This is a genomic window from Nostoc sp. (assembly GCF_036917815.1).
Lineage (GTDB): Bacteria > Cyanobacteriota > Cyanobacteriia > Cyanobacteriales > Nostocaceae > Nostoc.
This window is the reverse complement of the sequence record NZ_JBALEK010000074.1, coordinates 1-57,671: the sequence shown is the minus strand read 5'-3', so window position 1 is coordinate 57,671 and position 57,671 is coordinate 1. Positions and strand designations below refer to the sequence as shown.

47 protein-coding genes and 2 pseudogenes (1 of these 49 running past the window's edge) are annotated in these 57,671 nt (G+C 43.2%); 21 read left to right on the top strand and 28 right to left on the bottom strand.

Features of this window, described 5'->3' with window-relative positions; genetic code table 11:
- A protein-coding gene (locus V7K97_RS23035; RefSeq protein WP_334803311.1) for a hypothetical protein crosses the window boundary here: on the bottom strand, positions 1-413 show its 5' portion. 46 nt of this gene lie to the left of the window's left edge; only the first 413 of its 459 coding nucleotides appear in the window; the start codon lies at positions 411-413; its stop codon lies beyond the left edge, outside the window.
- A gap of 25 nt (positions 414-438) precedes the next feature.
- Between V7K97_RS23035 and V7K97_RS23030 the strand changes: the two are divergent.
- Positions 439-813 (top strand): annotated as a pseudogene (locus V7K97_RS23030) (cytochrome P450); the annotation flags it as partial.
- 155 nt (positions 814-968) lie between these two features.
- Here V7K97_RS23030 and V7K97_RS23025 read toward each other — a convergent pair.
- The 5 genes from V7K97_RS23025 to V7K97_RS23005 form a co-directional block, all read right to left on the bottom strand.
- Positions 969-1,712 (bottom strand): phycoerythrobilin:ferredoxin oxidoreductase, encoded by a 744-nt coding sequence (locus tag V7K97_RS23025; protein WP_334803348.1) that lies wholly within the window; start codon positions 1,710-1,712, stop codon positions 969-971.
- 114 nt (positions 1,713-1,826) lie between these two features.
- Positions 1,827-2,561 (bottom strand): 15,16-dihydrobiliverdin:ferredoxin oxidoreductase, encoded by a 735-nt coding sequence (locus V7K97_RS23020; RefSeq protein WP_334803310.1) that lies wholly within the window; start codon positions 2,559-2,561, stop codon positions 1,827-1,829.
- Positions 2,562-3,056: 495 nt separating this feature from the next.
- Positions 3,057-3,185 carry a hypothetical protein gene (locus V7K97_RS23015; RefSeq protein ID WP_334803309.1) on the bottom strand — a complete coding sequence of 43 codons (129 nt, stop codon included), beginning with the start codon at positions 3,183-3,185 and terminating at the stop codon, positions 3,057-3,059.
- The gene (locus V7K97_RS23010) at positions 3,172-3,591 is read right to left on the bottom strand and encodes a hypothetical protein (protein ID WP_334803308.1); all 420 of its coding nucleotides are present in this window, start codon (positions 3,589-3,591) and stop codon (positions 3,172-3,174) included. Before V7K97_RS23010 ends, V7K97_RS23015 begins: the two co-directional genes overlap by 14 nt.
- Positions 3,592-3,863: 272 nt before the next feature.
- Entirely contained in the window at positions 3,864-4,442 is a 579-nt protein-coding gene (locus V7K97_RS23005) for a phycobiliprotein lyase (RefSeq protein ID WP_334803307.1), read from the bottom strand.
- Between the two features lie 117 nt (positions 4,443-4,559).
- Here V7K97_RS23005 and V7K97_RS23000 point away from each other — a divergent pair, with 117 nt between their 5' ends.
- Positions 4,560-5,384 carry a pentapeptide repeat-containing protein gene (locus V7K97_RS23000; protein ID WP_334803306.1) on the top strand — a complete coding sequence of 275 codons (825 nt, stop codon included), beginning with the start codon at positions 4,560-4,562 and terminating at the stop codon, positions 5,382-5,384.
- Positions 5,385-5,568: 184 nt separating this feature from the next.
- Here the strand turns inward: V7K97_RS23000 and V7K97_RS22995 are convergent, their stop codons facing one another.
- Positions 5,569-6,855, bottom strand: a complete 1,287-nt coding sequence (locus tag V7K97_RS22995) for a type IV pilus twitching motility protein PilT (protein ID WP_334803305.1) — start codon at positions 6,853-6,855, stop codon at positions 5,569-5,571.
- 729 nt (positions 6,856-7,584) lie between these two features.
- Here V7K97_RS22995 and V7K97_RS22990 point away from each other — a divergent pair.
- Both V7K97_RS22990 and wecB read left to right on the top strand, forming a co-directional pair.
- The gene (locus tag V7K97_RS22990; RefSeq protein ID WP_334803304.1) at positions 7,585-7,956 is read left to right on the top strand and encodes a hypothetical protein; all 372 of its coding nucleotides are present in this window, start codon (positions 7,585-7,587) and stop codon (positions 7,954-7,956) included.
- 225 nt (positions 7,957-8,181) lie between these two features.
- The gene (gene wecB / locus V7K97_RS22985) at positions 8,182-9,312 is read left to right on the top strand and encodes a non-hydrolyzing UDP-N-acetylglucosamine 2-epimerase (RefSeq protein WP_334803303.1); all 1,131 of its coding nucleotides are present in this window, start codon (positions 8,182-8,184) and stop codon (positions 9,310-9,312) included.
- Between the two features lie 113 nt (positions 9,313-9,425).
- On the opposite strand, the gene V7K97_RS22980 is transcribed toward wecB, so the two are convergent.
- The gene (locus V7K97_RS22980) at positions 9,426-10,016 is read right to left on the bottom strand and encodes a peptidoglycan-binding protein (protein WP_334803302.1); all 591 of its coding nucleotides are present in this window, start codon (positions 10,014-10,016) and stop codon (positions 9,426-9,428) included.
- A gap of 654 nt (positions 10,017-10,670) precedes the next feature.
- On the opposite strand from V7K97_RS22980, the gene V7K97_RS22975 reads away from it, so the two are divergent.
- The 3 genes from V7K97_RS22975 to V7K97_RS22965 all read left to right on the top strand — a co-directional run bounded on the left by V7K97_RS22975 (position 10,671) and on the right by V7K97_RS22965 (position 14,042).
- Positions 10,671-11,708 (top strand): aldo/keto reductase, encoded by a 1,038-nt coding sequence (locus tag V7K97_RS22975; protein WP_334803301.1) that lies wholly within the window; start codon positions 10,671-10,673, stop codon positions 11,706-11,708.
- A 280-nt stretch (positions 11,709-11,988) separates the two neighbouring features.
- Positions 11,989-13,116 carry an aryl-sulfate sulfotransferase gene (locus tag V7K97_RS22970; RefSeq protein ID WP_334803300.1) on the top strand — a complete coding sequence of 376 codons (1,128 nt, stop codon included), beginning with the start codon at positions 11,989-11,991 and terminating at the stop codon, positions 13,114-13,116.
- Between the two features lie 254 nt (positions 13,117-13,370).
- Positions 13,371-14,042, top strand: a complete 672-nt coding sequence (locus V7K97_RS22965; RefSeq protein ID WP_334803299.1) for a glutathione S-transferase family protein — start codon at positions 13,371-13,373, stop codon at positions 14,040-14,042.
- Between the two features lie 89 nt (positions 14,043-14,131).
- On the opposite strand, the gene V7K97_RS22960 is transcribed toward V7K97_RS22965, so the two are convergent.
- The 3 genes from V7K97_RS22960 to V7K97_RS22950 are packed head-to-tail and all read right to left on the bottom strand — an operon-like array spanning position 14,132 to position 17,208.
- Positions 14,132-15,145: a zinc-dependent alcohol dehydrogenase family protein gene (locus V7K97_RS22960; protein WP_334803298.1), complete on the bottom strand. Its 1,014-nt coding sequence runs from the start codon at positions 15,143-15,145 to the stop codon at positions 14,132-14,134.
- A 47-nt stretch (positions 15,146-15,192) separates the two neighbouring features.
- On the bottom strand, positions 15,193-16,134 hold the full coding sequence (locus V7K97_RS22955) for a GNAT family N-acetyltransferase (RefSeq protein WP_334803297.1): 942 nt from the start codon (positions 16,132-16,134) through the stop codon (positions 15,193-15,195).
- A 51-nt stretch (positions 16,135-16,185) separates the two neighbouring features.
- On the bottom strand, positions 16,186-17,208 hold the full coding sequence (locus V7K97_RS22950) for a tetratricopeptide repeat protein (RefSeq protein ID WP_334803296.1): 1,023 nt from the start codon (positions 17,206-17,208) through the stop codon (positions 16,186-16,188).
- Positions 17,209-17,887: 679 nt separating this feature from the next.
- Here V7K97_RS22950 and V7K97_RS22945 point away from each other — a divergent pair.
- The 4 genes from V7K97_RS22945 to V7K97_RS22930 all read left to right on the top strand — a co-directional run bounded on the left by V7K97_RS22945 (position 17,888) and on the right by V7K97_RS22930 (position 27,035).
- Positions 17,888-20,386 carry a beta strand repeat-containing protein gene (locus V7K97_RS22945; protein ID WP_334803295.1) on the top strand — a complete coding sequence of 833 codons (2,499 nt, stop codon included), beginning with the start codon at positions 17,888-17,890 and terminating at the stop codon, positions 20,384-20,386.
- Between the two features lie 196 nt (positions 20,387-20,582).
- A complete protein-coding gene (locus V7K97_RS22940; RefSeq protein ID WP_334803294.1) occupies positions 20,583-23,102 on the top strand; it encodes a beta strand repeat-containing protein in 2,520 nt (839 codons plus the stop codon).
- Between the two features lie 268 nt (positions 23,103-23,370).
- Positions 23,371-25,251, top strand: a complete 1,881-nt coding sequence (locus V7K97_RS22935) for an ABC transporter ATP-binding protein (protein ID WP_334803293.1) — start codon at positions 23,371-23,373, stop codon at positions 25,249-25,251.
- Between the two features lie 83 nt (positions 25,252-25,334).
- Complete coding sequence (locus V7K97_RS22930; protein ID WP_334803292.1) at positions 25,335-27,035, top strand: tetratricopeptide repeat protein; 1,701 nt, start codon at positions 25,335-25,337, stop codon at positions 27,033-27,035.
- Between the two features lie 212 nt (positions 27,036-27,247).
- Here the strand turns inward: V7K97_RS22930 and dnaK are convergent, their stop codons facing one another.
- The 7 genes from dnaK to V7K97_RS22895 form a co-directional block, all read right to left on the bottom strand.
- Positions 27,248-29,155: a molecular chaperone DnaK gene (dnaK, locus tag V7K97_RS22925; protein WP_334803291.1), complete on the bottom strand. Its 1,908-nt coding sequence runs from the start codon at positions 29,153-29,155 to the stop codon at positions 27,248-27,250.
- Between the two features lie 621 nt (positions 29,156-29,776).
- Complete coding sequence (locus tag V7K97_RS22920) at positions 29,777-30,595, bottom strand: SDR family oxidoreductase (RefSeq protein WP_334803290.1); 819 nt, start codon at positions 30,593-30,595, stop codon at positions 29,777-29,779.
- Positions 30,596-31,073: 478 nt separating this feature from the next.
- Positions 31,074-32,627 (bottom strand): sensor histidine kinase, encoded by a 1,554-nt coding sequence (locus V7K97_RS22915; protein ID WP_334803289.1) that lies wholly within the window; start codon positions 32,625-32,627, stop codon positions 31,074-31,076.
- A gap of 708 nt (positions 32,628-33,335) precedes the next feature.
- Positions 33,336-34,538, bottom strand: a complete 1,203-nt coding sequence (locus tag V7K97_RS22910) for an alpha/beta hydrolase (protein ID WP_334803288.1) — start codon at positions 34,536-34,538, stop codon at positions 33,336-33,338.
- A gap of 192 nt (positions 34,539-34,730) precedes the next feature.
- Positions 34,731-35,378, bottom strand: coding sequence for a Uma2 family endonuclease (locus V7K97_RS22905; RefSeq protein WP_334803347.1), 648 nt, complete (start codon positions 35,376-35,378; stop codon positions 34,731-34,733).
- A gap of 262 nt (positions 35,379-35,640) precedes the next feature.
- Positions 35,641-37,155 (bottom strand): M16 family metallopeptidase, encoded by a 1,515-nt coding sequence (locus V7K97_RS22900; protein ID WP_334803287.1) that lies wholly within the window; start codon positions 37,153-37,155, stop codon positions 35,641-35,643.
- Positions 37,156-37,403: 248 nt separating this feature from the next.
- Positions 37,404-39,071, bottom strand: a complete 1,668-nt coding sequence (locus V7K97_RS22895) for a M16 family metallopeptidase (RefSeq protein ID WP_334803286.1) — start codon at positions 39,069-39,071, stop codon at positions 37,404-37,406.
- 151 nt (positions 39,072-39,222) lie between these two features.
- On the opposite strand from V7K97_RS22895, the gene V7K97_RS22890 reads away from it, so the two are divergent.
- Complete coding sequence (locus tag V7K97_RS22890; protein WP_334803285.1) at positions 39,223-39,837, top strand: TetR/AcrR family transcriptional regulator; 615 nt, start codon at positions 39,223-39,225, stop codon at positions 39,835-39,837.
- A gap of 84 nt (positions 39,838-39,921) precedes the next feature.
- On the opposite strand, the gene V7K97_RS22885 is transcribed toward V7K97_RS22890, so the two are convergent.
- From V7K97_RS22885 to V7K97_RS22875, 3 genes are all read right to left on the bottom strand, one after another.
- Positions 39,922-40,368, bottom strand: a complete 447-nt coding sequence (locus V7K97_RS22885) for a DUF4332 domain-containing protein (RefSeq protein ID WP_334803284.1) — start codon at positions 40,366-40,368, stop codon at positions 39,922-39,924.
- Between the two features lie 417 nt (positions 40,369-40,785).
- The gene (locus tag V7K97_RS22880; RefSeq protein WP_334803283.1) at positions 40,786-41,595 is read right to left on the bottom strand and encodes a PhzF family phenazine biosynthesis protein; all 810 of its coding nucleotides are present in this window, start codon (positions 41,593-41,595) and stop codon (positions 40,786-40,788) included.
- A gap of 171 nt (positions 41,596-41,766) precedes the next feature.
- Positions 41,767-42,321: a hypothetical protein gene (locus V7K97_RS22875; RefSeq protein ID WP_334803282.1), complete on the bottom strand. Its 555-nt coding sequence runs from the start codon at positions 42,319-42,321 to the stop codon at positions 41,767-41,769.
- A 619-nt stretch (positions 42,322-42,940) separates the two neighbouring features.
- On the opposite strand from V7K97_RS22875, the gene V7K97_RS22870 reads away from it, so the two are divergent.
- On the top strand, positions 42,941-43,168 hold the full coding sequence (locus V7K97_RS22870) for a hypothetical protein (RefSeq protein ID WP_334803281.1): 228 nt from the start codon (positions 42,941-42,943) through the stop codon (positions 43,166-43,168).
- Between the two features lie 47 nt (positions 43,169-43,215).
- The gene (locus V7K97_RS22865; RefSeq protein ID WP_334803280.1) at positions 43,216-44,598 is read left to right on the top strand and encodes an aminopeptidase P family protein; all 1,383 of its coding nucleotides are present in this window, start codon (positions 43,216-43,218) and stop codon (positions 44,596-44,598) included.
- Between the two features lie 552 nt (positions 44,599-45,150).
- On the opposite strand, the gene V7K97_RS22860 is transcribed toward V7K97_RS22865, so the two are convergent.
- Complete coding sequence (locus tag V7K97_RS22860; RefSeq protein WP_334803279.1) at positions 45,151-46,089, bottom strand: shikimate dehydrogenase; 939 nt, start codon at positions 46,087-46,089, stop codon at positions 45,151-45,153.
- Positions 46,090-46,158: 69 nt separating this feature from the next.
- On the opposite strand from V7K97_RS22860, the gene V7K97_RS22855 reads away from it, so the two are divergent.
- Complete coding sequence (locus V7K97_RS22855; protein WP_334803278.1) at positions 46,159-47,097, top strand: alpha/beta fold hydrolase; 939 nt, start codon at positions 46,159-46,161, stop codon at positions 47,095-47,097.
- Between the two features lie 172 nt (positions 47,098-47,269).
- On the opposite strand, the pseudogene V7K97_RS22850 reads toward V7K97_RS22855, so the two are convergent.
- Together V7K97_RS22850 and V7K97_RS22845 are read right to left on the bottom strand one after the other, a co-directional pair.
- Positions 47,270-47,482 (bottom strand): annotated as a pseudogene (locus V7K97_RS22850) (hypothetical protein); the annotation flags it as partial.
- Between the two features lie 740 nt (positions 47,483-48,222).
- Complete coding sequence (locus V7K97_RS22845; RefSeq protein ID WP_334803277.1) at positions 48,223-49,182, bottom strand: aldo/keto reductase; 960 nt, start codon at positions 49,180-49,182, stop codon at positions 48,223-48,225.
- Between the two features lie 79 nt (positions 49,183-49,261).
- On the opposite strand from V7K97_RS22845, the gene V7K97_RS22840 reads away from it, so the two are divergent.
- The 3 genes from V7K97_RS22840 to V7K97_RS22830 all read left to right on the top strand — a co-directional run bounded on the left by V7K97_RS22840 (position 49,262) and on the right by V7K97_RS22830 (position 51,417).
- On the top strand, positions 49,262-49,879 hold the full coding sequence (locus V7K97_RS22840; RefSeq protein WP_334803276.1) for a DUF1802 family protein: 618 nt from the start codon (positions 49,262-49,264) through the stop codon (positions 49,877-49,879).
- Between the two features lie 489 nt (positions 49,880-50,368).
- Positions 50,369-50,674, top strand: a complete 306-nt coding sequence (locus V7K97_RS22835; protein WP_334803275.1) for a hypothetical protein — start codon at positions 50,369-50,371, stop codon at positions 50,672-50,674.
- 476 nt (positions 50,675-51,150) lie between these two features.
- Positions 51,151-51,417, top strand: a complete 267-nt coding sequence (locus V7K97_RS22830; RefSeq protein ID WP_334803274.1) for a hypothetical protein — start codon at positions 51,151-51,153, stop codon at positions 51,415-51,417.
- Positions 51,418-51,566: 149 nt separating this feature from the next.
- Here V7K97_RS22830 and ggt read toward each other — a convergent pair whose 3' ends face one another.
- Entirely contained in the window at positions 51,567-53,366 is a 1,800-nt protein-coding gene (gene ggt, locus V7K97_RS22825) for a gamma-glutamyltransferase (protein ID WP_334803273.1), read from the bottom strand.
- A gap of 133 nt (positions 53,367-53,499) precedes the next feature.
- Here ggt and V7K97_RS22820 point away from each other — a divergent pair, with 133 nt between their 5' ends.
- Positions 53,500-54,231, top strand: a complete 732-nt coding sequence (locus V7K97_RS22820) for a phytochelatin synthase family protein (protein WP_334803272.1) — start codon at positions 53,500-53,502, stop codon at positions 54,229-54,231.
- Between the two features lie 68 nt (positions 54,232-54,299).
- Positions 54,300-54,929 carry a Uma2 family endonuclease gene (locus V7K97_RS22815; RefSeq protein ID WP_334803271.1) on the top strand — a complete coding sequence of 210 codons (630 nt, stop codon included), beginning with the start codon at positions 54,300-54,302 and terminating at the stop codon, positions 54,927-54,929.
- A gap of 155 nt (positions 54,930-55,084) precedes the next feature.
- Here the strand turns inward: V7K97_RS22815 and V7K97_RS22810 are convergent, their stop codons facing one another.
- From V7K97_RS22810 to V7K97_RS22800, 3 genes are read right to left on the bottom strand one after another with little or no spacing between them, the layout of a single operon-like run.
- Complete coding sequence (locus tag V7K97_RS22810; protein WP_334803270.1) at positions 55,085-55,987, bottom strand: glycine betaine ABC transporter substrate-binding protein; 903 nt, start codon at positions 55,985-55,987, stop codon at positions 55,085-55,087.
- Positions 55,987-56,619: an ABC transporter permease gene (locus V7K97_RS22805; RefSeq protein ID WP_334803269.1), complete on the bottom strand. Its 633-nt coding sequence runs from the start codon at positions 56,617-56,619 to the stop codon at positions 55,987-55,989. Before V7K97_RS22805 ends, V7K97_RS22810 begins: the two co-directional genes overlap by 1 nt.
- The gene (locus V7K97_RS22800) at positions 56,616-57,374 is read right to left on the bottom strand and encodes an ATP-binding cassette domain-containing protein (RefSeq protein WP_334803268.1); all 759 of its coding nucleotides are present in this window, start codon (positions 57,372-57,374) and stop codon (positions 56,616-56,618) included. Before V7K97_RS22800 ends, V7K97_RS22805 begins: the two co-directional genes overlap by 4 nt.
- Before the next feature lie 108 nt (positions 57,375-57,482).
- Here V7K97_RS22800 and V7K97_RS22795 point away from each other — a divergent pair.
- Positions 57,483-57,671: hypothetical protein (locus tag V7K97_RS22795; RefSeq protein ID WP_334803267.1), on the top strand; the 189-nt coding region annotated here is incomplete at its 3' end.

The following is a 57,671-nucleotide window of genomic DNA, read 5'->3' as shown; positions in this document are numbered from 1 at the left end:
TCCTGTTGCTGTTTCATCTGTTCTCTGAGTAAGTCAATCTCTGACTGTTGTTGAGGTACTTCAGGATTAATCCTTCCGGCGAAAATAGCAACATCCTGATAATGCTTGTTAGATACCTGTATGTCGTGACCGCACCAGTTACTAACGAACTTCTCATCAATTCCTAGGTCAAAGACTGCATGGGTGATGAAACTATGCCGTGTGTTGTAGGGTGACAAGTATTTAGTGAGCTTACCTTGCTCGATTAATGTTGGGATAATTCCTTTTTGGCGTGTCTCTTCCCTGCCACGCCAAACAACACTAAAAACAGACCTATCAATTATTTTTCCAAGCTTAGGCTTGAATACAACTTCATTAGGTTCACCCTGTGGGATTGATTTTAAAAGGTTCCATAGTTCACCATCTCTAGGCATGGGAAATGTTCTTTTGTCCTTGCCTGTGAAAACTCCAATTAAAATTATGGGCTATGAACTGCCAGAGGGAACGGCAATAGTCCCCAGTATTTATTTAGCACATCATCGAGAAGAAGTTTACCCACAATCTAAGCAGTTTCAACCAGAACGCTTTTTAGAAAGACAATATTCACCTTATGAATATTTACCCTTTGGTGGCAGTAATCGTCGTTGTATTGGCATGGCATTTGCCCAGTATGAAATGAAAATCGTCTTGGCAACTGTTTTGTTGGAATTTCAAGTATCGCTAGTGAATAAGCGCCCTGTGCGTCCTGTGCGCCGTGGGTTAACTTTAGCCGCACCCGCCGGAATGCGGATGATTGCAACGCCTCAAATTAAGCGGGCTAATACGCCAGTGTAGGTGTAATATCAACTTCCCTTGATTACTTATTAAACCCCAACAACCCCACCATATAAGTACATTGAGGGTGGGGACTTTCCCGACAAGGTTAAAACTGCTGTAAGTTGGTGCGATCGCAGGCAATAAAATTATGATAATTAGCCTCAGAAGAGCCTCTAGATGGCTGTTAATTTTCTCTCTAAGTCAAATAAAAAGCCGTGGATATATTCTTCAGTCCATTCGGCACCATAGAAGCGTTTAAACATCCCTCGTGCTGGGTCTTTTTCAGCCCGATATCGCAGGTATCGCAGTTGGGCTTGCTCAATGGCTACTAAATTTTGGGAATCTGTTACAACTTCTGCTTGGTCTACAAAATCCAGATAAGCTTTCAAATAGTCTTTGAAAGCGGCAAACACCTGAGTTTCTACTACAGCCGTTTCTTGGGGACGAGTCCACAGAAAAGCCGGAGAGAAAAAGGGCTGTGCTTCTTCGGGAAAATCTCCTCCCCAAGACAGATGTTGTTGATGGGCGTGGAAAATGGGCAGAATTGGCTCAGTATATTTTGCCAGATATGCTGGATCATCCCGAAATAGCGGCTGCATATCCAAAGCAATTAGATGTCCTCCTGGTAATGTCACCAGATCCGCCCCAAAAAATGGTAGATCGTAGTTGAGGCGGGGGAAAATCACAAAATTCAGCACTTGCAGCGAATTGCCACCCTGTACGTGAGCTGCACGAATTTGCCGCAATTTTGCAGTTTGAAAAGCATAACTGGTGGTGACAACCTCTTCCTCGTTCTTCCCTTTGCCCACAACAGCACTTTTAGACTCAAACCCAGTGGGGATTGGATAGGGTTGTAAATCCAACCGCGATTGCATGTAGGCGATCGCATAATCGAGAAATGGCTGATAGAGTGTCACGTCGCTTTGCTCCAATTCAAAATTCAAAATTAATAATCCCCCATGCCCCATACTTCTTTACGAGAGGCTGCGCCAACGACTGCGCTCAGTACAAATGCCCCATGCCCATACCAGTCATCTTTTGCCGACACTAACTGCTAAGGGAACTGAATCTTCAAATAAGAATTCATGGAGAAAGCGCTCTGCCCATTCATGACCAAAGTAACTGCTAAACAAACCAGATGCGGGATCGCGGTCTGCACTATATTGGTCATAGTCTTTTTGGGCTTTGACAATCCGTTGGATATCTTCAGGGTCTTGGAGCGGTTGGGCATCTACTAACATTTGCCAATACAAGTTTAAATAATCCTGAAAAGCTTCAAAAACTCGCGTTGACACTGTTTCCGGGTCTGTCTTGGCAAACAATAGGTATTTAGAAAAATACTGATTGGCATCGTAAAACTTCATTTCTAAGTTTTGCGCCAAATCCGGGTATTTCTCATGGAGAGATTTTAGCGGCACTATATATTTGTTCTGATAATCTTCATCCTGAAACAAAGGCTGAAAATCAAGTACAATCAGGTTTTTTACCTTACCAAAGGATAAAAAATCAATCCCTAACAGAGGTAGATCGTAGTGATGACTGGGATAAACCACGCTGTTAAAAATTTGGGCACTTTCCCCGGCATCAATGTAGGTATAGCGAATTTTCCGCAACTCTTGACATTGGTAACACCAACTGCGAATAGTTGCTGGGTTTCTGCCGCGATCGCTAACTTTGAATTCCAAAGCAGGGGGAATAGCCCTACTTTGTAAATCAAACCGATGAAATAGCTCTTTTTCTAAAAATTCTAGGAAAGGCTTATACATAGAGCATTACTTGTTAACCCTTGCATGAAAATAAATGATGTCAATCATGCACGTCTCATTTCTGAGAAACAAAGCAACATTCCTTAATGGGGATTGGGCATGGGGCATCCCTTCTCTACGAGACGCTACGCGAAGGACTTCGCTCAGGGCAAGTGGGCATTGGGTAAAGTCTCAGACTGCAATTACTTTAACCTGTCATAGATGCTACTTAACAATATTCTGTACTTTCAGGCACAAAATTTAGATGCGCTTACTCTGGAGCGATCGCAATCACTCACTATAAAAAGTGATTGGGGACTTCCAAATAAAAAAATACCCAAAAAACTCGACAAAAAACTCTTTCCTCTTATTCCTCTGTGTTCTCTGTGTCTCTGTGGTTCGTTTACTTGGGTAATTTATTTCTTGGAAGTCCCTTGTTTTTAAGCAGTGCGATCGCTCGACAAAAAAGCGATTGTTCCTTGGGTGAGGAGGGGCGATCGCAACCATCAAAAAAGCTTACGCATCTTTCCCGACACCCAAAACGTGCAGCTTGCCATCACCACCAACAGTTGCTTGAACATTCTGAGCACCAAAGCCCATGTTGTGCCACCAAGTGTAGTTATTATCTGATTCATTCCACATCATCCTTCCATTGCAACTCCGCACCATTGGGCGCACCTTGACCGACTAAATCAAATCGATCGCCACCGCGTTTACTGTAAATCGGGGTAACAACCCCACCGCGATTCACCAGTTGCCCACCCTCAAAATCCATCACAGAACTGCCATCCGCCTGCTCATAGATGGCAGATGTCGGATTACCCAGCCCTGAAGCCACCCCATTTAACCCATTAGTTGCACTGGGATTTTTGGCATAATTGTTTGTGTAATAATCCGCGATCGCTCCATACATCAGAAAAACATTCGGCTGCCCCTGAGCGGTTCCAAATGCGACAACACTGCTAGACGGGTTTTGATAAGTACTAATGCCACGGCTGTTGTAGAACAAACGAATTACCCCAGTTCCAAAATAAGAACGAGTTGCCGTCAAGTCAGCACTATCAGGGTTTCCTAGTGCCGTCGCCGAATAGTTTAAGCTGTAGCCCGTCGTGGCACCTTTATCGACATCTGGTGAAAAAATGTAGAGACGTAGCAGTGCTACGTCTCTGGATTACACATATTTAATTTATGGAGATGCCTAATAACTCTCTTTCTTCCTCTACCTTCCCAGCCTCAAGAGCTTTGTCTCTTCATCCTTAAATATGCTGATTATACAGTCTTGGGGTAAAGTACTTCTCTTGTCTCCCCAATCCCCACTCCCCACTAACCCCTAGCATGATTCCGAGCGATCATTTGCTCCAAAACTTCTTGAGAAACACAGCGACGCTCAGAACAATAAGTCATCAAGTTGACACCGTTCATCATTCGTACCGTACTGACCCGAACGCGAAAATCATCCGTAACAAACCAACAACGTTCCTGACCTTGATTATTGTCATAATCAGTATCAATCGTCAGCACACCATCATCAGCAAACCGATACCGACTCACAACCGGAATGCTCTCAACATAGCCTTGGTTGCGGATCAGTTTTCCAGAACGCCTCGTTTCATCGGGAACATCAACCAAAATGGCAGCATTATCGGTATTCGGTAGCCTGGTATCGAGGTTAGCCTGCCATGAAAAGCTAGCACCGCCTGTGGCTTTAGTAGGGTCTATCCCTTGGGCTGTACAAACTTCTTGGACTTTTGGATCATCCTTTTCTATAACTTTAATGATCAAATTCGACTCCCCCGACTCATCCGCCGCCGAGTCAAAATGATGAACGGAACGTTCTGTAAACCATTTGCCCTCACTTTTACGGAAGAAGTCGATCATTGTCAAGGGTGGTATTAGATACATCTGTTTTGAAACCTCGTTTTATCAAATTTTTGGCGTTATTAAATACTGATCCATCAGATGAAGTCCCGATTTAGCTAAAGTGTAGGATAACTCCAAAAGTTATATTTTAATCAGCTGATGACAAATACTGAAATTCAACTTATTACTAGCCATCGCCCCAGTCCAACTCCAGAAATCTTAACAGCCCTCAAAAAAGGAATCCCTCTGGATTGGGTAGATTTGTACCAATTCAATCTGAGGGAAGTCGATTTACGACAAGCTAACTTGAGTAAAGCCAAGCTATTGGGAGCCGATTTAGGCGAGATGGTCTTGAGTAATGCCGATTTGAGTGGGGCTGATTTGCGAGGCGCTAATCTGCGAGGAGCCGATTTGAGTGGGGCTGATTTGCAGGGAGCCTATTTAAACCGTGCTGATCTCCAACAAGCAAATCTCAGTGGCGCAAACTTGGAGGGAGCCAAACTGCAAGTAGCGCGTTATGATTCACAAACGAAATGGCCCCAAGAATATAACTACAAAGCTTCTGGAGCGGTGGGACCGGGTGCTAATCTCAATGGTGCTTTTCTCAACACCGCTTCTTTACGAAACGCAGATTTGCAAGGCGCTAATCTGCGTGGAGCCTACCTGAGTGGCGCTGACTTGACAGGAGCCAATTTGCAAGGTGCGGCATTGAGCGGCGCTGACCTGACGAAAGCTTATTTAACAGGGGCTTGCTTACGGAATGCTCGATTGACAGGAGCCGATTTGCGGGATACAGACCTGCGAGCAGCTGACCTCAGTGATGCAGAGATAGATCATCTTCAAAGTATCGCTGGGGCAGATTTTACTCTTGCCCAAGGACTCACAGAAGCAACTAAAGCTATGCTCTCCAGCCGTCCACATTCAGAACTAGATGTTTGGAATGCCTACACCCGCACAACAACTCGTGAGAGTTTGAGTGCTTGACCAAACTAGTTAGAGATATGAGCTTAGTAAAGATGTGAAATTTCGCGTCTCTCTAACCTCACCAAAATTAATGACACGCCCTAGTAGTCTCTCAAATTTAAATTGATGGGTAAGCAAGTTTGTAGTAAGGACTTTAGTCCTTACTACAAACTCTTAAAATTAGCTTGACAAAGTACTACTAGACTTAAACTCGACCTCGGAGAAACTGCGCCATTTCGTTAGGAGTTGGCGACATTTCCAAAGCAGTTTCTTCAGTGATGCGCCCCTCTTGATAGAGATTGAGCAACGACTGATTCATCGTAATCATGCCGTCAAAGCTGGCTTGTTTCATCAACTCGCCAATTTCATCATACTTACCGTCTTTGATCCATTCTTTAATCGCCTCAGTATTAATCAGCACATCGTGGAAAGCAGCCCGCTTACCATCAGTTGTGCGACACAAACCTTGGGCAATTACTGACACTAAAGATTCAGAAATTGCCACCCGCATTGCATCTTGTTCATCACCAGAGTATAGATTGAGAATCCGCTCAATGGTTTTGACCGCGCTATTCGTGTGCAGGGTTCCCATGACTAAGTGACCAGTTTGAGCGGCTTTTAGGGCGGTGTTAACTGTTTCCTTATCCCGCATTTCCCCCACCAGAATCAAATCTGGATCTTCCCGCAAAGCTGCTTTTAAGGCGTTGTCAAATTTCCGGGTATGCATTCCCACTTCCCTCTGTTTGACTAAAGACTTGCGGCTTTGATGGATAAATTCTATCGGGTCTTCAATGGTGATGATATGCTTGGCCATTTCCTTATTGATATAGTCAACCATCGCTGCCATTGTGGTGGACTTACCAGAGCCAGTAGGGCCAGTTACCAAAATTAAACCTTTGTGGTGATGACAAATATCCCGAAAAATTGGCGGCAAATTCAACTGTTCCATAGTTAAGATTTTCAGTGGAATCAACCGCAAGACCATTGCAGGTCCTCTAAGAGTGCCAAAAACATTAATCCGCACGCGAGCAAAGTCATATTGAGTTGCTCCGTCAAATTCTAAGTGTTCTTCAAAGCGCTGAATTTCAACCTCACTCATCACCTCCCGCAACCAACTCATGAAACCTTCTTTATCTGTTTCTGGATAATCTGTTGATTGAATTTCTCCTCGGCTGCGGAAGCGGGGTACTTCACCTACTCCCAAGTGAAGGTCAGAATATCCCTGATCGTAAGCTAGCCTGATTAACTTCTCTAAAGTTGGTCCGGCACTGCTGTTTTTAGGGGGAACTGAACTAGGTATTGGTGGTGGACTAGCTGGACGATGACCTGCAACAGGCACTTTGCTGCTTCTATCCATTGACATATCCAATGTTTGTGTCATCTGCCTCTGTGTACTAGCAGTTGGCGGTGGTGGTGGCGGCATTGGTGGCATTGGTGGCAGGTTACGTCCGGCAGCAGAGTTAGAATTTAATGGAGACTGTGATTCTGTCATATATCTTCACATTTGGCAGTTAAAAAGTTGAATTAACGAGAACTCAAGTCACTTGCTTCGATGACTTTTGGAGAATGCTTGCCTACGAGCTTTAGCGGTGATACTAAGCGATTGAAACTCTAGAACCACGATCAACCTATTTCATCCACCTCAATTGGTATCTTTTTTTTCTTGAGATTCTACTACTCAGAAGATTTAGAGAAATTATTTAACTTACATAACCTGGTTTTACACACGCAAGGACTCAAAATACCTCAGTAATTACACAGTGTTTTATGAGTAGTTTTTATTACTTTCCTTAAAGAGTAAATATTCTAAGTTCTTAGATGAGAAATTTATCACAGTTATGGATATGAATTGCCAGCAATTAACAGCACAAATACTAGCAGTTCATTTATTCAGACCATATTAGGAATTATGAGAACCACTACTAGTTTTTATAAGAAATGTTAAGTTGAATAGTAGCAATATGCTGGGGATCAAGGTTAAAAGCTCATAAATTCAGGTTATATATCTGAAGATAGATGTATAAAACAAGTTTTTTTAATAGATATAAACTTGACTTTATATCCATAATTACAAAAGATTAACTGTAAACTTTAGTAAACAAATGCTCATTTTTCCGATTAGTTTTTATATACTGGATTTCAATGAAACAATTCAGTTTACTCGCGAAAAGCGAGATATGACTGAAGTTAAAATATGCCCTGTATTTTAGGAGGAAAAGTCATGGTTTCTGCTCAAAGCTCTAATCTAGGAAAGACCTACTCCTTGTTGATGATTAAAAGCTTTTTAATATGGACTTTTACATTAGCAGTATGCTTGTTGGTTGTGGGTTTTCCACTAGTTGTCTTGATGGCTACAGTCGGATGTTTGTTGTCGATTGTCTTGCAATCTGTGATGCCTGTTAGTGCTGTTTTGCTTGTAGCAGGCGGTTTAATAATGTTTAATGTCATGGCAGTTGTATTAGCTGCGGGTGTGCTAACTCTTAAAGGAGTTCATCCTAGTGAAGTTAAATGGTTAAGCTGGTTGCATGGAGAGGCAGACAAAATGCAGACTACTGTTTACGCTGCTTGTCCTTTAACTTGTGAGATTAAGTAATCGTTACAGGTGAATTAGACAAACAGTGCGTCTGCCCGGTTAAGCCGGGTTTTTTCATGCTCTTTTATATTTGAACTTGTGAGATCAAGATGTAGTTATTACAGTTGAATTAGATAAATTGTGCATTTGCCCGGTTAGTCCGGGTTTTTTTATATTTTGTGTGATTTGTCGATTTATATTTATGGTTTGTGTGATGATTTACTGCCAACTATTGACCATTGACTAATGACTAATCAAAAACGCGTTTGCATTATCTTAGGTACTCGCCCAGAAGCGATTAAACTAGCTCCAGTGATTCAGGTTTTCCAGAAGTCTTCAGGTTTTCAGTTGCAAGTAATTCTTACTGGACAGCATCGGGAGATGGTTGAGCAAGTTATGCAGCTATTCAATATCAAGGCAGATTATAACTTGGAAATTATGCAGGTTCAGCAATCTCTCAATGATATTACCTGCCGCAGTTTACAAGGGTTAGAAGCATTATTCCAGGTGGAAAAGCCTGATTTAGTGCTGGTGCAGGGAGACACTACCACGGCTTTTGCCGCAGCTTTGGCAGCTTTTTATCAAAAAATTCCTGTTGGTCATGTAGAAGCAGGGTTAAGAACTGATGATATATTCAATCCTTACCCAGAGGAAGGTAATCGGCGGTTGATTTCTCAAATTACTCAGTTGCACTTTGCGCCAACTCCTTGGGCTGTGGAAAACTTGCATCGTTCTGGTGTTTTGGGTGAAATTCACATGACGGGTAACACGGTAATTGATGCGCTGTTAAGTGTAGCTGCAACTCAAGTAGTTTGTAATGTACCAGGTTTAGATTGGGATTCATATCGGGTTTTATTAGCAACAGTTCATCGGCGGGAGAATTGGGGAGAACCTCTTTTAGCGATCGCTCAGGGCTTTTTACAAATTTTAGACAAGTTTCCTGATACAGCAATGCTCTTACCATTACACCGCAACCCGACAGTACGAGTCCCGTTGCAAGAGCTTTTAGGGAATCATCCCCGAATTTTCTTGACAGAACCTCTAGATTATGGCGAATTGGTGGGAGCTATTGGGCGATCGCATCTTTTGCTTACTGACTCTGGTGGCTTGCAAGAAGAAGCCCCCAGTTTGGGAAAACCAGTATTGGTTTTGAGAGATACCACCGAAAGACCAGAGGCTGTTGCAGCTGGTACAGCGAAACTTGTAGGAACTACAAGTGAGAATATTTTTGCAGCCGCTAGTGAGTTACTCAGTGACTCAAATGCTTATGAAGCAATGGCAAATGCAATTAATCCCTTTGGGGATGGTCATGCAGCAAAGCGTATTTTGCAGGTTGTGCAAAATTACTTGGGTATTTCATCAGAAACATCAACTTAACAACTTAGATTCAAAAACCTTAATTTTCTCTTAGCCCAGGTCGCTGGGCTTTGTTTGTGTAGCCGCGTTCGCCCTTGGCGTGCCGGAGGCATCATTCTATTCGCTGGGGCTTTCTAAATACCCAGAGCCGATCGAGTTTCGGGGCCAATAACGCCATCTACTAGTAGACCTTTACTTTCCTGAAAACTTCGGACTCGGCTAACGGTTTCTTGACCGTAAATTCCATCAACTGTGAGATTACCTAAAGCTGTTTGAACATCTTTCACAAGCTGACCTTTAGAACCAGGGGTAAGAATCACCGAACCGCCAACACCTCCAGGTGTAGTCACAGGAGGATTATTAGGTTTATCACCAATCCATCGGGCAAAAGCGTATCTACCCTGAGAAAGCCTAGCAAAACCGTTTTCATACTTTTCAATCGCTGGAAGTGTTGCGCCATTTGATACACAGTCCACAGAAGGGTAGTTGGTGCTTGGGCCTGTGCGAATACGTAAACAACTACCATTAGTTTTTATATATGCAGCCGAACTCATTTGAATTTGACTAGCAGCAACAAGTAATACACCAACGCCAGCTAAAGCTAACCAAGCCGAAGATTTAAGCAGTTTTTTCCAATTGAATTCAGGTTTAGGGAGATTATATTTAGTCTTTCCAGATGCCTCTTCTTGAGCAATAAACATGTGAGAATAAGCAAGATATTCCATAATCCGCTCCCTTGTATTAAAAAATGAGTCTTCTCAGAGAATTACTTGGTCTTTCTCTGTATTTATTCTTAGTATATTTTATATCACTACCCTTTCAAAAGGTTTTTCTTGGTAGCGAAATTAAGAAAAGATAAAATTAGTCAAAGGATTCCTGAGAAGATGCGATCGCCTGGAGTCGCAATTGTATCAAGTTGGGTGCTGTTTCGGGCATAGAAACTAAAAAGGAATCAAAGCCCCATACTCGATATGAACATTTATTAAGTTTTAACTCTCGAAGAATTTTAAGACTTTTTGGTATACTACGGTAAGTCAGTCTAAATATAGTAGTTTTAATTTATGCTAACAAAGTCCGTTTCACAAAATCTCAATAAAAGCAAGTGTTTTGTACTACAATTTTAAATTTTTGATCCCAAACTAGCTTATTTATCTGGTTACTCTATGCAATAATAAACAGTTGCGACCTTAAATACCAGCTTATCTATCGACTTACAGTATTTTAGCAACCTATTTATTTGCTGAAAGTTTATACTGTCTTAGTGCCAAATTCAATATTGTTTTGAGCTTTTTTTCTTAAAAAGAATAATGTCCTTGACAAAATGCAATATATCTAACAAAAATATCACTGTTAAATCAACTGAATAACAACGCAGAAATATGAAGTATAACCAACTTGGTAAGAGTGACTTAAAAGTTTCTGAAATTTGTCTGGGCACCATGACTTATGGACAGCAAAATACCATTGAAGAAGCCCATGAGCAGCTAGATTATTCTATTGCCCAAGGAGTCAACTTTATTGATGCAGCCGAGATGTACCCGGTACCAACAAGTGCAGAAACTTATGGATTAACTGAAACTTATATTGGGGAATGGTTAAAGCATCAACAAAGGGATGAAATTATTATAGCTACTAAAATTGCTGGGCCTGGTCGAGGTTTTAAATGGTTACGTGATGGCGCCAAAGCAATTGACCGTGATAATATCAAACAAGCCGTAGATGATAGTCTAAAAAGATTACAGACAGACTATATTGACCTGTACCAGATCCACTGGCCCGATCGCTATGTGCCACGGTTTGGACAAACGGTGTTCGATCCGACTCAGGTAGGTGAAACAATCCCCATTCCTGAACAGTTAGCAGTTTTTGCCGATGTAATTAAGGCGGGTAAAATTCGCTATATTGGTTTGAGCAATGAAACCCCTTGGGGAGTTGCCCAGTTTAGTAACGCAGCTAAACAGTTAGGATTGCCTAAAGTTATTTCGATTCAAAATGCCTACAACTTATTAAATCGAGTATTTGACGGAGCTTTAGCAGAAGCAGTTTATTACGAAGAAATTGGCTTATTGGCTTATAGTCCTTTGGCATTTGGTTTATTGACTGGTAAATACTTAAATGGCAAACCAGAAAAGGCAAGATTTAGCTTGTTTGAAAATTTTGGTCAGCGCTACTTAAAACCAAAAGTCAGTGAAGTAGTATCAGCCTACATAGATATTGCCAAGCGCTATCAATTAAGTCCAGCACATCTAGCTTTGGCATTCGTGCGGAGTCGTTGGTTTGTGCCTAGCACAATTATTGGTGCGACAACACTGGAACAACTCAAAGAGAATTTAGAAAGCGTGGATGTAGTTCTCGATAAAGATATTTTGGAAGAGTTGGATATAGTTAATGCTCAGTCTCCAAACCCAGCACCTTAAAGAATTCAAAATTTACCTCGTTAACGCCTTTCAAGAGCCTCTAGCTCTGATTATCAAGAAACGAGTAGAGGTAAGCGATTCTGTCCCATTTATTAGAGGTTGGTTGTATCTTTGCACTTATTGATCCCCCCTAACCCCCCTAAAAAAGGGGGGGGATCGGAGTCGAAGTCCCCCTTTTTAAGGGGGATTTAGGGGGATCTAAAACGTTTTGCTAGCAAGAAAAATATTTTTAAAACATCCTCTGAGACTCAAAACGAACTAGATATTTAGTAGGTAGAATATGACTTTTACAGCAACATCGGTTGACCAAAATACTATTCGTCGTCGGGGTACTGGTTTAAAGGCTTACAATCCCGAAAAAGTATTTAAAGGATACACACTTTTCACACCCCTGACAGGTCAAGGTGAGGTCTACCTCCTGAACCTAGAGGGAGAAGTAGTACACCAATGGAGTCTACCTTATCCACCAGGGTTATACGGTTATCTGTTGCCCAATGGCAACCTTTTTTATAACGGTAAGACTCCACCAGAAGAACCACTACGTTTTGCTTTGTGGGCTGCATTCAAAAGTGGTGTTGTTTTAGAAGCAGATCCCAAAGGAAATATTATTTGGGAATATAAGCATCCAGATCATCATCACGATGGACGCAGACTGGCCAATGGCAACACAATTCTACTAGCGATTGAAAAGATACCTCAGTCTTTGGTTAAGAGCATCAAAGGCGGTGTACCAGGTACAGAACCAAATGGTGATATCTATGCTGATGTGCTTTATGAGGTGACTCCAGCAGGTGAAATCGTTTGGACTTGGCACGCCCATGAACACCTCGATCCAGATATATTTACGATCACGCCCCAGGATCATCGACATGAATGGACTCATGGGAATACTGTGGGTGAACTCGCTGATGGCAACATTATAGTGAGCTTTCGTAATATCTCCACAGTTGTCATTGTCGATCGCAAAACCGGAGAAATTATCTGGACGCTAGGTGATGATGTGCTAGCACAGCAGCACTTCCCGAACGAATTAGCTAACGGTAATATCCTGATTTTCGACAATGGCGCACATCGCCGTCACATTGCTCTCAATTTCTCCCGTGTGATTGAGGTGAACCGTCAAACCAAAGAGATTGTTTGGGAATACACCGACAATCCGCCCCAAAATTTCTTCAGTTCCTACATATCAGGAGCGCAACGTTTAGCCAATGGCAATACCTTGATTACAGAAGGTGCCTATGGCCGGATATTCGAGGTGACAGTTGCAGGAGAAATTGTTTGGGAATACATCAATCCCCACTTTGCATCTCGGAATATTCCAGGTGAAAAGTCGCCGGTAACTCGTGGGGAGCAAAATACAGTCTTCCGCGCCTTCCGTTATGCACCTGAAGAAGTTCCCTGGCTTTAGTAGTCTATCAAGTTTAAATTGATGGGTAAGCAAGTTCGTAATCAGTAATCAGGACTTTAGTCCTTATTTTCTAAGCACTAAAGTCCTTACTAAAAACTTTTGATTATTAAAAGTTTGGTTAGTGTCGAGAATTTTTCACGCTACATTCGCTTCAAAGGGATTTTGTGACACTAACAATTTAAGATTTGGGATTTTGGATGAAAATTCAATTCCCAATGCCGATTAACAATTCCTATTTACCAAGGAACTTAAACATGGCCCAAATCAAAGTATACAGTGCAGTTGTTTGTCCTTATGCTCACCGTACCCGCTTGGTACTCCAAGAAAAGGGCATCGACTTCGATTTGATTGAGATTGATTTGCAGAATAAGCCAGAAGGGTTTACCAAAGTTTCCCCCTATGGTAAAGTACCTGCGATCGCTCATGGCGATAACCGAGTTTGGGAGTCAGCAGTAATTAACGAGTATCTCGATGAGGTATTTCCCAATCCACCACTGTTACCTAGCAGCCCCATTGCCAAAGCACAGGCTCGCATCTGGATCGATTTTGCTAACACTAGGTTCGTTCCCGCTTTTTCTACCTTGCTGCGGAGTTCAGATCCTCAAAAACAAGAAGAAGCGAAACACGAACTATATAAACACCTGGAATTCATTGAAAATGAAGGTTTAGCAAAGCTATCTGGGGAAGGTCCTTACTGGTTTGGTGAATCTATCAGTTTGGTGGATTTCACCTATTTCCCCTGGTTTGAGCGCTGGGCTGCACTCAAGCAGTATCGTGGCTTTGGGATACCAGAGCAATTTACCCGTGTACGCCAGTGGAAACGTGCTTTGAAAGAGCGTGAGTCTGTAAAAGCGATCGCTCACTCTAAGGAATTCTACATCGAGCGATATGCTAAATTCGCTGCACCTACTCTCGCTGCTGTTTAAATAACTTTATTCTGGAGGCTCCGCTTTTTTAGACTTGAGGCAGAGCCTCTTGATAGATGTTCCCATGCTCTGCATGGGAACAAGTTAAATTACGAATTACGAATTACGACTTTACCGAAGTGAGCCGCACTTTTGAGGTAATGATAAGCTTCCCGCGCTTCATTGAAGGAGAAAACTCGATCAATAATCGGTTTGATTTGATGCTGTTGCATCGCCTGATTCATCGCCTCAAACATTTCCCGACTGCCAACATAAATTCCTTGAACTGTTAAACTCTTAAAAAGTATTGGCATGGGGTCAATCTCATTTCCTCTGCCTGACAATACGCCAATTAAGCTAATACGTCCCCCAATACGGACTGCTTGGACGGATTTTGGCAGAGTACCTGCGCCACCAACCTCAACTACATGATCTACACCCGTGCGATTGGTTAGTTGGTAAACTTGTTTTTCCCAATCTGGTGTTATTTTGTAATTAATTGTCTCGTCAGCATCAAGCTGTTTGGCTCGCGCCAATTTATCATCACTGCTGGAAGTAATAATCGCTCTAGCACCATGTATCTTGGCAAACTGGAGAGCAAAAATTGAAACTCCTCCAGTACCAAGTAATAAAATACTATCACCTGCGCCAATATTGCCTTTTGTAATCAGTCCATGCCAAGCTGTGACTGCTGCACAAGGCAGAGTTGCGCCTTCAATATATGATAGGTACTCAGGTAATATCACTACACCATCTTGGTGTAATAAGACATACTCAGCTAGCATTCCATCAATACCGCCTCCGAGATCGGATTTCATTTTCTCTTTAGTTAAAGAGCCATAAATCCAGTCTTGGAAGAAAATACCAGCCACGCGATCGCCTATTTTTACCCGTGTTACACCTTCCCCCACCGCCACAACTTCCCCCGCACCGTCAGACAGGGGAATTAACGGATATTTCTGTCCAGCACCATAAGCGCCTTCAATGACCAGCAGATCGCGGTAATTTAAGGATGTTGCTTTGACTTGAATGAGAACTTGTCCAGATGTGGGTTTTGGTTGGGGGCGATCGACTAATGCCAGGGCATCAATTCCGGCGTTGCTTTGAATTTCGTAAGCTTTCATAGAATTTATTTTTGTCAATAGCTCAAACGCCACAGTACAAGATTAGGCTATCGCCAATCATCCATTGCGAAAACATCTGGGCGATTGAATCCCGGTTCATTAGGTCTATGCATTGCAACTCCGATGATTTCACTGCGAAAACCACGAGCAAGCATCCTGCGATAAGCTTTGTCTCGACTGGTATTGACTCCAGCAACCAAACGTGACATCCCTTGAGCCACAGTTAATGCTTCACACAAATCCAATAACTGCTCGAAATGTTGCCCTGCATCATTGCCAGAATATACCGCGCCAAATTTTATAAAGCAAGTATTACTACCCGCCTCAGTACCTGCCCCATAGTGACAAACTGCAAATCCTGCCAAGCCTGTATCATTCCATAACAACACTGTATCACCCAGTCCTTGAGCTTGAACTATCAGAATTTCCCGTGATAAATCTAGCCCTTCATAAATGGAATTAGTGAGTTGAGCAATTGCTTTCAGAGTTTGGGTGCGTTCATCTTCACTCATCTCTGAGTATCTATTTCCTTGGGGTATTGGCTGTAATTGCTGTACTTCCTTTGCCAAAATTGCAGTGAGAAAACGCAGACGGAAGCCAAATTTTTGATATAGTACGTGATGCTTAGGACTTTGAGCAAAAGTAAACAGTCCTGTCATCGGAGTATTCCACTGGTCAAAGCTAGAAATGGCAGCTTCAACCAGACGTTGACCTACTCCTTGGTTCCAAAAGTCAGGATGAACGCTTAATGGCCCAAAATAGCCAAAGCTTCCCCAATTCACCACCAAGTTAGAACCGATTAATTTTCCATCTACCTCAGCAGCATAAGCCACATTCGGATCAGTTTTCCAACGATGGTGGATGTAAGCAGCATCCCCATAAAACTCAGTTGGTTCAGGTAGTCCTAACAATGTGCCAAAGGCTAGCCGAAAAATATGATCAGCAGCAGCTAATTCATTCTCTTGGAGTAATCGGATAGAAACGTTCATCTTTTTGTTGTGTTGAGAGCGTTAGGTTCTATCCTATTACTTAGAGTTACGCTACAGAGAATCTATAAACTGCCGTACTTTTTCTCGGAGTGGCTGATGTTCGATTTGCTCTGCTAACTGTTGGGCATTTTGGAAGCACGATCGCGCCATTTTTTTGCGTTTGGTTGTAGTGTAAAGGCTTCCCATGTTCAGCAAAGTTGAAATTTCTCCCAGAGAATCGCCCTGTTGTTGATAAATCGCAATGGCTTGTTTGTAAAACTTCATGGCTTGTCGATGCTCTGCCAGAGTAGTGTAGGTAAAACCAATGTTATGAAGGGTTGTGGCCTCGCCAGAGCGATCGCTAATTACTCGACGTGTCAAAAGAACTTGATGGTAGAGCAATAGGGCTTGTTTTGGTTTTCCTAAATCATGATAGACAGAAGCAATGTTATTTAAGGTAGTTGTTTCGCCAAGCAAATTCTTGAGAGCTCGTTGAATTGGAAGTGCTGCTTGAAAAAATTCTAGAGCTTGCTCAAATTTGCCTAAGACATTGTAAGCAAACCCAATGCCATTTAGGGTTGTTGCTTCCCCAGAAAAGTCTCCTAGCGATCGCCGCATCGTCAAAATTTGGTGTTGTAACAAGAGTGCCCGTTTCGGTTCTCCCAACCGCGTATAAATTAGCGCTACATCATTGAGAGTAGAAACTTCACCTTGAATATCTTGCGATCGCCTGAAGATGGGAAGTGCTTTGTCAAAATATTCCAAGGCTTGCGAAAAGCGTCCAAGACGGCTGTAGGTAGAACCCAGATTGCTAAGTGCAGTTGCCTGTGCGGGAGCGTTGCCAATTTCAACAGCAACCGAAAGCGCCTGTTGAAACCGCTCTAATGCTCTTTGAGGTTGCCAGCAACTAAGGTGAGCTAAACCAAGGTCGTTCAGAGTATAACCTTCCCTGGCTCGGTCTGGAATTGCTCTAGCTAAGTCTAAATTTTGGGTTGCCAGATTGAGATACTCTTGAAATTTCCCTCGCTGATAGTAGCAGTTTGCCTCATCACGACGTTGTTCCCACTCTTTGACTTGATTTAAAGGTTGCATCATCTGACCTCAATTGCACTCTGCGATAAGTAGGCAGGACATATTTTGGGAATGAACCCCTCTTAGGTTTCCCAAATTTTAACCTTTATTTTCTATCTTTAGATATAAGACGTAAATAGATAAGTATGTTATTTTCTCATACTTCCAGAAATATCTATGAATAAATTAATACAAATAGCCTAGTAGGGGCACACAGCTATCATTGCTGTCAACTTAGAACCAGGGCGAATAGAATTCAGTGAATAAGTTCGTAGTAAGGACTTCAGTCCTTGGTTTAAGGGTTTCAGTAAGAGAGTACTTATAAAGTAAATCTTAAGTAAGGTGTGTTACGACTTTAGCCTAATGCACCGCTACATAACACGGTGCGTTAGGCGCTCGTGTCATATTTTCGTGACAAATCAGATCGAAAATATGCGCCTAACACACCCTACAAGAATTTTATTTTTACTTTATAAGCGGTCTCTTTACGACTCTAACTGGTGCGCCAAATCTTACGGCATCTGATTTTATTGTGCAGTCGTAATTCACTTAGAACAGCAAACTTTGAGTGCCGAATTTTACCACTGTAGCAACCCTCGTTCATTAGTTGTTCCAGATAAAAGTTGTATATTTCATCATGTAGACCGTTCAGTGTCACTGAAATTGTTTAAATTTTTACTTGTAGAAATAAAAGGACGAACTCATGGCAAATTCAACTTTTAACCTTTCGGATCTCAACGGCACTAACGGCTTTGCTATCAACGGCATTAATGCAAATGACGAATCAGGCTTTTCTGTCAGCAGTGCGGGAGACATCAATGGCGACGGCATCGACGACCTGATTATCGGGGCACCTAGTCCTACCCGTGGCACCGCCAGTTCTGGGAAAAGCTACGTGGTGTTTGGCAGCAAGGGGGGTTTTGGTGCCCAATTTAACCTCTCCACCCTCAACGGCACTAACGGCTTTGCTATCAACGGCATTAATGCAAATGACGAATCAGGCAGGTCTGTGAGCAGTCCGGGAGACATCAACGGCGACGGCATCGACGACCTGATTATCGGGGCACCCCTTGCCGACCCCGACGGCAACTACTCAGGGCAGAGCTACGTAGTGTTTGGCAGGAAGGGGGGGTTTAGTGCCCAATTTAACCTCTCCACCCTTAACGGCACTAACGGCTTTGCCATCAACGGCATTAATGCAAATTACAATTCAGGCTGGTCTGTGAGCAGTGCGGGAGACATCAACGGCGACGGCATCGACGACCTGATTATCGGGGCACCAGGTGCCCTCCGCAGCTTCTACAGCTCAGGGCAGAGCTACGTGGTGTTTGGCAGCAAGGGGGGTTTTGATGCCCAACTCAACCTCTCCACTCTCAACGGCACTAACGGCTTCGCCATCAACGGCAGCCAACTTGACGTATCAGGCTGGTCTGTGAGCAGTGCGGGAGACATCAATGGTGACGGCATCGACGACCTGATTATCGGGGCACCTGGTCCCACCCGTGGCACCGCCAGTTCTGGGAAAAGCTACGTGGTGTTTGGCAGCAAGGGGGGTTTTGATGCCCAACTCAACCTCTCTACCCTCAACGGCACTAATGGGTTTGCCATCAATGGCATCAATAAATTATATGACGGCTCAGGCAGCTCTGTGAGCAGTGCGGGAGACATCAACGGCGACGGCATCGACGACCTAATTATCGGGACACCAGGTGCCAACACGAGCTACGTGGTGTTTGGCAGCAAGGGGGGTTTTAGTGCCCAACTCAACCTCTCCACCCTCAACGGCACTAACGGCTTTGCCATCAACGGCATTAATCCAGGTGACTTTTCAGGCATCTCTGTGAGCAGTGCGGGAGACATCAATGGCGACGGCATCGACGACCTGATTATCGGGGCAATGCTTGCCTCCGCCAACGGCTCCTTATCTGGGCAGAGCTACGTGGTGTTTGGCAGCAAGTCCGGTTTTAGTGCCCAATTTAACCTCTCCACCCTTAACGGCACTAACGGCTTTGCCATCAACGGCATTAATGCAAATGACGAATCAGGCTGGTCTGTCAGCAGTGCGGGAGACATCAACGGCGACGGCATCGACGACCTAATTATCGGGGCAGGCCTTGCCTCCCCCAATGGCACTAGGTCAGGGCAGAGCTACGTGCTGTTTGGCAGCAAGAATATAGGCAGTAGCAGCACCATTAACCTCACAGGAACCCCTGGCGCAGATACCCTTGTAGGCACACCCGGCAACAATATCATCGACGGGTTAGCTGGTAATGATACCCTCACAGGCAACGGTGGTCAAGATAAATTTGTGTTTCGCTCTGGGTCAGGCAATGACACCATTACCGACTTTAGTGGCGTAGGTAAAGGCTCAAACCCATCAACAGCAGTAATTGCCAACCTTGATACCCTGGAATTTACCGGAGCCGGATTAACTGCCCGAAATCTGCAACTAACTCAAAATGGTCACAACTTAGAAGTCACCTTTGAAAATGTGGCTAATACCAAAGTCACTCTGCAAAACTTCAAATTAGAAAACCTGGATAATCTCCCAGCAACTTCTTCAAGACCTGGACTAGGTAATATTTTGTTTGATGGGCAAACCAACATCACCGACAGCTTTGATGTCATTAATGCCAACTCTACTCAAACTAGCATTTTTAACAAAAACACTGTCACCTTCCTTAATGACTTAAACAATAACATCACAGGTTTTGATAACTCCAATGATGTGATTAATGGTCAAGGGGGTAATGACTTGATTAATGGCTTGAGTGGCAATGACCTGCTCACAGGCGGTAACGGCAATGATACCCTGATTGGTGGTGCGGGTAATGATATTCTCGTTGGCGGTGCCGGTGCTGACAGTTTCCTTTACAATACCAATGCAGCTTTTGAAAGCTCTGCGATTGGTGAAGATACAATTAGTGACTTCAACAGTTGCCAAGGTGACAAGATTGTACTGGATAAGACGACCTTCAGTGTTATTACCTCTGTTGTGGGAAATGGTTTTAGTAACAAGAGTGATTTTCAAGTCACAACTTCCGCCGCGACTAGCACAGCGAAAATTGCGTATGACCCTTTGAGTGGGCAGTTGTTCTACAACGAAAATGGCAGTGCGGCGGGTTTTGGCAGTGGTGGTCTATTTGCGACTCTGAGTGGTGCGCCAACTCTCACGGCATCTGATTTGGTGTTGCAAGGGTAGTTTGCTTTAAATATGGTGTTTCAAGCTGGGAACAGCAAACGTCAAGGTAAGATTTGTACCTTTTGTTCGGGCGCAACTTTTTCAGTATCTAAGTTTCAAAGCTGGGAACAGCAAACGTCAAGGTAAGATTTGTACCACTGTGGCAACCCCTGTTCATTGTTGAAATTTTTAGTTGTAGAAACAAAAGGACGAACTTATGGCAAATTCAACTTTTAACCTTTCGGATCTCAACGGCACTAACGGCTTTGCCATCAACGGCATCAATGCATTTGAGGAATCAGGCTTTCCTCTGAGCAGTGCGGGAGACATCAACGGCGACGGCATCGACGACCTGATTATTGCGGAATCTTTTGCCAACGGCTCTCCTTTAAACCATAGCTACGTGGTGTTTGGCAGCAAGGGTGGTTTTGGTGCTAGTCTCAACCTCTCCACTCTCAACGGCACTAACGGCTTTACCATCAACAGCATCAATCCATATGACCGTTCAGGCTATTCTGTCAGCAGTGCGGGAGACATCAATGACGACGGTATCGACGACCTGATTGTCGGGGCAATTAATGCCTCCCCCAACGGCAACCCCCAATCAGGACAGAGCTACGTGTTATTTGGCAGCAAGGGAGGTTTTGATGCCCAATTCAACCTCTCCACCCTCAACGGCACTAATGGCTTTGCCATCAACGGCATCAATGCAGATGACGAATCAGGCTGGTCTGTCAGCAGTGCGGGAGACATCAACGGCGACGGCATCGACGACCTGATTATCGGGACACCTTTTGCCGACCCCAACGGCGCCTTCTCTGGGCAGAGCTACGTGGTATTTGGCAGCAAGGGAGGTTTTGATGCCCAATTCAACCTCTCCACCCTCAACGGCACTAATGGCTTTGCCATCAACGGCATCAATACACGAGACGATTCAGGCAATTCTGTCAGCAGTGCGGGAGACATCAACGGTGACGGCATCGACGACCTGATTATCGGGGCACCAGGTGCCTCCCCCAACGGCTCCGACGAATCAGGGCAGAGCTACGTGGTGTTTGGCAGCAAGGGGGGTTTTGATGCCCAACTCAACCTCTCCACCCTCAACGGCACTAATGGCTTTGCCATCAACGGCATCAATGCATTTGACCAATCAGGCTGGTCTGTTAGCAGTGCGGGAGACATCAACGGCGACGGCATCGACGACCTGATTATCGGGGCACCAGATGCCTCCCTCAACGGCCACTACTCAGGGCAAAACTACGTGGTGTTTGGTAGCAAGGGGGGTTTTGATGCCCAACTCAACCTCTCCACACTCAACGGCACTAATGGCTTTGCCATCAACGGCATCAATGCAGGTGACGGTTCAGGCGGTAGTGTAAGCAGTGCAGGAGACATCAACGGCGACGGCATCGACGACCTGATTATCGGGGCATATTCTGCCTCTCCCAACGGCGCCCACTCAGGGCAGAGCTACGTGGTATTTGGCAGCAAGGGGGGTTTTGGTGCTAGTCTCAACCTCTCTACCCTCAACGGCACTAATGGCTTTGCCATCAACGGCATCAATAGATATGACTTCTCAGGCGGTTCTGTCAGCAGTGCGGGAGATATCAACGGTGACGGCATCGACGACCTGATTATCGGGGCATTTGGTGCCGACCCCAACGGCGAGCATTCAGGGCAGAGCTACGTGCTGTTTGGGGGAAAGAATATAGGCATTGGCAGCACCATTAGCCTAACAGGAACTCCTGGCAGAGATACCCTTATAGGCACAGCCAGCAAAAACATCATCTACGGGTTAGCTGGTAATGATACCCTCACAGGCAACGGTGGTCAAGATAAATTCATCTTCGGAATAGGCGATGGCAATGACACCATCACCGACTTTGGCGGTGTTGGTATTGGCTCAAACCCATCAGCAGCAGTAATTGCCAACGTTGATACACTGGAATTTACAGGTTTTTTCTTCACTGCTGACAATCTGCTCCTAACTCAAAATGGCAACAACTTAGAAGTCACCTTTGGAGATATAACTAACACCAAAGTCACTCTCCAAAATTTCAAATTAGAAAACCTGGATAATCTGCCAGCAACTTCTTCAAGACCTGCAATTGGCAATATTTTGTTTGATGGGCAAACCAGCATCACCGACAGCTTTGATGTCATTAATGCCAACTCTACTCAAACTAGTATTTTCAACAAAAACACTGTCACCTTCCTCAATGACTTAAACAATCACATCAAAGGTTTTGATAACTCCAATGATGTGATTAATGGTCAAGGGGGTAATGACATAATTAATGGCTTGAGTGGCAATGACCTTTTAAGAGGCGGTACTGGCAATGATACCCTAATCGGTGGTGCGGGTAATGATATTCTGGTTGGCGGTGCGGGTGCTGACAGATTCCTTTACAATACCAATGCGGCTTTTAACAGTTGTGCTGTTGGTGTAGATACCATTAGTGATTTTAACACTTCCCAAGGTGACAAGATTGTACTGGATAAAACGACCTTTGGTGCAATTACCTCTGTTGCGGGAACAGGTTTTAGTAACAAGAGTGATTTTCAAGTAACTAATCAAGCTGGGACTAGCACAGCGAAAATTGTCTACGATTCTGTGAGTGGGCAGTTGTTCTACAACGAAAATGGCTGTACGGCGGGTTTTGGCAGTGGTGGTCTATTTGCGACTTTAACTGGTGCGCCAACTCTGACGGCATCTGATTTTGTGTTGCAAGCGTAGTTTGCTTGGAACACCATTTAATCCCATTTCAGACAAACCCTGATGTTTTAGTTAAACTCGCCTGGGTTTGTTCCCTTATTCTGGGCGACAAATATTTCATGATTTCTGCATCGTTCTAGAGGCGATACAAGTAATCAAAGTCCTTGAGAGAGAAATGCCTTAGTCGCAGTCTTGCAGTTTTTATCTCAGGCATGCTATCAGAGTAGCAGTCCAAATGCTACTTTAAACAAGCGTATTTTTTTGCAAACATTAATATAATGCTCTTACTATGAGCATCTACCAATCTCTCAAAAAATCTTATACGGAACATCGTCAGAGTGAAAACGACTGGCGGTTGTTTTTGCGTTTAGTGCCTTATGCCCGTCGTAACGGACGGCTCTTGGGGCTGTCGATGTGCCTACTCATACCGATCGCACTAGCTAACGCCTTACAACCTCTGTTGATTGGCCAAGCTATCTCCCTAATTCGCCATGAACCAAGCGCTTACGAATTTTTCAGGAATCGCCCCTTGTCCCAAGGGCTAAATATCCTAGAGGGATTATTGGTAATTGCCATCGCTATCCAATTGAGCTTGACAAGTTTACAAGGTTATATAGTCCAAAAGCTAGGGCAACAAATCACCGCCGCAATTCGCCAAGACTTATTTCACCATGTGACATCTCTAGCAGTGCGCTTTTTTGACCGCACGCCCGTAGGTAAATTAATTACCAGAATCACCAGCGATGTAGAAGTGTTAGGCGATGTCTTTTCTACTGGGGCAATTGGCATTATATCCGATTTGTTTTTGATGCTGGTGACTTTGGGTGTAATGTTTTCCATGCAGTGGCAACTTGCTTGCTTGCTGCTATTGATCCTATTACCAGTTAGCTGGATAATTGTTTACATTCAGAAACAGTATCGCAAAGCCAATTACAAAGGGCGAGAAGAACTTTCTATCCTGAATTCACAGCTACAAGAAAATGTCCTTGGTATTAACGTTGTGCAGTTGTTCCGGCGGGAAAGATTTAATGCCGAATTGTTTCGTGCCACGAACAGCCGCTACACACAGCAAATGGATAAAACCATCTTTTATGATTCATTTGTTTCAGCAACCTTGGAATGGATTGGACTGATTGCGATCGCAGGTGTTTTGTTGATCGGTGGTTGGTTGCTATTAGAAAAAAACTTGACTTTTGGGAATTTATCTGCATTTGTCTTGTATGCCCAACGATTATTTGACCCTTTAAGGGCTTTTGCAGAAAAATTTACGACAATTCAAGCTGCTTTCACAGCCATTGAACGCGTCGGGGATATATTAGATGAACCGATAGAAATCCGCGATCGCGCCAATTTGCGCTTCTCAATATTTGATGCTAAATTCGGCTACATAGACGAGATCGTGGCAAATCTAGAATCCCCAGACCTCACTTCCCCGCCAGAATTGGGAGAGATTCGCTTTGATCACGTCTGGTTTGCTTACAAAAATGATGATTATGTAATTAAAGACTTAGATTTTACCATTCATCCTGGTGAAAAAATTGCATTAGTCGGCCCCACAGGTGCGGGTAAAACCTCCATTATTCGCCTTTTGTGCCGCCTTTACGAACCCACCGAAGGACGCATTCTCATCGATGGTATCGATATTCGAGAAGTACCACAGGCAGAACTGCGGCGCTACATGGCAGTAATTTTACAAGAAGGCTTTTTGTTTGCTGGTGATGTTAAAAGCAACATTTCTTTAGGAGATGGCTATACCATTGAACAGATTCAACAAGCAGCAGAACAAACCAACATTGCCCAGTTTATAGAAGAACTACCCCAAGGGTATGATACTCAACTTCGAGAACGGGGTACAAATATTTCTAGTGGTCAAAAGCAACTTTTAGCCTTTGCGCGGGCTGCCATTCGCAATCCCCAAATTTTGGTACTAGATGAAGCTACCGCTAGTTTAGATGTTGGCACAGAAGCTTTAGTTCAAGAGGCATTAAACCAGCTTTTACTCAGACGTACCGCCATTATTATCGCTCACCGCTTGTCTACAATTCGCAATGTAGACCGGATTTTTGTTCTCAAGCGGGGCGAATTAATCGAACAAGGAAGTCACGATCAACTACTGCGACAGGGAGGGCTTTATGCTACTTTACATAACTTGCAGATGTTGGGAACTTAAGATATTTTCAGAATAACCTGATTGAAATATCAATACCTCGCGTCCGAGTAGTAATAGAACCCAATAGAATTAGCAGGATCTTCATGACAACAATTTCACAAGCGCTTCAGTTCGCAGTTCAACTTATAGAAACCCAGTCCAATCACCCAGAAGCACTCCTCGGTTTAGGAATCATAGCACAACAGTCAGGACAATATCAAATAGCTGAAAGATTGCTAAATTCTGTACTTCAGGTTGAACCGGAATCAGTTAAAGCATGGTTTAGTTTGGGAAATTTGTATCAAGCTCAGGGTAATTTAACAGAAGCAGTCAAATGTTACCAAAGAGCTTTAGCTGCACGACCAGACCTAGTAGTGTGCTACCACAACCTTGCATACATATTCCATCAGCAAGGGCAATTGGATGAAGCAATTTCCTCCTATAAAAAAGCTCTTGAACTTAGACCCGACTTTATTGAAGCCGAAGTTAATTTAGCTAATACACTTTATGCCAAAGGAGAACTTCCTCAAGAAAAAAAGGCTCATTATGCTCTGCTAAATAAAGACCTAGGGCTATCCCATCAACAAAAAGGAAACCCCAAAGCAGCTATAGCTTATTATCGTCAAGCAATTCTCCTGAAAACAGATTTAGTAGATGCGATTTATAGCTTACAAGAATTATTAAGTCTAGAGTTTCAGGATGCAGTATCGCTCAATCCTGAAAAAACTATCCGTGGTAACGTGCTGCTCTCATATGTCAATGGGCCGTTTCTACTTCAACCAGATGATCCAATCTTTAATGTACCTTTTCATCAATGTCATTGGGAATCATTACAGATAGCAAAAATCTGGTTAGAACTTGGCTATGCTGTTGATGTCATTAGCTACCAAAATCATAGCTTCATACCTCAGAAAAATTATGATTTTTTAATTGACATACGTTGGAATATCCAAAGATTGACACCGATTATTAATCAGGATTGTATAAAAATATTCCACATTGACGTTGCCCATAATCTCTTTAACAGTTGTGCAGAGTTGAACCGACTACTGGCATTACAAAAGCGAAGAGGAGTAACTTTGCATCCACGCAGATTTGAAATGCCTAACTTGGCAATTGAATATGCGAATTGTGCTGTAATGATCGGAAATGATTGGACAAAAAGTACCTTTAACTACATCAATAAACCTATCTACCACATTCCTAACTCATCAATGCAGCTTTTTCCTTTTCCAGAGGAGAAAGACTTTGAACATTGCCGTAAAAACTTCCTATGGCTAGGTAGTTTTGGACTTGTTCACAAAGGCTTGGACCTAGTGTTGGAAGCCTTCGCTGAAATGCCAGATTATCATTTGACAATTTGCGGTCCAATCAAGCGAGAGCCAGATTTTGAGAAGGCATTTTATCAAGAACTTTATCAAACTCCAAACATCCAAACTATTGGATGGATTGATATTAGCAGTCCTGAGTTTCAGAATATTCTCAACAGTTGTATAGGGGCTGTTTATGCTTCGTGTTCCGAGGGACAATCGGGTTCTGTTATCACTTACTTACACGCGGGTTTAATTCCCATAATTAGCCGTGAATGTGGTATGAATATAGAGGATTTTGGGGTGTGTTTGAACAATTGCTCCATTGAAGAGATTAAGGCTTCCGTACAATGGGTCGCTAACCAGCCTGCTCAAACACTGAAGCAAATGGCACGAAAAGGCTGGGAATATGCAAGAGCTAATCACACCAGAGAGAAGTTTACAGAAGAATATCGGAGTGTTGTAGAACAAATTATCAGCACATATCAGAAATAGCTCAAAACTCCCCGCTTCTTGTTCTGACCGTAAAAGGACTTTCTCTTTGCTTTTAAATTGGTCTGATGACGGGGGTTAGGGATTTAGGTTTTTCATCGGCTTTTCTAAACAACGTGAAAAGTCAGACCATAAAAAAAATCCCCACCCAGACAAATGCCTAAGTGGGTAATATGAGGGGGAACTAAATAATCTTCCCAAAAGAAGTAAGGGAATTATTTGCTCTCTGTAAAATCAGCGTCAATCACATCGTCGCCGTTAGTAGAGCTAGACGTGGAACTACTGCTATCTTGAGGTTCACCACCAGGTGCAGCACCGCCACCGGCTTGTTGATAGATGTTACTACCAACAGCGAATAGCGCTTGTTGCAATTCTGGGGTGAGCTTCTTGATTTGCTCATCGTCTTCTTTTGCAACTGCTTCCCGCAGTTCTTTCACCAAACCTTCAACTTTGGTCTTGTCAGCATCGGGAACTTTATCGCCCAATTCTTGTAACTGCTTTTCAGCTTGGTATGCCAAAGAATCGGCTTGGTTCTTGCGTTCAATCCTCTCACGCCGCTCTTTGTCAGATGAAGCGTTTTGTTCAGCTTCTCTCACCATCCGGTCAACGTCATTTTTATCCAGGGTGGAAGCGCCGGTTATGCTGATGGACTGTTCTTTACCAGTGCCTTTATCCTTAGCAGTGACGTTAAGGATACCGTTAGCGTCAATATCGAAAACCACTTCAATTTGAGGAACGCCGCGTGGTGCAGGAGGAATACCATCTAGGCGGAAGGTCCCCAAACTCTTGTTATCGTTAGAAAATTCGCGTTCACCTTGAAGAACATGAATTTCTACGTTGGTTTGACCATCCACAGCAGTGGAGAAAACTTCCGATTTTTTGGTGGGAATTGTGGTGTTCCGGGGGATAATTTTGGTCATCACGCCGCCCAATGTTTCCACACCCAAAGATAGCGGTGTCACATCTAACAGCAAGATGCCAGTTACATCACCAGCCAGTACGCCAGCTTGAATAGCTGCACCAACTGCTACGACTTCATCAGGGTTGACGCTTTGGTTGGGGTCTTTACCCAATACCTGCTTCACAATCTGATGGACTGCGGGAATGCGGGTAGAACCACCAACTAACACCACTTCATCAATATCGCTCTTGCTTAACTTCGCATCCCGGAGGGCGTTTTCTACAGGAATACGACAACGGTCGATTAAGTCAGAGCAAAGTTCTTCAAACTGAGCGCGAGTCAGAGTTGTATCCAGGTGCTTGGGGCCATCCTGGGTAGCGGTGATAAATGGTAGGTTGATTTCTGCTTGGGTGACGCTAGAAAGCTCAATTTTGGCTTTTTCTGCGGCTTCAGTCAGACGTTGTAAGGCTTGTTTGTCTTTCCGCAGGTCAATACCTTCGGCTTTTTTGAACTTCTCAGCTAAGAAGTCAACTATTTTTTTATCGAAGTCGTCACCGCCTAGGTGGGTATCACCAGATGTGGCTAGTACTTCAAAAACCCCATCTCCTACTTCCAGCACGGATACGTCGAAGGTACCACCACCAAGGTCAAATACCAGAATGGTTTCGTTACTCTTCTTGTCAAACCCATAAGCTAGGGAAGCAGCAGTTGGCTCGTTGATAATCCGCAGAACTTCAATGCCGGCAATTTTACCAGCGTCTTTTGTCGCTTGCCGTTGAGAGTCGTTGAAGTATGCGGGAACGGTGATTACAGCTTGGGTAACGGTTTCACCCAGGTATTTGCTAGCGTCTTCAACTAGTTTGCGAAGAACTTTTGCCGAAATTTCTTCAGGAGCAAACGGTTTACCAACGATTGGACAATCTAATTTGACATTGCCGTTGCTGCTGAGGACTTTGTAAGAAACTTCCGTAGCTTCGTTACTCACTTCGTCGTAGCGGCGTCCGATAAAGCGTTTGACTGAGTAAAACGTATTTTCGGGGTTCATCACCGCTTGGCGTTTGGCGATTTGGCCAACCAAGTTGTCGCCATTTTTCGCAAATGCAACTACTGATGGCGTTGTCCGAAAACCTTCAGCATTAGCAATTACTGTCGGTTTACCACCTTCCATCACTGCAACGCAGGAGTTCGTTGTTCCTAAGTCAATTCCAACTACTTTTGCCATTTTAGGTGCTGGCTCCGTATAACTACAAATGAATGAATGAGAATATAAAGCACTAAATTTTGAACCAACAGGGTCAATAAATCAGCCAGTTCAGCATGAATACCTTTGATTTGGCTTTCCTGGGGTTAAAACTCCAGATTATGCTGATATATATACTGAACCTTAGTGGTAGCCATTCCATGAAGGGTGGTTTCCCGAACCTTGCTTGGGACGGTTAAACTAACTAAATTGTGTTTTTAGTTGGTTCATGGATTAATTTGTCTTCACTCTGTCTAATGTAGAAGAATTAATACTTTCAGCAATTAGGGTGAACCGTAACGTCAGAGTGGTGTTTGCCGTCTTTAGAGGTAATAAACTACAGAAGCAATGAGAATTGGGCACTTGTACTGAGCGTTCGCGTAGCGTCTCCAAGAGTTGCCGTTGGCGCAGCCTAAGAAGAGAAGCAATGAGAATTGGGCACTTGTACTGAGCGTTCGCGTAGCGTCTCCAAGAGTTGCCGTTGGCGCAGCCTAAGAAGAGAAGTATTGGGCATGGGGCACTTGTACTGAACGCAGTCGTTGGCGCAGCCTAAGAAGAGAAGTATGGGGCATTGGATAAAAGATGACTCAGCACTTAGCAGTTTCAGAGCGAAGAAAAAAGAGTTTCCCAGTCAATTACAGGCGGTTTTTGTCCTTGGTTGACTATTTCAAAAACTTTCTTAGAAGTACTTGGCTGAAAAAGGCATTCTACACAAGCGTTTGCTACGTCAATTCGGCTGGTATCACCCGAAAGTGTATCGCCAGTACCGATCACCACACCGTATTTACCCCCTGTTTTTGCCTTGAGGAGGGTGTTGAGGTCGTATGAAGTATAAGGTCCGTCAATGAGGCGTCCTGGGCGGATAATGGTGTAGGGTAATCCTGAATTAATAATGGACTCCTCGCCCTTCTGTTTGGCATCCAATACACCAAAAGCGTTGAGAATACTAAAAGGAAACTGATTTTTACGGAGAATTCCGCAAGAGGAGACGAAAACGAATCGCTGCAAATTCTGGGGTGCTGCTGCCACTAAGTTGCTGACACCTTGGGCATCGACCTTTGCCGGACTATTCTTTGCTTTTGCTTCACTAGATTTGGGGTTAAGGAAAGTGATTCCCCATTCAATCAAGTTCGGGGGGTGGTCAAACTCCCATCGCGCAGAGGGAAAGGCGGTGGTTCCGGTACAATTTATGATGTGGGTGACATCTTGGGTTGCGGCTGGCAGTGTACCTGGCTGGCGGATGTCACCAACGGCAATTTCTACTCTCTGGTTAAACATCTCTTCAGCTTTTGCAGCATTGCGTGTCAATACACGAACTTTCAAGCCCTTCTCTAGCAGTTTGCCTACCACTAGTTGTCCTACTCCACCAGTAGCACCAGCAACTAGTACCAAATCTTCAACTGAAGTTTCAAAAGAAGTCATAAAGTGCCTTTGAGATATCTATTGCTAATCTACTTAAAAAATGTGATGTCTACGACGGGCTACACCTAATCACATCGCCAAACTACAATACGCTTGGGTTAACTAAAGCGCAACCCAACAAAGCCCCGGAAATGTTGGGTTTCGTTCCTCAAACGCCACGTGCTACAAGTCGGCATAGCCGACGCCAGTCGCTCATGGGGGTTTCCCCCAAGACCGCGCTGGCTCCCCAACGCAGTGGCTCCCCAACCTACACAGTTTAAGGTTTTTGGCGCTAACTGAACTGTATTGGGCCAAGCTAGACGCAGATTAAAGATTTTGCTCATGGGTGATCCACAGATCCCTGATTTCTTGAAGAAGTCGGGGATCTTGATTTTTCACGAATGATTCAGGATTGCTATATCAAACTTTGAATATGTTGCGCTACAGCCAGAGTAGTTGGGTTAGTCACCGAATACTATCAGGTTAAGTATTACAACTCCTAACTCATGACTCCTGGTTTGTGTTTATTGCTAACTTCTAAAGGTAGGAAAATCGTCAAAACTTCCCCATAGTGTGGACGTTGGCGGACAATCAGTTTGCCACCGATCGCCTGAAACAAATGCTTGGTTGCGGCGATATTCAAACTAATCGTACCGGTTTCTGGTTGGAACATCAGCAGTTGCCCTAGGGCTTTGCGAATTGGTGGTGTTGCAGGTGTATTGGCTTTATTTGAATCTTTGCACCCGAATTGGGGCGACAATTGTAACTTGAGTTGATCTCCAGCCGGGATAACTTGTACTTGAATATGGCTGCCAGAAGGTAAGCTCCGAGTGAAATTTTCGATTAAACCAGTGAGTACTTGATCCAGCATAATGGGATTGCTTATCACTGTTGGTAGGTGCTGGGGTAAAACAACATTTAAAGTTAAGTTCCGCCGATGCGCTGCTTGTTCCCAACGGGGAATGCTCTGCTGCAACACTTGATCTAAGGACATCGGTGTGAGTTGAGTTTTTGAGGATTTTGCTGAGGCAGTAGTTTCCAGTTCTGCGGCTTTAAACAGCAACTCCATACGATCAATTTGCTCGGTACACTCGTGATCGATAATTTTTAAGCGATTGATCACGCTGGCATCTAAGTCTTGCCGCTTCAGCAGCAGACGAGTCATGGTGCGAATCGTTGTTAAAGGTGTGCGGACTTCATGAGCGAAGGCTTGGAGCAATTCTACATCGGGATTTGAGGATTGGGGAAGGTGGGTCCCCCTCTGGGGATAAGGGGTAATGGGGATTGGGGACTTGTAGTGAGCGTTTGCGAGGTATTGGGCATTTGGGAAAACTCTTCTCCCCTGTTCCCCTGCTTCTTCGCCAGTCCCTAGTGAAGAGTCTCTAGTCTCTTCTGGTTCTGTTAATTCCTGAAGCAGCAATTGGCTAAACTCATTGATGATGCGGTAGTCTGGTGCTACCGGGGAATACCGATCTACTAATGTGTCCAGGCGAGCAAAAAATTCTGGATTAGCTAGCATTACCCTTGCTCCTAGCGATCGCCAGGCTTGTTGCACTACTTCTGGCTCAAAAGAAAATGAAAACGCTTTTTTACCGTTTTTGTATGCTGTTAAAACCAGCACTAATCTAAATTTATCTGTAAAAACCAAGCAAAACTGTTCTGCGGCTAGTGGATCGGCAGGTAGTAAGGGCAGTACCGATTCGTGGAGAGCGACTCGATCATCTTTTGGTGCGTTGGCGTAGCCCAACTCAGGCATCGCATCTGGCATCTGAAATGGCATCAGCGCCAAAGGATTAAATGGTTTTGCTGTAAAAGTTACTGTTTGTAAGCTTTGAGTTAGTTTTGGCTGACTAAATAAAGGCGCTGGTGCAGCTAAAACTAATCCTTGGGTTGTGTCTTGGGAAGCAGGTGCTAAAGTATTTGATAGCAAATGTTCTGTCGCTGCGAGGCTGACACGCCACTGCCGCTCTGCTTTGGCAGGTGAGCATTCAGCCACACTTGATTGATTTTCAGCCAAGATTTCGCTCAGGCTTGGCAATATCCATTTGTACACAGGTTTTCACCCCTTAATTCAAGAGCGACTAACAGCGTCTAGGGTAGACATTTCACTACTACCTAAGAGGTTATAGCTATTTGTGTACTGATGACAGTGGTAGAACCGAACAATTCAGGCGCAATTTCCCCTATTTAGCGATCGCTATCCGTGAAAATTCCAATTAATACCAATTTAATGTGAAGTTGCACATAATCTTGATTCCCCTAAATCCCCCATAAATTGGGGGACTTTGCTTTGATAGATGTTTTTCCGGTTCCCCCCTTATAAGGCCTTGTCATTACCAACATATTTTAAAGTGAGGTAGGGATGTAATCGAGTCCTAGTTGGATTTAACTTTAGGTGAGTTTTGCAAGTGTGTTGCTCGTTTGGGTGGTTTTCTCGCTCGTAAAAGTGATGGGCTTCCTGGTTGGTAAACTCTATGGCGCGGATGGTGTCGATTAATGGATATGTTCTGGGCTATCGATTTTTCAACCCAGTCTTTGGAAAAATGTTGGTAATGACAAGGCTTATTAAGGCTTGCTCGGGGGGATCGAATTCTATGCTGCTTCATAAAAAATTGGGATAAGGTGTATTTTATCAATCCTTCTATCTAATGAAATTTTCAGAACCAGTTTAGTTGAATAAAAATGCCAAACTAGCTAATAAAAACTAAACTTTTTATTAGTAAATAAGATGCATTTTTACTACTGCTGTAGGTTGATCAAATTATTGCTTGAACAACGCCCAAGCCAAAAATCTCTCGGTATAATATAACGCTAATTGATTGCTCACACCGTTGAAAACAGCATCAAAAGCGTGTTCTGCCCAAGGGATTTCGAGAAAAACGGCAGTGTTGCCAGAGTCATGTAAACGTTCATACATTTGTCTGCCAAATTGCGCTTCTACCAAATTGTCACGACTACCGTAAATTAATAAAGTTGGCGGTAAAGGATGCGTTAGGTAATTTATTGGTGAAGCAATTTGATACTGATTAGGTAATTCTTTTAAAGAACCACCGAGAAATGCTTTTAAAACAGCGCGGCTATCAATGGGATCGGGAATTGGCGGTGTTTTGTATCCTTCTGTTAAGTCAACAGGCCCGTAATAGTTGACTACAGCACGAATGGGTGGCGCATCTGTTTGATAAGCCGCTAACATTGCTAGATGCGCTCCCGCAGAACGTCCTAAGAGTACCATACGTTCTGGATCGGCTTCATAAGCTGCTGCATGTTTGCGAATAAAATTCAAGGCTATACGTACATCATCTAATTGAGATGGAAACTGATATTTAGGTGCGTGTCGATAGTCGATGGCAAATACTGTATATCCATGATTAGCAATATATTGATTAAACTCGGAATTGGCATGAGGATTACCATATTGCCAAGATCCACCATAAATTACTACTACTGCTGGATATTTCCCTACCTCTGGGGGTTGGTAAACTTCCATTTTTAAAGGGAATCCCGCAGGAGAAGCAAAGAGAATATCTTTTTGATGACGTATTTTGCCTAATGGAATACCCCAGAAGAAATTAACTAAATTGAAGGGATCTGTTTGCATCTTAGCGCTGACTTGGATGGGAATTTGCTCTAGATAATTTGCTCCCAATCCTTGTTTCATCGCTTTAGCCATCTGCATTTGAGTTGATGGGATATTCACTAGCATCCATCCACAAATTAGCAATCCGATTAAACTGAAAATGCAAACTAAACGCTGTATTTTACGGCGACGGATGTAGAAGAAAGATAGCAATAAAAAGAGCAAGTTTAATAATAATAACCAAGGACTGACTTCTGGCGCTCCCACTGCTAGGGTGAGTAAAAACATATTTGGAGCCGGAAGAATAATCCAAGAGCTAAGAAATAGATTTGCAAAACTGAGTAATAATGCAAGCCATGATAAAAGTATTTTTGGTTTAGCCAACATAGAGCGGTAATAACGATTCCAAAGAAGTACAATTTATCCGCTAATGCTCAGGTTGGCAATAGTTCTATATTTTGAATGCAGTTAGTAATTTAAAAATAAAAAAACATCCCGGATTTTCATGTGGGATGGGTGTCCGCACCCATCTTCAGGGCGGGCAGGATGCCCACCCCACAAGATGGATAATTTATTCACTTATTGCTGTTGTATCTGCTTTTGTACCCAAAGACGAAAAGCTTTGAGGGTTGTATTTCTGCCTGCTGTTGTACTTTGCTCTAGATATTGGGGAATCGCCTCAATTAGTGGGAATAGAGGAAAATTTAGGCTTTGCTGAGATTCTATATAATGCCCATCTTGGAGAATATTAATTTGGAGCTTCCCTCGATCAAAACGCCAAAGCTCAGGTACTTTTAGCGCTTCATAAATATTAAGATGAGTCCGAGAAGTAATATCAATTTCTAGAGCTAAATCTGGAGGAGTATCCATTGTTAAATCTAGCTGTTTCTTGCCACGAATCTTGGATTCATTTTTTATATAGAAACACTGATCGGGTTCTATGCCTTGAGCCATTGCTTGGTTTTTGAAAGTGGTAGAACCAAGACTGATGAATTCAGTACTTAACTCTTCCAAAAGAGCTTTGACTAAATCGCTAATAATTTCTTTATCATATTCATGTTCTGGCAGTGGTGCCATAATCTCCAGTATTCCTCTGTCATAAGCAATTCGTGCTACCCGGTGTTCCCCTAAATCTTCTAGAATTGTTTCCAATTCTTGCCAGGTTACATCTCGCAGTAGCACTCTTTGTCCTGGTGGAACATGGATGCGCTTTAATTCCAACAACATCATCTCCACTCCCAGTAGCTTTAACCTAAGTTTAGCTTACTCTAATTGAACTGAGGAGGCGACAATTTTTGCTCCTAGATAGAAAAGAAAAGCTTAGTTTGAATAAGAAAAAACCCCTGGAGTTCCCAGAGGTTTTAGTTCCTGATTTAGTTTCTATTTGTGACTACAATTTGTTTTCAGTCATTTCCAGAAATTAAATATGCGTTATCCAGAACTCTTTTAGAGACGTAGCAGTGCTACGTCTCTACATTCTGCGACGCAATTAATTTTTTGCTGGTTGTGAGTTGGGAATCGTCACATCTATTGGTGTCACCTGTGGTGCTAGTTGTGTCAATGGTGGTTGAATGGCGGTTTGATTACCCACCACTAGAGTCACTAGCTTTTCTGGCTTGAGGTATTCTCGTGCTACCCGTTGGACATCGGCGGCTGTGGTGGCGGCGACGGCTTTTTGATAGCGAAAGAGGAAATCAGCCGGATAGCCGTAATATTCGTATCGCATCAACCGTGATAAGGTTTGGCTGGGGTCTTGAAAGTTAAAAACAAAGGAGTTGAGTGTAGACTCTTTGGCAAAAGCGAGTTCTTTTGCAGTCACTCTTTGAGTTTGGATGCGCTTGATTTCAGCTTGTAAAGCTTTGACGAACTGGACGGTAGCATCCGATCGCGTTTGTCCACCTGCAATAAACATTCCCGGATAATCGTAGCGGGGACTCCACTGGCCATAGACAGAGTATGCTAAACCTTGACGCGATCGCACTTCATTAAATAAGCGTCCACCAAATCCATTTAACACTCCATTCAATACATCCAGCGCTGCATAATCGGGACTGTCAAAACGTCCGCCTAAATGCCCCATCAGCACACTACTTTGGGTAAGTTGTGGCTGATTGACAAAAAACACTCCACCTGTATTAGCTGGCGAAACCTTTGGTAATGTAGGTTTTGCAATACCTGGGTTACGGTTCCAGTTGCCAAACTTAGCTTGAATGAGCGATCGCATTTTCTGACTATCAAAATCGCCCACAATCCCTAAAATCATATTATTGGGGTGGAAATATTGCTGATAGAACTTGAGCAAATCTTCACGGGAAACCTGATCTACTGTTGCATACTCGACGGTGCGAGAGTACGGGCTATCTTTCCCATAGATCAATTTCTTAAATTCTCGACTAGCAATCCCATCTGGATTGTCATTGCGACGGGCAATGCCACCCTTAGCTTGAGTTTTCGCCAAGTCTAGCTTTTCTTGAGCAAATACTGGCGATCGCAGCACCTCGGCAAATAGCCCAAATACTGTTTCTAAATCTTCACTGAGTGCGTCAAAGCTAGCACTACCAGAAGCTTCACCAATACTAGCTTCCACAGATGCCGCCCGTTGTTCTAATATCTCGTTGAGTTCATCAGGCGAATGCTGCTTAGTTCCTCCAGTTCGCATCACCACGCCTGTAAAACTCGCCAAACCAACTTTTTCTTGTGGTTCCAAACGATTCCCTGTCCGCACAAATGCCGTACCATTCACCAACGGTAACTCGTGATCCTCCATCAAATAGACAACCAAGCCGTTTTGAAGCACAAACCGTTCATACTTGGGTAACTTGATCTCAGGTAGCGGTGGTAACTGCAACTCTGTGTAATGCTTGGCCTCAGTCGTCGCCGCCAGAGAAAAATTACAAGTTAAAAGTAAACACGTAAAAATAGCAACGAAAGCATAAACAAACCCCTTGCAATTTTGAATTTTCAACCCTATCTGCCTTTTACCCTTCACCTTATACCTCTGCATATCTCTCTCCCTTTGCGCCCTTTGCGGTTCGTTTCTCTTAAGAGGATGTTTGAAAAGTCCTCTTGTCGGTATCAAAAGTTCTAGATCCCCCTAAATCCCCCGATAAATTGGGGGACTTTGATTCCGGGTTCCCCGCTTTTTAAGGGGAGCCAGTGCGTTGGGCGGCTCCGCCGACTTGGAGCGACTGGCGTGGATTAGGGGGGATCTAAAAGTGCCTAAAGTCACAGCAAAGTACTTTTCAAACAACCTCATCCTTGTTTCGACAACAACTTACCAATCGTGCGATTTTGTGGCGTAAAAGTCACCTTGGCCACCCGCTCAATATCAGCCGTCGTCACCGCCCCAATGTCATCCAACTGCTTAAACAAATTCCGCCAAGAGCCAGTTTTCACCTCATATTCCAACAATTGTTGAGCCATCCCCATATTGGAATCGAGGGTACGTAACAAACTCGCCCGCGCTTGAGTTTTCACCCGTTGCAAATCAGCCGCCGCTACAGGCTCAGTTTTTAATTTGTCAATTTCTTGGCGCAAAGCCACCGCCAATTGATCAACTGTATGACCCGGAGCCGTGAGAGCATAGAAAAATATCAGGTTTGGGTACTTATCTCCCGGAAATCCACTGTAACCTTGGGCATTCAGCGCCAAACGCTGCTTTTCTACCAAAGATTTATACAGCCGCGACGTGCGCCCATCACTTAATAAACTGCCAATGATTTCATAGACTGCATTATCTGGATGGGTAATTGCCGGACGATGATAACCTTCTAAATACCAGGGTTGCGAAGCTAGCTGTAAAGTAACTTCGCGTGTTTGTTTTTGTGGCGGTTCCACCGGGATTTGTTCAACAGCTTTGGTTTTTGCTTGAAAGCGGCCAAAATAAGCAAGAGCCAGTTTTTTTACCTCAGCCGGGTTGACATCTCCGACAATGGCGATCGCTAAATTACTTGGTACATAGTGAGTATCAAAAAAATTCTGGACATCTTCTGGTGTGAGATTGCGGATATCTTCGTCATAACCAATCACCGGACGCCTGTAGGGATGGACTTTGTAAGCAGTATCAACAAATTTTTCCACCATCAATCCAATGGGTGAATTCTCCACCCGCATCCGTCGCTCTTCTAAAATTACATCTTTCTCTTTATAAAACTCACGACGAATTACCGGATCGAGAAATCGCTCCGACTCCAACGACATCCAAAGTTCCAGCTTATTTGCAGGAAAGCTGTAAAAATAACGGGTGGCTTCAGTAGAAGTATTGGCATTTAAACCTACGCCTCCTGCTTGTTCGACTATTTGCCCCAATTCGTTTTGCTTGACTAACTTGCCTGCTTGAGATTCTACTTGTTTAAACTCAGTTTCTAATCGAGCCACCTCATCTTTTTTGCCATCGGCTTTCGCTGTTTTAATTTGGGCATTCAACTGCTCTAAGGCTTCTAATAAAGGTTTTTCTGCCTTGTAGTCTTTTGTCCCAATGCGCGTCGTCCCTTTAAATGCCAAATGTTCTAGAAAGTGAGCTACACCAGTTTTGCCATCTACCTCATCCACCCCGCCGACATTTGCGTAGGTAAGAAAAGAAACTACAGGCGCTTGATGTCGTTCTAAAACAATGAATTTTAGACCATTATCGAGGCGAAATTCCGTTAACTGCTTGATGACTCGATCTAGATAAGGTTGGATTGAAGTTTGAACTGGCGGGGTTTGAGTTTTGGCTTCTTGAGGAGGAGATCCGGTTTGAGTTTGAGCCAGAGCGACTTCTGGTAGTAATCCCCATGAGAAAATGATCAAAGCCAACAAAGTGACAAACAACCGCCGCAGTATTACAGATACTTGATCTGAACAATCCCAAATCCCAAATCGTTCGACTGAGCGTAGCCGAAGTCTAAAATCCAAAATTGACCCCCTGCTCTGTTTCATCAGCGAAAATTAAGATAAAGTTACATTAACTAAAAAACAAGATACTTAGCAAAAGAGCGTTAATCTGGTATCGAGATTTCAGTGGCTCTTTTTACTTGACATTAGACAATAATGCTACAAATCCTGTTACGGATATCTAACCATAACTGTTATGCGAATTTTTAATTCTTCCCCACCTTCCGAAGCTCAGACGCGCACCCGGATTTTAGAGGCTGCACAACGGTTGTTTGCCTCCAAGGGATTTGACGGCACTACCACCCGCGAGTTGGCAGAGGCGGCAGCTGTAGCTGAAGGTACTCTATTTCGTCATTTTCCCAATAAGAAAGCAATTTTGGTGGAAGTAGCCACAAGTGGGTGGGTAGAGATTCTGACAGATTTGCTGACAGAATTAAGTGAAATGGGCAGCTATAAAGCCGTAGCTCAGGTGATGCGCCGGCGGATGTGGAACTTCCAAAAAAATGCCGATTTGATGCGTGTTTGTTTTATGGAGGTGCAGTTTCACCCCGATTTGCGCGATCGCATTCAATTAGAAGTCATTACCAAAATGACCGATGTGGGCGAAGCGTTCTTTCAAACAGCGATGGATAAAGGCATTTATCGCCAAGGGGATGCCAAGCTAGTAGCCAAAGTTTTTTTAGGAATGTTTGCGATCGCAGGCTTTTCTAATAACACCCTCATCGAACCTGATGCTTCCCCCCAACAAATGCAAGAAATGGCCGAAGGACTTGCTGATATCTTCCTTAATGGTGTTTTAGTTAAAGAGTAGGGAGTAGGGAGTAGGGAATAAATGGGCGTTACGTATTAGTTATTCTTTCTCCCTCATCCCCCTCATCCCCCCACTCCCCACTCCCTAGTCCCTAGTCCCCAATATTTTTGCTTGCTGACTCCACTGTTGTACTAGCTCAATTGCTGGACACAAATCTCGTCGCTGCATTGTTGCTACTTGCAAGCGCATAATTTGTTGATGCAATCTGTGAGTCGGAGTTTGAGCCAACTGTGCCACAGAACCAATACCCGCATGGAGCAATAAACCACAATATTGTGTCCCAACACTGGGAATACGCGCTAAGTCAGCTAAAGCCATCCATTTATTTATATACTGAAGATGAATCTGTAGTTTATTGGCTAAGGCTAGTCTTGTTTCTAAAGTCTTCCCTTGTTTGACTAGCGCTACTGTGCTAGTAATTCCACAATTTTGCAGTTGGGATTGTTCTTCTTGGCTAAGTCCAGGTAATTGTTCAATTGGCCAGTCACTATATTGGACAGGACTTCTACTATCTTTGTGTTTAGCAGACATTTTTGAAATTAAAATATAAGGCTTCTTTAAATATTGTGACAGTCGTCTCTTGGCAAAAGTACGCTTTTGCGTGCTTAGTATTTGTATCACCTTGCTATCTTAACCCAACCTCTTGCAATGCCAATGCATCGGGTTGTAATGCGATTGCATCGACTTGCAAGTACAAAACCAAAATCGTTGGAGATCCCCCTAAATCGCCCTTAAGAAGGGGGACTTTGATTCTAGTTCCCCCCTTTTTTAAGGGGGGTTAGGGGGGATCTTCGACGATATCGAATCAGGTGAGCAGACTTGTGTGTACACCGTAGCCTTATAAAGGGCAGGGAACTAGATTTCTTGTTTCCCCCCAATATATCGGGGGGATTAAGGGGGGTAATTCTGGGATACAAGGGGAAAACAGACTTGTGTATACACCGTAGCTTACTGTAATTTACCTCGCATCACAGTTACTGCTTGTCCAGCAAGAAAGACGCGATCGCCTCCGTCATAATACACTTTCACCACGCCACCGCGACTCGATGCCTGATAAGCCAACAGATCATTTTTGTGCAAGCGATCGCGCCAGAACGCAGCAAGGCAACAATGGGCTGAACCAGTCACCGGATCTTCATTAATACCTACCTCTGGCGCAAAGAACCGAGAGACAAAATCATAATCTGAATCAGCATTAGTCAAGCTAGTAACTATAACTTTACCAACTGGTAAAGTTTTTAGTAGTTGAAAATTAGGCTGCATTTGCCGCACCAAATCTTCCGATTCTAATTCCACTAAATAACTTAGTGAATTCTGCAAGACAAATCTGTATGGTACACCCAAAGCAACCTTGAGTTCTGGAGGTGCAATGATTACTCGTGAGTGATTCACAGGAAAATCTAACTCAATCCACTCACCTTGCAACTTAGCAATTAGCACTCCACTTTTGGTATAAAAACGCGCAACTTCATCAGGTGATAAATGTCCCTCTGACCAAAGTACATGGGCACTAGCTAACGTTGCATGACCACAAAGTGGTACTTCTACCGTGGGTGTAAACCAACGCAAGTTGAAGCCATCATCCTGTCTAACTAAAAAAGCCGTCTCAGATAAATTCATCTCCTGCGCTACGTTTTGCATCCAGCGCTCATCTTGGGAAGTAGGCAAAACACAGACAGCAGCAGGATTGCCGGCAAAAGGTGTATTGGTGAAAGCATCAACTTGAGTAATGATTTGTCCTTCTGTAAGATTGCTCATTTACCCCCTAAGAGCAAGAGAAAAAATTAGCAGCCAGCATCGTAGTAACCACAGGCTCGACTCTAACAATTATTAGAAAAAATTATACAATTATTAGCAGTCAGTTATAAAAGCCTGTACTACCTCTGAGGCCGCCAATTCGGTTATGATGGTGTTTGGTGATGAATTTACCTACCACATCATCAGATTTGAGAGCTTTACCTGAATCCTTTTGGAGTGTGTCAAAGCCATTACTCCCATTCGCAGTGTTACCAGTGATGGTGCTGTAATTGTGAGGCTACCAGTGTTGAAAATGCCACCGCCCTCGCCGAAGAAAGAGTATTCGTCAGACTGTATTATATTCTCTGCTGTATTGCCAGTGATGATGCTATTGCTCAAAGTGAGAACGCCTTCATTGGAGATGGCACCACCGCCTCCTGCACTATTGTAGCTATTGGTAATAGTCAACCCGTTGATTGCAGCTGTTACACCACTGCCAATATCAAAAACACGGTCAGCACTATCATCTTTAATAGTTAGTAAGCTCGGATTTATTCCTTCAATGGTCAAGCTATCTGTGATACTCAGACTACTACCAGTCAGACTGATGGCATGAGCCAGCCCATCAGTAAACAGTCCACCAAAATTGATGATATTTGTTCCGCCAGCGAGATCGGCATTTAGAATTTGCTGCCGTAGTGAACCTGCACCACTGTTGTTAGTATTAGTGACGCTAAATGTAGACATTCAGATTACTCCAATTTTTTTACGCTGTATAAAAACTGCGCCCAATATTCCTATTGATACTACTACGAATATGCAAGCATTTTTTTACCAAGCCCCTTCGGGGCGGGAACAGGGAACAGGGAACAGGGAACAGAAAAAAGAATTAGCCCCGAATATAGGGTTTAGAGCAAGTAAATTTATTTATGAAAAGAGATAAAAATTTTTTGTTACAAGATGGCGTAAGCCACGATGTTTCAATGCGTCATTATTCAAATCCCCTAATTTTAATTATGGGGATTCCCTGTTCCCTGTTCCCTGTTCCCTGTTCCCTGTTCCCTGTTCCCTGTTCCCTGTTCCCTGTTCCCTGTTCCCTGTTCCCTGTTCCCTCTTAATGCTCAACCTTATTGTCGTTTTTTTAAGACATGAAAATTTTCGCAATCTCAGTAGATCACTGCGCTCTTTACCCAGCAAACCAAAGCCGTTCACATGCTTAACTCGTATAGCTTAGAGCTTTTTTTAGTGCCATTGGACTAAAGTCATGACTACAAACTTGCTTAATGAGAAGCGCCACATACAGTACCTTAGAGATTAGGAATACAATCTCCAAAAACTAGAGTCAATGTTAAAGCAAAACGAAAACATGAGGATAAAAATCTTCAGAAGCATCTTTGCTGCTATCAACTTAGCGCTAATTTCTGGGGGATTAGCTAGTTGTGTTGTTGAAGTACCACAGCCAGTTGCACCAACCCAGCAACCAAAACCAGTCGTACAAACTACCCAAGAGCCTAACCAGGTAAAGCAGAAAGGCAAGGATGACAAAAAAGATGGCGATCGCAAGGATGATAAAAAAGATGACGATAACGACTAAATAAAGGCAAACCCATCACCTTTATCCTTTTCTTTGAGTTGACATTTATGCTTATCCAACAAACTTTTACTTCCCTCATCGATACTTTACGCCACCGACGGCAACAACTAGCCAACCTCATTGACTTTCCCGCAATTTTGTGGTCAGGTAGCAACAGTCCACGCAACTTTCCCGCAAATGCCTTTCCGTTTCGCGCCAGTAGTCATTTTCTCTACTTCGCCGGACTGCCATTATCAAAAGCGGCAATTCGTCTAGAAGCGGGCAAACTAGAATTATTCATGGACGATCCCTCACCCAGCAGCGCCCTTTGGCATGGAGAAATGCCAACACGTGAGGAAATAGCCCTGCATATTGGGGCGGATGTGGCTCGACCAATGGCAGAATTAGAGTCTTGGGTAGAAGATGCTGCCACACTTGCTGTACAAGATGCAGCTACTTGGACGCAGCAATCGCAACTATTAAATAGATGGGTTTTGCCACAAAGTCCTCCCGAAGGAATAGACTTAGAGTTGGCGAAAGCGATCGCTTCTTTACGCCTCACCCACGATGAAGCTGCATTAACCGAATTACGAAAAGCTGCGGCTGTCACCGTCGAGGCACACAAAGCGGGGATGGCTGCAACACCTCAAGCCAAATTAGAAGCAGAAGTTCGGGCAGCGATGGAAGGGGTAATTATTGCCCACAATATGACCACCTCTTACAACAGTATTGTCACCGTTCACGGTGAAGTTTTGCATAACGAGCAGTATCACCACCCCCTACAACCAGGTGATTTACTGCTTGCCGATGTTGGCGCTGAAACCGAGACGGGTTGGGCAGGTGATGTCACCCGTACATGGCCAGTTTCGGGTAAATTTTCATCGACCCAGAGAGATATTTATAATGTGGTGCTGGCAGCCCATGATGCTTGCATTGCCAAAATACAGCCTGGTGTAGAGTATGGGGATATTCATCTACTAGCTGCTACGGCGATCGCTGAAGGTTTAGTAGAGTTAGGCATTTTACAAGGAAATCCCCAAAATTTAGTAGAGATGGATGCCCACGCGCTGTTTTTCCCTCATGGTATCGGTCATCTACTGGGTTTAGATGTCCATGATATGGAAGATTTGGGCGATTTAGCTGGGTATGAAGAAGGACGCCAAAGGAGCGATCGCTTTGGCTTAAGCTACCTCCGTTTAAATCGTCCCCTGCGTCCAGGAATGCTAGTCACAATTGAGCCTGGTTTTTATCAAGTACCAGCAATTTTAAATGATGCTAATGTGCGTTCAAAATATCAGAGTGTACTTAATTGGCAGCGTTTAGCTGAATTTGCTGATGTCCGCGGAATCCGCATTGAAGATGATGTTTTAGTTACCGCAGAAGGCAGCGAAGTTTTAACAGCCGCATTACCGAATGATGCCAATACTGTAGAGAATCTAGTCAATGGCTGAGTTCATACTTTTGTATCATGTTTGCTTGATTACTTATTAAACTCGAAGAACCCCACCCCGACAAAGCTATGCTTTGTCTCCCCTCCCCGCAAGCGAAGAGGGGATTAGATTCAGGACTTACGCAAACAATAGCCGAAAAGAGTGATTTTTTGGTAAGGGCAATTTTCTCGTTCCCATGCTCTGCATGGGAATGGCTGATTAGAGGCTCTGCCTCCAGTTATACATTGAGTCAGAGACTCAATGAATGCATTCCCAGTCGGAGACTGGGAACGAGTCAAGCCTTATCAAGCAAGGTTTTTAGGACTTGTGTGTACACCGTAGCCCCGCAAGCGAAGAGGGGATTAGATTCAGAACTTACGCAAACAATAGCCGAAAAGAATGATTTTTAGGTAAGGGCAATTCATGAATTGCCCCTACCTCGTGTAGTTTTGCGTAAGTCCTAAGACTAATAGGCTTGTCCCCTCCTCGCTTGCGGGGAGGGGATTAAGGGGTGGGGTGCAATGACTGTGAATATCAAAACTAAATTATTCAGACATTAGCTTTGCAGAACTCTTATTCCCGTAAACCCAGGTGATTTTGTAAGGCTTGGCGCATTACTTCTACAGGCAAAGTTTCCGACTGCAACCAGATTTTTAATGCTGCTACTCCTTGTTGAACTAGCATTTCTAATCCATCGATGGCGATCGCCCCTTGTTTTTCAGCTTGCTGGAGAAATTGCGTTGGTTTAGGAATATATATTAAATCGTAGGCGATCGCACCCGTTGGTAAATTTGCCATTTCCTCTACACTCAAAGGCGACTGATCAACCTTGGGATACATACCTATAGGAGTTGTATTTACCAGCAGATTTGCTTGAGGAATCAATTTTGCTAGTTCATCCCATGTACCGACTTGCAAATTCTCTTCTATAGGTGAATTACTCCAACTATCGCAAAATGCTTGTAATTTCTGCACATTGCGCCCCAACACATAAATTTTGGCAAAACCTAGTTGATGACAACCTGCAACAACTGCTCTGGCTGCGCCACCATTGCCTAAAATCACTGCTATCTTCTGACTCCAATCTTGTTTATATGTCGTCTGCAAAGGCGCGATAAATCCTTCTATATCTGTATTTGTGCCTACCCATCGGTTATCTTGGCGGCTAACAGTATTTACGGCTCCGATAGTTTGAGCCAAGGGTGTAATTTCTGAAAGTAGGGGGATGATTGCCTGTTTGTGAGGTATTGTCACACTAAAGCCGACAACACCAATAGCGGCAAAACCTGCGATCGCTACCTCTAAATTCTGTGGTTCGATGGGAAAAGGCAGATAAATGTAATCTAATCCTAATTGTGCGATGTCTTCTCTACGAGAGGCTTCCCTTCGGGACGCTACGACGAGCTGCGCTAACGCAGCATTATGCATCACTGGCGACAGCGAATGCTCCACCGGATGTCCAATGACACCTAGTAGTTTAGTTTTGCCTGTAATCAATCTTTCTTTTGTCATTTGTCCCTCATCTCCCCACTCCCCACCTAGTCTACAATTATTAGAAGCTACTTAATATTTCTTTAAATCATGCAGGCAACTACAGCCCCCTCTACAACCCCAATTCCTGGTAAATATTGGCAGTGGCGCGGGCACAACGTTTACTACGTGCGCGCGGGAGAGAAACAACTGCAACATCCACCCTTGCTTTTGGTACATGGATTTGGTGCTTCTACAGACCACTGGCGCAAGAATATCACAGGATTGTCTCAAGATTTTGAAGTATTTGCGATCGACCTTTTGGGATTTGGGCGATCGGCAAAACCAAAATTGCAGTACAGTGGCGACTTGTGGCGCGATCAACTCCATGATTTTATCAGCGAAGTGATTGGTCAAAAAGCAGTATTAGCAGGTAACTCCCTTGGTGGCTATGCTTGCTTGTGTGTTGCGGCACAACGTCCCGATAGCGTAGCTGGTTTAGTGTTGCTCAATAGCGCTGGCCCATTTAGCGAAAGCCAGCCGACACCTGAACCTGAAGCTTTGCAAAGCCAAATTCAGCCACCCAAAAAACCTTCTTCTTTACAGAAAATTCTGGGTAACTCGGTTAAGTGGATTTTTCAACAACCTTTAGCTCAGTTTCTCTTATTTCAATACGTGCGACAACGTTGGGTAATTCGCCGAACTTTAGAAAAAGTATATCTTGATAAAAGTGCAGTTACAGACCAATTGGTAGAAGAAATTTCTCGTCCTGCTTTTGATGTGGGTGCGTTGGATGTATTTATTTCAGTTTTTAGCACTCCTCAAGGGGAAAAAGTTGATGTGCTACTAAAGCAATTAACTTGTTCTTTATTGATATTATGGGGAGAAGCTGACCCTTGGATGAATACTAGAGAACGTTCTCCAAAGTTTCGTCAATATTGTCCTCAATTGACAGAAAATTTCTTAACAGCAGGTCATTGCCCCCATGATGAAATACCGGATAAAGTAAACCAACTTTTGCGCGATTGGGTTTTGTCTATTTCCCGGTGATATTAAGTTTCACTAAAGAATGTTGTTGAGAGACGCAATAAATCGCGTCTCTATTCGCAGTTTTTTCTATAAAAAACATAGTTAGATAAAAAGGAAAATACCATTAAGCTGAAATTCCTGTTATAACAATCTGTGAGCCTTCTAAAAACTTTTCTACTTTGATTTGTGTTCCTATTATTCGAGTATTATTTGGCGTAATTTGCTGGAGATTCTTACCTGATAAATCAGAAAGATAGCCAATAGTAGCATCTTCGCCGTTGAGTTTTTTATCTGTATTTGTGTCTTGGTCGATGATTCTATATAACCAAACTCTTGTGGTTGGTTTGTTTGCTGCTTTGACCTCCAATAAATCGAAGGAGGTGATAATGGCTTTTTTATTTAATAAAGGTTAAAAAGCTATAATTTCTCATAAAATTCTCCTAGGAGATATGTTGCTGTCCTATTTTATTCTCTGCTGGAGAATTAGCTATAGTCTTAATTTGAGTTTATATTGTACAAAACAAGCCCACATAAGTGGGCTTGTTTTGTTTTGTTTAGCAAAATAAGTGAAGTACCCTAACCAAAAGGTTTTGGGTTTCTTGGGCACATTAACTGTTTTTTGTTAATGTTATCCTAGTCTCACAACTAGCTCCTCAAGCGTGAATTCCGGCACTACCTGCCGTACTCATAAAATTATATCACAGTAAAATACCAAAAACCTGGTCGAGGTTGACCAGGTTTTATCGAGTTCACAGGTTTCAAATTGTTAAACTAATTAACTAACTGAAGGTTAATAACTAAGGTGGACTGAAAAAATAACAAATTCAGCATTCTCGCGTTTTTCCGCTTTAGAATTCGGCTTTGCCTTCTACATTAGGCTTTTTGCCACTTATTTGATATGCTGAAACTTGCTTGGGCTGATGACAAGGAGACACTAAGCCATTGACCCTATTTGTTTGCTTTTGTTTTGTTTTGTGTCCTAATACTTAAGTTATCACTTAGTTTGTTAGTTGCAACCCTTGCTTTACCAAAGTTGACGTTTTGTTAAATTTTGCAATCTAGAGCTATAAATTTGATCCCTAGCTCTCTTTTTAAGAAAGTTGAAGGGATATTGGATAGATCGGTATGGTTAACTCAACTGCATTGTCACCAATTCCACATAATCTGACTGTTATCAAGATGGTCAGTAACAATACGTCCAATGGAATCGATTTCTGCCAATTCAGTGGCGGAAAGCTGAATTTGGGCGGCTAAGGCGTTGTCTAGTGCTTGTTCGGGATAACGGGCCCCAACAATGGCATTTGTTTGAGGTTGGGCAATTAACCAGGCCAAAGCTAACTGAGCAAGGGTACAATTATGAAGAAGGGCTATAGGACGCAGTTTTTCTAGCGCTTGTTGAGCATGTTCAAAGTTTTTGCCTTGAAACAGTTTATTTTTAGCACGGTTATCTGTCGGGTCAAATTTATGACCAGGAGCAAATTTTCCTGTTAACAAACCCTGCGCTAAAGACGAATAAGCAAGGATAGAAATATTGTTTTCGATACAATAGGGCAATGCATCTTGTTCTACCTGCCTCCAGAATAAAGAATAGGGTGGTTGTAAACTATCAATACGTCCATAACTTGCTGCTTCTGCTAACTGGGCGTGGGAAAAATTGGAAACACCAATTGCTCGAATTTTACCTTGCTCTTTGAGCGAGTTAAGAGCGCTCATAGTTTCTTCGATAGGTACTATTTCGCTATTGAAAGCGCCGGAGGGCCAATGTATTTGGTAAAGGTCGATGTAATCAGTTTTCAGGTTGGTTAAGGAGCGATCGCAAGCTTCAATCACTTGTTCATAATTTAGATGGTTAGCAAAAACTTTCGTGGCATATTCTACGCGAGTTCGCACATCAGATAAAGCTTCAGCGACAATTCGCTCAGAGTGTCCTTCACCATAAACTTCAGCAGTATCAATTGTGGTGATCCCAGCTTCATAAGCGGCTCGGATAGTTTTAATCGAGTCAGCGTCCTCAATTCCCACCCACATTTTTTTACCAGCTTGCCAAGTTCCCATCAAGAGGGGTGTGATTTTGACTTCAGTTGTACCTAGCGATCGCTTTTCCATAACTCCTCCCTAATTCATTCCCTTGGACAGGTTCATACTTTATCAGTTTTAGCGTGAAATTAAATCAGAGTTACAGTAGATGCTGATGGAATTGACTACAACTTTTCATGCCCTCAAAGAATGGGCAGTTGCCGTAAATGCCTTGGAAAATGGCAAGACAATTATGTTGCTCCGCAAAGGCGGTATCCATGAACGAAATGGACATTTCCAAGTCGCCCACAACCAAATTTTGCTTTACCCTACTTATGAACATCAACAAGCTTTCATGCTGAAAGCAGAGTATGCAAATCATGTTTATCCAGTAACATCAGGTTGGCATCCTGAGACAGTTCGCATCGGCAGTTGGGCGGAAATTACGGATATTTTGCCCTGTAGTGACGAGTCTATTGTCAATACCTTACTTCCCTTTCATATTTGGAACGAGCATTTTATTACCGATCGCCTCAAATGGAAACCACGTCAACCCCTTTATATTCTCCTCCTGCGGACTTACAAACTACCCCAAGAGCAAGAAATTCCCTATTACGCCAAATACGCCGGCTGTAAGTCATGGATTGATTTAGATCAATCAATTCACTTGCAAGCAGCAAAACCAGTTTTATCTAACTTTGCATATACCGAACTAGTAGAGACAATTCGCGGCATTGTTGGCGACAAAATAGAGAGAAAGATTGACCGAATAATTCATAACTCTTAAGAGACTTCCAAGAAATAAATTATCCATCTTGTGGGGTGGGCATCCTGCCATAGGTGTCAAGTTAAGCTAAAACCATTTGAAAATCTCGTTTCCAGCCAAAGGCTGGAAATGCTGCTCATTGGGCTGGTGCCGCCAGTCTTGAGGCGGCAGCCTCAACGACGGACATTCCCAGTCTCTGACTGGGAACGAGATCATCTCTAAAAGCTTGTTCTAGACTGGCTTCCATGTTAAGTTGACACCAATGGCATCCTGCCCGCCCTAAATATGGGACGGGTGTTTACGTAGCGGCACGTAGTGCGAACACCCATCCCACAAAACAATATACGCAATTAGCAACGCCTGTTTTTATTGTCAACTCAGATCCTTTTGTTCAACCAGAAGGCAGATACTCAATTTCACTACTGTATCAAAGCTAAATTTACAATTACTTTAAGCATTTACACGCAAACTTAATTATTTATCGAAGCTATTGAAGAAACGGGCAACGTATTGTTTGAACTGATTGGAAAACTGGCAGAAAAAATTGAAGAGGAAATGGGTATCGAATTGCGCTACTGTGGAGAATTCCATTTTAGGAAAGAATCTGGTCATGCGATGACAAACGACCATACCATCATGGCAAAAATTGAAATGGATGACCAAAGACGTGCCGAGGCGATTGAAAAAGTCAATTTGGTGTTTGCTTGGTTTACAGAATGGACGGAAGAATTGCTAGCGTATACCAAGGAAAACCTGAATCATTCATTGGAGCCAGTTGCACAAAAAATTAGTATGAGTTCAGTTTATAGTTTTTGATTAGCAAATTTCGTTAGTGTGATTCGAGAACTGGTTCACCTGAAGCCCCCTCCAGAAACTATCGTTGCTCTCATAGATGGCGACTCAGTAATTAGTCCTGGTATTCGTAAAATTTGCCCACGCCTAGCCCCTAGAAATAGAATTTAGAGGCTAGCCCTGCGTGGTTAACTTGATCTGATTGCAAATTGCAAACCTATACTTAAAAAAGTAGCTCTTGTTACACCCAACCGCAAAAAACGCGGATAACATTAGAAAAATCTTACCTGATAAAGAAGGTGAGACAAAGCTGTTTATCTTTGTGTCCTACTAGCAGCTATCCTCCAGGCTATGACTTATTAAGTAATTATCCCGAAGGGGATAAAACTTAATTACACTTTGTCTAAAGTATTAGGCAAAAATTACTCCGCGAGGGTGAGAATTTGCTTGACAAAAGTCTGTTATTATGCGTTATTAGCTAAAAAGCAAAGGAGTTTGCAATGCATCGACAAATGTGCTGGTTATCTAAGTCTGGTGGCGACGGAGAGAAAATTTTGTATTTGCAGACAGAACCCAATCAACCTTGGCGTCCCTACACAGCTTTTGGACATATTGCAGTGCCAGATTATAAAATAGAAGGTGGTTCTAAAGGTTGGGCAACTTATCAAAAACTTATCAAAGCAGGCTGGACACTGGTATCTAGCGCCCGTGCAAACGAGTTCGGCGGCAGCAGCAGCTACGCAGAGTCAACAATCCAAAATCAATAAGGGAATTGGGCATTGGGCACTTGTACTGAGCGTACCCCTCCGGGGATCTTGCTACGCGTAGCGTCTCCAAGAGTTGCCGTTGGCGCAGCCTAAGAAGAGAAGTATTGGGAATTAGTTATTTTCCTCATCTTCCCTACTCCCTCACACCCTCACAAACCTCTGGGGGAACCTTCACCGCGAGGATCAGCAGCCCCTTCTAAAGTTCCATCAGATGTGACAGCGATCGCATTACCATTTCCCCAAGGGGTAGTTTCCTTAATTTTATGCCCCCGATGGCGTAAGTCTTGCACAGTCAGAGCATCCAAGCCCCAGGATTCCACGCGCAACTCATCGGGAAGCCATTGATGATGTATGCGTGGAACAGAAACAGCTGCACCAACATCCATGTTGTATTCCAGCACATTCAGGATCACTTGCAAAACCTGGGTGATGATGGTGCTACCACCAGGCGCACCCGCAGCCATACGGAAATGACCATTTTCTGTGACAATTGTGGGAGTCATGCTGGATAGGGGAGTTTTGCGGGCTGCAATGCTGTTGGCATCGTTACCAACTAAACCAAAAGCATTAGGCACTCCTGGCGCAGCTGCAAAATCATCCATCTCATTGTTGAGGATAATTCCAGTTCCCGGTGTCACCACACCAGCACCAAAAACCAGGTTAATTGTGAAAGTTAGACTGACGGCGTTGTGTTCTTCATCTACAACAGTCAAATGAGTGGTTTCAGTAGATTCATGGCGAGTCGCGTGCAGTTTGAGAGATTGATCTGAGAACGGGATAATATTTTCTCCCAAACTTTGATTATTAGCTTGACTAAAACGTTGTAGTGTCTCTTTGTCTACTGGCTTGATCTCGGTCGAGGGTCTAGCCACTTGCATATTAATTTCTTGACGGCGTTTTTTGGCGTAAGCTGGACTGAGCAGTTCTTGTACAGGGACTTTGACAAAATCAGGATCGCCTAAATATTGTGAGCGATCAGCATAAGCAATTTTCATTGCTTCTACCATTAAATGTATTGCGTCGGGATGATGCCATCCTAAAGATTTTAAATCAGTGTCACCAATAATATTTAGAATCTGTAATAGGTGAACGCCTCCCGATGATGGAGGTGGCATTGAGCAAATTTTAGCTTTGCGAAAGTTTCCACAAATGGGAGTGCGCCAGATTGGTTTATAGGCTTTGAGGTCTTCTAGAGTAATTAAACCACCATTTTTGGCCATATCAGCCGCGATCGCCCGAGCAATACTGCCGGTGTAAAAATTTTGGGGATTTTCGGCAATTGCTGTTAAGGTACGTGCCAAATCTCGCTGCACCAGCTTGTCCCCTGGCTGATAAAATTCACCGTTGCGAGTGAAAATTTCTCGCGCTGCTGGATTGTTGAGAACTTCTTGTTTGCGGGACTCGTTTGCTTGCAGAGAACGCCAAGTTACTGCATCACTGACAATAAAACCATTTTTAGCGAGTGCGATCGCAGGTTTCATTACCTCTTGCCAAGAAAGTTTACCATAGCGACGATGCACTTCATAAAGTCCCGCTACCGTTCCTGGTGTAGCTACTGCCAAATAACCATTAATACTTGCATTGGGGCGCACCTTTCCTTTGGCGTCAAGATACATATTTCTTGTGGCTTTCAAGGGTGCGCGTTCGCGGAAATCTAATGCTTTCATCTCGCCAGTTTTCTCAGAGTGCATTAGTAAAAATCCGCCGCCACCGATTCCCGCCGAAAAAGGCTCAACTACCGAAATTGCAAAGGTTGTGGCTACAGCTGCATCAACTGCATTACCACCTTTGCGTAACATCGAAATTCCCGCTTCGCTTGCTAGGGGATGGGCTGAAACCACCATCCCCTTTTTGCTGCGTAGGGGTAAAGTCAAGGCGGCTGACGCAACTTGACTGTAAAGGAAGACAGTGAAATAAAATATGGCGATCGCTACGCCGGCCGTAGGCATCGCAACTCCCTTGGGTTTAAAACCAGTAAGCATTTTTATGTCATTTCTCCTAAAATCTTATACTTGTTTAGCATCTTGGTGTGAGATTATTAATGTGATATGATTTGAAGATTTTACACTACTTATAAATGCTATGTTACGAAAAATAAGTGAAACATTTTTCAAAGCTTTAACTATTGGCTTATGTATCTCTAGTGGAACCGTTCTCTCTCAAACATTACCACTTCCCTCTAACTTAGTAGGATTTAGTACACCGGAAGGTGAAAAATTATTATTTGAGAGTAAATCAAAAGAAGACTTTTTCCCACTGAGTATGCAATTCACCACTCAAAATAATCAGGCATATTGTGGTGTTGCTAGTATGGTTATGGTACTAAATGCTCTACAAATTCCAGCACCAGAAGCACCCCAATACAAACCATATCGAGTATTTACTCAAGAAAACTTTTTTAGCAATGATAATACAAAAAAAGTGCTAACTGCTGAAGCTGTATCTCATCAAGGTATGACCTTAGACCAGTTAGGGCAATTACTAGCCAGCTATGGCGTTAAAGTAAATGTTTACCATGCTGCCGACACTAGTTTAGAGCAGTTCCGCAAACAAGCGGTAGAAAATTTAAAACAACCGCAAAATTTCGTTTTAGTAAACTATTTACGCAAAGAGATTGGTCAAGAAAAAGGTGGGCATATTTCCCCTTTAGCAGCATATAACGAACAAACAGATAGATTTTTAATTCTTGATGTTTCTCGTTATAAATATCCACCAGTTTGGGTAAAAACAGCAGATTTATGGAAAGCAATGCTCACCAATGATTCCTCATCAAATAAGAGCCGTGGCTTTGTATTTGTAAGCAAAAGCCTTTAATATAAAAATTCAGAGACGCGAACGCGAACGCCAACGCGTCTACGACAACATCTAAAATGTGAGTTAATATGGATACCGTAATTACACCACAAAGAATCGAGTTACCACCTGGCGCGGTGTTGAAGCTTTTGGGAGACTGGAAAGCCTATCAAGTATTGAGTCAGCAACTAGGCGATCGCTCCTCGCCTCGGATTAAATATCGAAGAGGGGAAATTTTACTGATGGCACCGCTACCAGAGCATGGAAGAGATGCAAGCTTGTTGGCATTGATAGTAATAGTTCTACTTGACCACTTAAACCGCATATACGAATCATTTACGTCCATCACCATGAGCTTGCCAGAAATTAGTGGTATTGAACCAGACTATTGCTTTTACATTGAAAATTGCAGAGCAGTAGTAGGGAAAAAAAGAATTGATTGGGAGTCAGATCCACCACCAGATTTAGCAATTGAAATAGATGTGACAAGTTATACCGACGTTAATGATTTCTTGCCTTATCGAGTGCCAGAAATCTGGATATTAAAGAGTAATCGGCTATTAATTTATCGATTGCAGGGAGAAAGTTATGCCCTTACAGAAAGCAGCTACTTTCCTAACGTCAGAGAAATTGTGCAGCAATGTCTCCAAATGGCCAATGAGCAAACAACAAGTGAAGTCATTAGGTGGTTAAAGAACTTTTTGCGTGAACAACAGTAGTACAATGTCTAAGCTAGTAATTAAAAGTTTGTAGTAAGCACTTTAGTGCTTAGAAAACAAGGACTAAAGTCCTTACTACGAACTTACTTACCCATCAATTTAAACTTGACATACTAGAGGGTGTGTTACCCTAACCCTTAACTACGAATTACGAATTATTTTAATCCCTTCGATTTGCGAAACTCCTGGACAACATCTTTAATATCACGTAATTCCCCCTCAACTAAATAGTTTAACTGTCGCATTTCATCTGCCGAAATCTTTCCTGTGAGTGAAGCGATCGCTGTTTTTAATTCGGGATATTTTTTTAATATTTCTTGTCGGACAATTGGCACAGTTTCGTAAGGCGGAAAATAGTGTTTATCATCCTTGAGTACAACTAAACCCAAGCGAGAAATCTGTCCGTCAGTGGAATTACCCGCCACCATATCTACCTGTTTTTGAATCAAAGCACGATATATTAAACCTAAGTCCATGATTTGGGGAGGTTTAGCAAAACGTAAATCATAAGTTTTAGCTAATCCTGGAAAACCATCTTCTCGTTCTAAAAATTCATAGCCAAAACCACCCCGCCATTGTGGTGTATATTGAGTAGCTTCAGATAGAGTTTGAATATTGTAGCGTTTAGCATCTTCACCCCGAACAATCATCGCAAAAGTATTTTCAAAACCCAAGCTTGGCATTACTTCCAAATTGAATTGCTGGGAGTATGCTTGTTTTAATCTTTCATAAACTTCTTTAGGATCGTTAACTGCCTTTTGCTTTAAAATTGCAGTAAAAGCTGTACCAGTATACTCAATATATACATCAATTTTACCAGCAGTAATAGCACTATGACAGACAAAAGAACCACCTAAACGGGGGCGACGAGCTACTTTTAAATTAGTTGTCGCTTCAATTTGCTGGGCTAAGAGTTCACCTAAAATATCTTGTTCGGTAAAATCTTTGGAAGCAACGATAATATTACCACCGCTACTACTATTTAGATTCGGCGTACAGCTAGTAATTACCAACAACAAGGCAAAACTTAAAAAGCAAAGTGCGAAAAATCTTTTCATTAACTTTGAATTTTTAATTTATTCTCCAACCAACCAATTGCAAAGTCAGCCAGTAATGCAATTACCGCCGCCGGAACTGCACCAGCTAAAATTAACTGATCGTTCACTACTGAGATACCGCGAAAAATAAACACTCCTAAACCACCAGCACCAATTGCTGCGGCAATAGTTGCAATCCCAATAGCAATTACTGTTGCTACTCGCACTCCTGCCAGAATTACTCCCATTGCTAAGGGAATCTCAACTTGTAACAATAATTGTCTATCTGTCATTCCCATGCCTCTTCCAGCTTCTCGAATCGCTGGATCTACGCCCATAATACCTGTGTAAGTGTTACGAATTATCGGCAGCAAGGAATATACAGTCAAGGCAACAATTGCTGGTACTGCACCAATTCCGCCAATTATTGGAACAGGAATGAGTAAGCCAAACAGCGCTAAACTAGGAATAGTTTGCAGAATATTCGCTATGCCGAGAATTGGTTGCCGGAGATAAGTTTTACGGGTAATTAAAATACCTAATGGAATGCCTACAAGGATGGCAATTCCAATTGCAATGCCTACCAAAAATAAATGTTCTAGAGTATGCTGAAGAATTTCTGGAGCATACTTAACGAGAAAGAAATTTTTCATAAAGTGTCTGGGAGAGAACGCAGACATTGGAGAAAGGCAAGGCTTTCTGGGTGTTGCGATCGCATAAATTCATCTATCGTCCCCAATACTACCAATTCTCCGCCATACATTAAACCAATTCTCGATGCCAAAACCAAGGCTTCTTGAATATCGTGGGTGACAAAAACAACTGTTTTGCCTAATTCTTGCTGCAAATGCCGAAACTCTTGTTGCAGTTCTAGCCGCGTAATCGGATCGAGTGCGCCAAAGGGTTCATCCATCAATAACATTGGCGGATCTGCTGCTAAAGCCCTGGCTACACCGACTCTTTGCCTTTGTCCTCCCGAAAGTTCATGGGGGTAACGTCCGGCGAATTGTGCTGGTTCTAAGCCTACCAATTGTAACAACTCGTAAACCCGCGTTTTTATTTGTTTAGGTTGCCAACCTTCCAAAGAAGGGACTAAACCCACATTGCGTTCAACTGTAAAATGGGGAAATAAACCAATTTCTTGAATAACGTAACCAATTTTTCGCCGCAGTTTAATTTCATCCCATTGAGTTGTGGGAATGCCATCAAATAAAACTTCGCCTTGTGTAGGTGTAAATAGGCGATTAATTAACTTCATTGTTGTAGTTTTGCCGCTACCACTGCGTCCAAGTAATACCAGTGCTTCTCCTTGGCGGATGGTGAAATTTAGATTTGACACCAATGGGCGATGGTTGCGGCTAAAGGTGACATCGCGGAATTCAACGGCGGTTTGGTTATTTTGCGGCATGAATGGTTTTTGATGGACGCTAGCTATATGTATTATGTGCTGATTTTGCTAGCGTGCTAACCCCCGATTTGCTTGCAACAACAGATGCCCAAACTTCATAAGCTGTAATTGGCGCTAATACCAATTCTGTATGAAGATGCACTAAACCATATAAAAAAAACGAACCGCATTCGCGCAGCGTCTCGTAAGAGTTGGACGCAAAGGACACAAAGAAAGAAAGAAAGAAAGAAAGAAAGAAAGAAAGAAAGAAAGAAAGAAAGAAAGAAAGAAAGAAAGAAAGAAAGAAAGAAAGAAAGA

Excerpts from the sequence above, each read along its gene's own strand:
- V7K97_RS23020 (WP_334803310.1), bottom strand. The coding sequence starts at position 2,561 with ATGTATAAGCCTTTCCTAGAATTTTTAGAAAAAGAGCTATTTCATCGG.
- V7K97_RS23015 (WP_334803309.1), bottom strand. The coding sequence starts at position 3,185 with ATGATGTGGAATGAATCAGATAATAACTACACTTGGTGGCACAACATG.
- V7K97_RS23005 (WP_334803307.1), bottom strand. The coding sequence starts at position 4,442 with ATGTATCTAATACCACCCTTGACAATGATCGACTTCTTCCGTAAAAGT.
- V7K97_RS23000 (WP_334803306.1), top strand. The coding sequence starts at position 4,560 with ATGACAAATACTGAAATTCAACTTATTACTAGCCATCGCCCCAGTCCA.
- V7K97_RS22995 (WP_334803305.1), bottom strand. The coding sequence starts at position 6,855 with ATGACAGAATCACAGTCTCCATTAAATTCTAACTCTGCTGCCGGACGT.
- V7K97_RS22990 (WP_334803304.1), top strand. The coding sequence starts at position 7,585 with ATGGTTTCTGCTCAAAGCTCTAATCTAGGAAAGACCTACTCCTTGTTG.
- wecB (WP_334803303.1), top strand. The coding sequence starts at position 8,182 with ATGACTAATCAAAAACGCGTTTGCATTATCTTAGGTACTCGCCCAGAA.
- V7K97_RS22980 (WP_334803302.1), bottom strand. The coding sequence starts at position 10,016 with ATGGAATATCTTGCTTATTCTCACATGTTTATTGCTCAAGAAGAGGCA.
- V7K97_RS22975 (WP_334803301.1), top strand. The coding sequence starts at position 10,671 with ATGAAGTATAACCAACTTGGTAAGAGTGACTTAAAAGTTTCTGAAATT.
- V7K97_RS22970 (WP_334803300.1), top strand. The coding sequence starts at position 11,989 with ATGACTTTTACAGCAACATCGGTTGACCAAAATACTATTCGTCGTCGG.
- V7K97_RS22965 (WP_334803299.1), top strand. The coding sequence starts at position 13,371 with ATGGCCCAAATCAAAGTATACAGTGCAGTTGTTTGTCCTTATGCTCAC.
- V7K97_RS22960 (WP_334803298.1), bottom strand. The coding sequence starts at position 15,145 with ATGAAAGCTTACGAAATTCAAAGCAACGCCGGAATTGATGCCCTGGCA.
- V7K97_RS22955 (WP_334803297.1), bottom strand. The coding sequence starts at position 16,134 with ATGAACGTTTCTATCCGATTACTCCAAGAGAATGAATTAGCTGCTGCT.
- V7K97_RS22950 (WP_334803296.1), bottom strand. The coding sequence starts at position 17,208 with ATGATGCAACCTTTAAATCAAGTCAAAGAGTGGGAACAACGTCGTGAT.
- V7K97_RS22945 (WP_334803295.1), top strand. The coding sequence starts at position 17,888 with ATGGCAAATTCAACTTTTAACCTTTCGGATCTCAACGGCACTAACGGC.
- V7K97_RS22940 (WP_334803294.1), top strand. The coding sequence starts at position 20,583 with ATGGCAAATTCAACTTTTAACCTTTCGGATCTCAACGGCACTAACGGC.
- V7K97_RS22935 (WP_334803293.1), top strand. The coding sequence starts at position 23,371 with ATGAGCATCTACCAATCTCTCAAAAAATCTTATACGGAACATCGTCAG.
- V7K97_RS22930 (WP_334803292.1), top strand. The coding sequence starts at position 25,335 with ATGACAACAATTTCACAAGCGCTTCAGTTCGCAGTTCAACTTATAGAA.
- dnaK (WP_334803291.1), bottom strand. The coding sequence starts at position 29,155 with ATGGCAAAAGTAGTTGGAATTGACTTAGGAACAACGAACTCCTGCGTT.
- V7K97_RS22920 (WP_334803290.1), bottom strand. The coding sequence starts at position 30,595 with ATGACTTCTTTTGAAACTTCAGTTGAAGATTTGGTACTAGTTGCTGGT.
- V7K97_RS22910 (WP_334803288.1), bottom strand. The coding sequence starts at position 34,538 with ATGTTGGCTAAACCAAAAATACTTTTATCATGGCTTGCATTATTACTC.
- V7K97_RS22905 (WP_334803347.1), bottom strand. The coding sequence starts at position 35,378 with ATGTTGTTGGAATTAAAGCGCATCCATGTTCCACCAGGACAAAGAGTG.
- V7K97_RS22900 (WP_334803287.1), bottom strand. The coding sequence starts at position 37,155 with ATGCAGAGGTATAAGGTGAAGGGTAAAAGGCAGATAGGGTTGAAAATT.
- V7K97_RS22895 (WP_334803286.1), bottom strand. The coding sequence starts at position 39,071 with ATGAAACAGAGCAGGGGGTCAATTTTGGATTTTAGACTTCGGCTACGC.
- V7K97_RS22890 (WP_334803285.1), top strand. The coding sequence starts at position 39,223 with ATGCGAATTTTTAATTCTTCCCCACCTTCCGAAGCTCAGACGCGCACC.
- V7K97_RS22885 (WP_334803284.1), bottom strand. The coding sequence starts at position 40,368 with ATGTCTGCTAAACACAAAGATAGTAGAAGTCCTGTCCAATATAGTGAC.
- V7K97_RS22880 (WP_334803283.1), bottom strand. The coding sequence starts at position 41,595 with ATGAGCAATCTTACAGAAGGACAAATCATTACTCAAGTTGATGCTTTC.
- V7K97_RS22875 (WP_334803282.1), bottom strand. The coding sequence starts at position 42,321 with ATGTCTACATTTAGCGTCACTAATACTAACAACAGTGGTGCAGGTTCA.
- V7K97_RS22870 (WP_334803281.1), top strand. The coding sequence starts at position 42,941 with ATGAGGATAAAAATCTTCAGAAGCATCTTTGCTGCTATCAACTTAGCG.
- V7K97_RS22865 (WP_334803280.1), top strand. The coding sequence starts at position 43,216 with ATGCTTATCCAACAAACTTTTACTTCCCTCATCGATACTTTACGCCAC.
- V7K97_RS22860 (WP_334803279.1), bottom strand. The coding sequence starts at position 46,089 with ATGACAAAAGAAAGATTGATTACAGGCAAAACTAAACTACTAGGTGTC.
- V7K97_RS22855 (WP_334803278.1), top strand. The coding sequence starts at position 46,159 with ATGCAGGCAACTACAGCCCCCTCTACAACCCCAATTCCTGGTAAATAT.
- V7K97_RS22845 (WP_334803277.1), bottom strand. The coding sequence starts at position 49,182 with ATGGAAAAGCGATCGCTAGGTACAACTGAAGTCAAAATCACACCCCTC.
- V7K97_RS22840 (WP_334803276.1), top strand. The coding sequence starts at position 49,262 with ATGCTGATGGAATTGACTACAACTTTTCATGCCCTCAAAGAATGGGCA.
- V7K97_RS22830 (WP_334803274.1), top strand. The coding sequence starts at position 51,151 with ATGCATCGACAAATGTGCTGGTTATCTAAGTCTGGTGGCGACGGAGAG.
- ggt (WP_334803273.1), bottom strand. The coding sequence starts at position 53,366 with ATGCCTACGGCCGGCGTAGCGATCGCCATATTTTATTTCACTGTCTTC.
- V7K97_RS22820 (WP_334803272.1), top strand. The coding sequence starts at position 53,500 with ATGTTACGAAAAATAAGTGAAACATTTTTCAAAGCTTTAACTATTGGC.
- V7K97_RS22815 (WP_334803271.1), top strand. The coding sequence starts at position 54,300 with ATGGATACCGTAATTACACCACAAAGAATCGAGTTACCACCTGGCGCG.
- V7K97_RS22810 (WP_334803270.1), bottom strand. The coding sequence starts at position 55,987 with ATGAAAAGATTTTTCGCACTTTGCTTTTTAAGTTTTGCCTTGTTGTTG.
- V7K97_RS22805 (WP_334803269.1), bottom strand. The coding sequence starts at position 56,619 with ATGAAAAATTTCTTTCTCGTTAAGTATGCTCCAGAAATTCTTCAGCAT.
- V7K97_RS22800 (WP_334803268.1), bottom strand. The coding sequence starts at position 57,374 with ATGCCGCAAAATAACCAAACCGCCGTTGAATTCCGCGATGTCACCTTT.